We start from the raw sequence: 57,671 nt of genomic DNA, 5'->3' as shown, positions 1-57,671 counted from the left end.
AGCCCCTGCGGTGCGTTACTTATCTATAGCTACGGCTTCAAAAATCACATAAATCTTGCGACATGTTTCGAGCACCTCCCAAGTGCCCTTGAAGCCTGCCGGAATGACGAAGCGGTCGCCGGCACGCAGGGTCTTGGCCTGACCTTGCTCATCGCGCAGCACCGACACGCCATGCACGATCTCGCAGTACTCGTGCTCGGTGTAGTTCACCTGCCACTGGCCGGGTTCACCTTCCCACACGCCGGCGCTGAATTGCGCGCACGGGCTGTTGTAGTGGTTGTAGACGGTCTGCTGCGGGTCGCCCTTGAGGATTTTTTCCGGGGCAGGGCGATAACGTTCGGCTGCGGTGCCGGCTTCACTGAAATCGACGATGGTCTGAATGGTCATGCAGATCCCCTTGAGCAGTTGATAGATACATTACGAAGCAGCGGATGATGCTTGCTCATGTGATCGTTCAATAAATTAAACACATGAGGCTTTTGTTACCGATTTTGTCAAATATATTGGCTTTTTTCACGGATGCTGGTTTAGGGTGGCGAACCTTTATGGCTGTCTTCGATCCACAGCCAGACCATCATCGAACAGTAAGAGGACATGCGTATGACCACCCTGACGCTTGCTGACTGGGAACAACGCGCCCGCGATCTGAAGATCGAAGGCCGTGCCTTTATCCAGGGCCAATATACCGATGCCGCCAGCGGCGCCACCTTCGACTGCATCAGCCCGGTCGATGGCCGGCTGCTGGCCAAGGTCGCCAGCTGCGACAGCGCAGACGCGCAGCAAGCAGTCGAAAGCGCCCGCAAGGTGTTCGAGTCCGGCAGTTGGTCGCGCATGGCGCCGGCCAAGCGCAAGGCCACCATGATCCGCTTTGCCGCCTTGATCCGCCAGCATGTCGAAGAGCTCGCCCTGCTTGAAACCCTCGACATGGGCAAGCCGATCGGCGACTCCTCCAGCATCGATATTCCCGGTGCTGCCCAGGCACTGAGCTGGAGCGGCGAGGCCATCGACAAGCTGTACGACGAAGTCGCCGCCACCCCGCACAACCAACTGGGCCTGGTGACCCGCGAACCGGTCGGTGTGGTTGCCGCCATCGTGCCGTGGAACTTCCCGCTGCTGATGGCCAGCTGGAAACTGGGGCCTGCACTGTCGACCGGCAACTCGGTCATCCTCAAGCCGTCGGAAAAATCCCCGCTGACCGCCATCCGCATCGCGCAACTGGCCATCGAGGCCGGCATTCCGGCCGGCGTACTCAACGTGCTGCCCGGCCATGGCCACACCGTGGGCAAGGCGCTGGCACTGCACAACGACGTCGACACCGTGGTGTTCACCGGTTCGACCAAAATCGCCAAGCAATTGCTGATCTATTCCGGCGAGTCGAACATGAAGCGGGTCTGGCTGGAAGCCGGTGGCAAGAGCCCGAACATTGTGTTTGCCGACGCACCGAACCTGCAGGCTGCCGCCGAAGCCGCGGCCAGCGCGATCGCCTTCAACCAGGGCGAGGTCTGCACCGCAGGCTCGCGACTGTTGGTCGAGCGCTCGATCAAGGACCAGTTCCTGCCGCTGGTAATCGAAGCACTCAAGGGCTGGAAACCGGGTAACCCGCTGGACCCTGCGACCACCATCGGTGCGCTGGTCGACACCCAGCAGATGAACACCGTGCTGTCGTACATCGAAGCCGGGCATGCCGACGGCGCCAAGCTGGTGGCCGGCGGCAAGCGCATTCTGGAAGAGACCGGCGGCACCTACGTCGAGCCGACCATCTTCGATGGCGTGAACAACGCCATGAAGATCGCCCAGGAAGAAATCTTCGGCCCGGTACTGTCGGTGATCACCTTCGACAGCGCTGAAGAAGCCATTCGCATCGCCAACGACACCCAGTACGGCCTGGCCGCTGCGGTGTGGACGTCGGATCTGTCCAAGGCACACCTGACCGCCAAGGCGCTGCGTGCCGGCAGCGTGTGGGTCAACCAGTACGACGGCGGCGACATGACCGCGCCGTTCGGGGGCTTCAAGCAATCGGGCAACGGCCGCGACAAGTCGCTGCATGCGTTCGACAAGTACACCGAGCTGAAAGCGACCTGGATCAAGTTGTAATTTCAACCATGCCCGCCCCTCAGCAGTGGGGGGCGGGCGTTTTTTTTGTCTGTGGAGCGGTAAATGCGTTGGGGTACCTATTTCGCCGTGCTGGCCTCGGTGCTGAGCGTCGGCCTGGCGATTGGCGTAAGCATGCCGCTGGTGTCGCTGCGCCTGGAAAACTGGGGCTATGGCAGCTTTGCCATCGGCGTCATGGCGGCCATGCCGGCGATTGGTGTGCTGGTCGGTGCGGGACTGGCCAGCCGGCTGGCGGCGTATTTCGGCACACCGAACCTGATGCGCCTGTGCCTGTGGTGCGGCGCGCTGTCGGTCGGCCTGCTGGCGCTGTTGCCGTATTACCCGGTGTGGCTGGTGCTGCGCCTGATGCTCGGGTTGATCCTGACCATTGTCTTTGTGCTGGGCGAAAGCTGGATCAACCAGTTGGTGATCGAGCGTCTGCGCGGGCGGCTGGTGGCACTGTATGGCAGCACCTACGCCTTGAGCCAGCTCAGCGGGCCGCTGCTGCTCGGCTGGATCGGCACCGAGGCCGATTATGGGTTCTGGATCGGTGTGGGCCTGCTGCTCTGCTCGCCGCTGCTGTTGCTGGGCCGTAGCGGTGCGCCGAGCACCGAGGCCTGTCATGTGAGCTTTGTCGATCTGTTCGCCTTTTGCCGAAACATTCCGGCGATTGCCTGGGCGGTGTCGCTGTTTGCAGCGTTCGAGGCGATGATTCTGACCCTGTTGCCGGTGTACTGCCTGCGCCAGGGGTTTAGCGCCGACATCGCGTTGCTGATGGTCAGCACCGTGGTGGTCGGCGATGCGCTGCTGCAATTGCCGATTGGCCTGCTGGCCGACCGCATGTCGCGGCGTACGCTGTTTACCGGCTGTGCGGTGCTGCTGCTGATCACCAGCCTGCTGGTGCCGGTGTTTATCCACACCGTGCTGATCTGGCCGCTGTGGGTGCTGTTTGGTGCCAGTGCCGGCGGCCTGTTCACCCTGTCGCTGATCCTGATCGGCGAACGCTTTCGCGACGATGCACTGGTGCGCGCCAATGCTCACGTTGCACAGCTGTGGGGCATCGGCTGCCTGCTCGGGCCGTTGATGGCCGGGGCGGGCAGTCAGTGGGTCAGCGGGCACACCTTGCCGTGGCTGATGGCGGCCGGCGCATTTGGCCTGGTGTTGCTGTTGCTGCGCCAGGGCGCGTTTGGTGACAAAACGGTGGCCGCGTAGAACAGGTCGGGCTGCGATCCGTCGGCATTACTCCGTACGTAGGACCGACTTTAGTCGGGAAAGGCGCGATACAGTGCTGAGACCCTTCGCAGCTAAAGCAGCTCCTACGCGGCCCGGTGCGTACCGGTCATTGCTTAAAGCATTCGCTCCAGGCCGATGGCCTTGCTCATCCAGGCATTGAACCGGCGCCACCAGTCGCCCGGTTCCTTGTGCAGGGTATGCATCTGGCCGTTGTCTTCGGTGACCCAGACGATCTGGCCATTTTCCAGGCGCACTTGATAACTGCGCTCTGGCGACATGCCTTCCAGAGTCAGCTCGCGCAGTTGTTCGGCCAGAGGTTTGCTGTCGACCAGAATGCCGATTTCGGTGTTCCACAGCACCGAGCGCGGGTCGAAGTTGAACGAGCCGACGAACATTTTCTGGCGGTCGAAGATCATCGCCTTGCTGTGCAGGCTGGAGTCCGAGCCACTGCTGATCAGCGAGGGCTTGGCGAACAGATCGGAGCTGCGTCGCCCCATCGACGACGGATCGCCGGGCTGGCGGCGCATCTCGAACAGCTTCACGCCGTGTTCCAGCAGGGCCTGGCGATAGGGCGCGTAGCCGCCATGCACAGCGGGCACATCGGTGGCTTCCAGCGAATTGGTCAACAGGCTGACGGCTACACCGGCATCGGCACGCCCGGTCAGGTAGTCCTGGCCTTGCTGGCCGGGCACGAAATAGGCCGAAATCAGCATCAATTCCTGTTTGACGTGGATCAGCTCCGGGGCCAGCTGGGTGGTCAGCAGCAGGTGCGGGTCCGGGTCGCCTTGCGACAGCACCTTGGTCGGCGCGTCCCACAGCACCTGGCTGTGCGCCCAGGTCAGTTGCTTGAGCCAGGTCGCTAGCGCAGGCTGGGTCTTGTAGGTCATCAGCCGCTCATACAGCTGTTTGTGCTGCTGGTGCGCCTGTTGCAGCGATGTGGCGAGCTTGCGCCGGGCCTTGCTCAGGTCGTGGTGGCTGGGCAGGAAATACATGAAATCATCGATGGGTTTGCTCAGGCGACTGTTCCAGTACTGGTCGAAACTGTGCCCGAGCTGTTCGGCGACCGGTCCCGCGCTGAGCAGGTCGATATCGGTGAAATTCAGCGTGGGTTCGGCATCGAAGTATTCGTCGCCCAGATTACGCCCGCCGACGATGCCGACGCTGTTGTCGGCCAGCCACAGCTTGTTGTGCATGCGCCGGTGCTGGCGCGACAGGTTGAGCAAGCGCCCGACACTGCGCGTCACTCCGGTTTCGCGGCCCAGCGCCTGTGGGTTGAACACCCGGATCTGGATCTGCGGGTGCGCCGCCAGGGTGGCGATGGTCTGGTCCTGGCCGTCGGTGGTGGTGTCGTCGAGCAGAATGCGCACGCGTACGCCACGGTCGGCGGCCTTGAGCAATTCGTCGACCAGCGTGCGCGTGCTCAGGCCGTCATGGACGATGTAGTACTGCAAATCGAGGCTGGTCTGCGCCATGCGGATCAATTCTGCCCGCGCGCTGAAAGCCTCGCCGCTGTTGGACAGCAAGCGAAAGCCGGAACGGCCTTCATGGGGCTGCGCCAACGTCTGGATCGAAAGCCCGAAGCTCGACTGCGCCGCCGGCAGGGCCTGGCTGGGTTCGCTGTGCACGCTGCGCTGCGCACAACCGCCCAGCCCAAGGGTGGCGCACAGGCATAAGGGCAAGAGCCATCGTCTGTTCAAGAGCTGTACCTGCGTACTCGATTTGGCGATATGACCGCCATGAACGGGTAAAAGTTACGCTTGCTGTGCCATCAACCGCTTGATCGTCTCGCCCACCGTGCGCACGGCCGCTTCGATCTCGGGTGTCGGGCGAGCGGAAAAATTCATGCGCAAGCAATTGCGGTACTTGCCTGAGGCAGAAAAGATACTGCCCACGGCGATCTGAACGTTGTGCTCCAGCAACGCGCGGTTCAGGCGCAGGGTGTCGAAGCTCTCGTCCAGCTCGACCCACAGCATGAAGCTGCCTTGCGGGCGGCTGGCGCGGGTGCCTTCAGGAAAGTAGCGCATGACCCAGTCGATCATCTGGTCGCGGCAGCGCTGGTACTGGCTGCGCATGCGCCGCAAGTGCGGCTCGTAGTGGCCGTCCTGCAAAAATTCGGCGATGGCCAGTTGCGGTTGCGGCGCGGTGGAGCCGGTGCTGATGTATTTCATGTGCAGCACCTGCTCCAGATACCGCCCCGGCGCGACCCAGCCGATGCGCAAGCCCGGCGCCAGGGTCTTGGAAAACGAACTGCACAGCAATACGCGGCCGTCTTCGTCGAACGACTTGATAGTGCGCGGGCGCGGGTAACTGTAGGCCAGGTCGCCATACACATCGTCTTCGACGATCGGCACGTCGAAACGTTGTGCCAGGCGCAATAACGCGCGCTTGCGCTCTTCTGGCATCACATAGCCCAACGGGTTATTGCAGTTGGGCGTCAGCTGTATGGCCTTGATCGGCCACTGTTCCAGCGCCAGCTCCAGTGCTTCCAGGCTGATGCCGGTCAACGGGTCGGTGGGGATTTCCAGGGCTTTCATGCCCAGGCCCTTGAGGGTTTGCATGGCACCGAAAAAACTCGGTGAGTCGACCGCGACCACATCGCCCGGCGAACACAGGGCACGGATGCTGGCCGATATCGCTTCGTGGCAGCCCGCCGTGATGATCACCTCGCTGGCTGTCAGGTTGCAGCCCGAGTCGAGCAGCAGGCGCGCCACCTGTTCGCGCAGGGCGTCGACACCGTGAACATTACCGTAATACAGGCCGGGCATGTCCTGATGGCGGCTGAGCTGACTCAACGAACGCAGCAGCGGGCGCAGGGTCGGGCTGCTGACATCGGGCATGCCGCGACCCAACTGGATAATGCCTTTGGCTGGCGAGCAGCGGATCAGGTCGAGCACCTGCTCCCACTGGGAAATATCCACAGGCCGCTGGACGGGACGCCCCACGCCCGGCAATGCCGGCGTCTTGCGGCTGGCCGGCACGAAGTAACCGGACTTGGGCCGTGGCGTTGCCAGGCCGTTATCCTCCAGCACCCGATAAGCCTGCTGCACGGTGCTCAGGCTGACGCCGTGCTCCAGGCTCAAGGCCCGTACCGACGGCAGCCGGTCGCCGGGCCGGTAGAAGCCGTTTTCGATGCGCGAGCCCAACAGCTCGGCCAGATTGACATACAGGGTCACGGCATACTCCCGGCGGCTTGCGCGCGCATTGCAATACAGATAACGCAAAAATAAAGCATTCAGAGCAATCCACAAGCCATCTGTACGGAAAATATAAGAAGTTTTTGGATCTGTATCGTCGAACCAGATTTCGCCATCATCTTCCTCACGCAATCCTAAAGGGAGGAAGCGAACATGAACGGGTTCAGTGATGTGCAATCGGTGCTGCAAGGCTGCGAACGGGATACGCGCCAACCGGTCGCCAGCGAGAAGCGTGCAAACCATCCGCCGGCCGCGTGTGCGCAGCCGCAGCCCGTTTCAGGGCGCTGGGCGCTGTATCGCCATCGCTGGACATCGCGCCGGGCCTTGCTGCAATTGACCGACGACGAACTGCGCGACATCGGCCTGGATTATTCCCAGGCACGACTGGAAGCAGGCAAGCCGTTCTGGCGTGAATGAACTGCGGTTCAGGCCAGTTCTTTCAATCGATGCCAGAGCATGCCCAGCGCCAGCAGCGGTGAGCGCAGGTGCTTGCCACCGGGGAAGGTCATGTGCGGCACCTTGGCGAACAGCTCGAAACCTGCGCTGTGCTGGCCAGCGATGGCTTCGGCCAGCAGCTTGCCGGCCAGGTGCGTGGCATTGAGGCCATGCCCGGAATAGGCCTGGGCATAGAACACGTTGGGCTGTTTATGCAGCCGGCCGATCTGTGGCAGGCGGTTGGCGCCGATGCCGATCATGCCACCCCATTGATAATCGATGCGCACGCCGGCCAGTTGCGGGAACACCTTGAGCATCTTGGGCTGCATGTAGGCGGCGATGTCCTGCGGGTCGCGGCCCGAATAATGGCAGGCACCGCCGAACAGCAAGCGGCGGTCGGCTGACAACCGGTAGTAATCCAGGGCCACGCGCTGGTCACACACCGCCATGTCGCGGGGCAGCAACTGGCTGGCCTGTTCGGCACTCAGCGGTTCGGTGGCGATGATGTAACTGCCTGCCGGCAGCACCTTGCCGCCCAGCTCCGGGTTCAGGTCGTTGAGGTAGGCATTGCAGCCCAACACCAGAAAACTCGCCTGCACGCTGCCCTGAGCGGTGTGCACCTTGACCTGCGGGCCGTACTCGATGCGGGTGACCGGTGATTGTTCGAACACCTGCACGCCCAGTGTGCGGGCCACAGCCGCTTCACCAATGGCGAGATTCAACGGGTGCAGATGCCCCGAGCCCATGTCGATCAGGCCGCCGACATAGCGGTCCGAGCCCACGACTTCATGCATCTGCTCTGGCTGCAGCAATTGCAGTTCATGGCGATATCCCAGGCTGCGCAGCTCTTCGAGGTCTTCGGCAAAGCCCTGCAAATCCTTGGGTTTGTTGGCCAGGTCGCAATAGCCCCATTTCAGATCGCAATCGATGCCGTGACGCTCGATGCGCTGGCGGACAATTTCAACCGCTTCGAAACCCATCAGCTTGAGCTGGTGCACACCGTCACGGCCGATCACCGATTCGAACTGCTCAAGGCCATGGCCGACACCGCGAATCAGTTGCCCGCCATTTCGCCCGCTGGCGCCCCAGCCGATGCGCCGTGCTTCCAGCAAAGCCACGCTCAGGCCGCGTTCGGCCAGCTCGATGGCGGTGTTCAGCCCGGAAAAGCCGCCGCCGACCACGCACACGTCGACTTTCAGCTCGCCTTGCAGGGGCGGATGATCCGGCTGCGGATGGCGGCTGGCGGCGTAATAAGAGGCGGCGTGGGCGTTCATGGAGGATGTCCTTGGTGATTCGCAAAACAGCGGGCGAGGATAAGCCGCTGTCGCGGGCCTGCCAACTGCGGCACAATCGCCGCGTTGTGTCAGGTAAATAGATCAATGAGCTGCAATCGAGAAAAAATCCGCACTCTGCGGCGCCAGATTCCTTCGTTCGAATGTGTACCCGGTTGTCATGACTGTTGTGGGCCGGTCACCACATCACCCGAAGAAATGTCGCGCCTGCCGCGTAAAAGCCGCGCCGAGCAAGAGGCTGCGCTTGAAGAACTGAACTGTGTGCACCTGGGCCCCAATGGCTGCACGGTGTATGAAGAGCGGCCGCTGATCTGCCGGCTGTTCGGCACCACGCCGACCCTGCCATGCCCCAACGGCCGCCGCCCGGAGCAGATGATCCATCCGAGGGTGGAAAAGCAGATTCACGACTATATGGGCAGCACCCGTCAGGTTCTCGTATAGCCGTAGGACCGGCCGGGCGGCGCACCGCTTTCGCCGGGAACCGCAGCGCCACCATTCCCGACTAAAGTCGGTCCTACGCTAGTCTGCGATAGGCAGGCTCAAACTCTCTTTCACTTCTTCCATCACGATATAACTCTTGGACTCGCGCACGTGCGGCAGTTTGAGCAGGATGTCGCCTAGCAGTTTGCGGTACGAGGCCATCTCTGAAATGCGCGCCTTGACCAGATAGTCGAAGTCGCCGGACACCAGATGGCACTCCAGCACGTGCGGCAGTTTGAGGATCGCGCGGCGGAATTCGTCGAAGGTGTCGCCGGACTTGTAGTCCAGGCTGATCTCGACGAACACCAGCAGGCTGGCCTTGAGGTTCTGCGGGTTGAGCCGGGCGTTGTAGCCCATGATGATGCCTTCGCGCTCCAGGCGCCGGACCCGCTCGGTGCAGGGCGTGGTCGACAAGCCGACGCGCTCGCCCAGCTCGGTGAACGAGATGCGCCCGTCACTTTGCAGGATGCGCAATATGTTGCGATCGATCTTGTCCAGTTCACGCCGGGACTGGTGCTGGGTACGCATGGGTAATCTCCCTCTGCCAAAGCGCTGTTTACCGAGAAAACGCCTCGAATATAGCTTTTTATATAGTGAAAAGCACTGCCTTAACCTTTTTATACTGCGCACATTCCTTACTCATTCTGCACAACGTCAGCGGATATCCGCGATGAGGTACTCGATATGCGCGTTCTGGTTCTCGGCAGTGGTGTCATCGGTACGACGACGGCCTACTATCTGGCTCGTGAAGGCTTTCAGGTGACCGTGGTCGACCGTCAGCCCGCCGTCGCCATGGAGACCAGCTTCGCCAACGCCGGCCAGGTTTCGCCGGGCTATGCCTCGCCATGGGCGGCGCCGGGCGTGCCGCTCAAGGCGATGAAATGGCTGTTGCAACGCCATGCACCGCTGGCGATCAAGGCCACCACCAGCCTCGATCAGTACCTGTGGATGGCGCAGATGCTGCGCAACTGCACCGCCAGCCGCTACGCGGTGAACAAAGAGCGCATGGTGCGCCTGTCCGAGTACAGCCGCGACTGCCTCGACGAACTGCGCGCCGAAACCGGCATTGCCTATGAGGCGCGGCAACTGGGCACTACCCAGCTGTTCCGCACTCAGGAGCAACTTGACAACGCCGCCAAGGACATCGCCGTGCTCAAGCAGTCCGGGGTGCCTTATGAACTGCTCGACCGTGCTGGCATTGCCCGTGTCGAGCCTGCGCTGGCCGGTGTGGTCGGCAACCTCAGCGGCGCGCTGCGCCTGCCCAACGACCAGACCGGCGACTGCCAGTTGTTCACCACGCGCCTGGCGCAAATGGCGGTCGATCTGGGCGTCGAATTTCGCTATGGGCAGAACATCGAGCGTCTGGAATTTGCCGGCGACCGCATCAATGGCGTGTGGATCGACGGCACGCTGGAAACCGCCGACCGCTATGTGCTGGCGCTGGGCAGCTACTCGCCGCAATTGCTCAAGCCGCTGGGCATCAAGGCGCCGGTGTATCCGCTCAAGGGCTATTCGCTGACCGTGCCGATCACCCGTGGCGACATGGCACCGACCTCGACGATTCTCGACGAGACCTACAAAGTCGCCATTACCCGCTTCGACAACCGCATCCGCGTCGGTGGCATGGCCGAAATCGCAGGTTTCGACCTGTCGCTCAACCCGCGCCGGCGTGAAACGCTGGAGATGATCGTCAACGATCTTTATCCTCACGGCGGCGACCTGAGCCAGGCCAGTTTCTGGACCGGTTTGCGCCCAACCACACCGGACGGAACGCCGATCGTCGGTGCCACCGCGTACAACAACCTGTTTCTCAATACCGGCCATGGCACGCTGGGCTGGACCATGGCCTGCGGTTCGGGCCGCTTGCTGGCCGACCTGATTGCGCGCAAGACCCCGCAGATCAGCGCCGCAGGCCTGGATATATCCCGTTATGGCAACACCCGAGAGGCCGTACGACCTGTCAATACGGCACCCGCTCATCAATAACTGCTGCATAGAAAAAGATAACCGACCATGCGTCCAGCCCGTGCCCTGATTGACCTTCAAGCCCTGCGCCACAATTACCGGCTGGCTCGCCAGCACGCCGGCGCCAGGGCGCTTGCGGTGATCAAGGCCGATGCCTATGGCCATGGCGCGGTGCGCGTGGCGCAGGCGCTGCAAGCCGAAGCCGACGGTTTCGCCGTGGCCTGCATCGAAGAGGCGCTGGAGCTGCGCGCTGCCGGTATTCGCGGTCCGATCCTGCTGCTCGAAGGTTTTTTCGAAGCCCAGGAACTGGACCTGATCGCCGAACACGACCTGTGGTTCGTGGTGCATTCACTGTGGCAGCTGGAGGCCATCGAACGCACGGCGGTGGGCAAGCCGCTGAATGTCTGGCTCAAACTCGACAGCGGCATGCACCGGGTCGGGATTTTTCCCGCTGATTACCAGGCGGCCTACCAGCGGCTGCAGAGCAGCGGCAAGGTCGCCGACATCGTGCTGATGACCCACTTTGCCCGCGCCGACGAGCTGGATTGCCCACGCAGTGAAGAACAACTGGCGGTATTCAATGCCGCGCGTCAGGGGCTGCAAGCGCCGACCAGCCTGAACAACTCGCCGGCCCTGCTGGGCTGGCCGCAGATCACCAGCGACTGGGTACGGCCGGGCATCATGCTCTATGGCGCCACGCCGTTCGACCGGCCGCACCCGCTGGCCGATCAGTTGCAAGCGGTGATGACCCTGGAATCGAAAGTCATCAGCGTACGCGAGCTGCCGCCCGGCGAGCCGGTGGGCTACGGCGCCGCCTTCATCACCGAGCGGCCCAGCCGTGTGGGCGTGGTGGCGATGGGTTATGCCGACGGTTATCCGCGCCATGCCCCTACCGGCACGCCGGTGAGCATCGACGGCCAGCCGGGGCGTTTGATCGGCCGGGTGTCGATGGACATGCTTTGTATCGATTTGACCGACCTGCCTCAGGCCGGGCTCGGCAGCCGGGTCGAGTTCTGGGGGCCGAACGTGGCCGCCAGCGAAGTGGCCGCCCAGGCCGGGACTATCCCGTACCAGTTGTTCTGCAACCTCAAGCGCGTACCGCGCCTGTACAGCGAGAACTGACGCCGCGTGCGGTCCGTCCGTCTGTTGTAAATATCGAACGCTGTTGCCATCATGCCTGCGTCTCGACTTTACCTGGAGGACTGCCGCATTGGACGTCGGTGAGCGACTGCAATACATCCGTAAGCTCAAGGGGCTGTCCCAGCGCGAACTCGCCAAGCGGGCCGGCGTGACCAACAGCACCATCTCCATGATCGAGAAAAATAGCGTCAGCCCGTCGATCAGCTCATTGCGCAAGGTGCTGGGCGGCATTCCCATGTCCATGGTCGAGTTCTTTTCCGAAGAACTGGAGCCTGAGAACACCACCCAGGTGGTGTACAAAGCCAACGAACTGCTGGATATCTCTGACGGCGCGATGACCATGAAGCTGGTGGGCAAGTCGCACCCCGGCCGGGCGATTGCCTTTCTGACCGAAACCTACCCGCCGGGCGCCGATACCGGTGAAGAAATGCTGGTTCACGAAGGTGAAGAAACCGGCATCCTGATCGAAGGCCGGCTGGAACTGATCGTCGGTCCCGACACCTATCTGCTCGAGGCCGGTGACAGCTATTACTTCGAAAGCACCCGTCCGCACCGTTTCCGTAACCCGTTCGATCTGCCGGCGCGACTGATCAGCGCCGCCACGCCTGCCAATTTCTGACGGGCTGCGCCAGCCACCGACCACCGGGGGCTGGCCCGTCTGCCGATCCATGGCAAGGTAAGAGCCGCACCTCGATGAGGGTGAACCCGTGAATCCAATCAAACTGTGCCTGGCCATGGCGGCGGCCGTGCTGCTGACGCCCGTAGGCCTGATGGCCGCTTCCAGTGAAGAAATCGCCCAGCGTCTTGAGCCGGTCGGCAAGGTCTGCATCCAGGGCCAGGACTGCGCCGGTGTGACCGTGGCCACGGCCGCCGGCGGCGCAGCACGCGGGGCGCAAGCGATCATCGACAAGCATTGCATCGCCTGTCACAGCATCGGGCTGATGGACGCGCCGAAAATAGGCGACAACGCCGCCTGGAAAACCCGAGCCGACAAGGACGGCGGCCTCGACGGCCTGCTGGCCAAGGCCATTACCGGCATCAACACCATGCCGCCCAAAGGCACCTGTGGCGATTGCACCGACGATGAGCTCAAGGCCGCGATTCAGAAGATGTCTGGGTTGTAGGCGCGCGACGCATCGTGCAACAAGGCCATGCAGCAATTACCTTCTGAAAACAGTCCAACCTGCATCCCAGGACATTTCAGGAGAGCCCGGATGCCGCAGTCCTGTTCCATCGAGCGCGCCGTCGAGCAGGTGCTGGCGCAGTTACCTGAGCATATTCATCTGGGCATGCCGCTCGGGCTAGGCAAGCCCAACCGCTTCGTCAACGCGCTGTATGCGCGTATTCGTGACTTGCCCGAACGCCGGTTGACGATCTATACCGCCCTGAGCCTGGGCCGCCCGACACCGGGCGAAGGCTTGCAGGCACGTTTTCTGGAGCCGTTTCTGGAGCGCGTGTACGACGACTATCAAGAACTTGAGTACCTGCGCGACCTGCGCCGTGACCGTTTGCCGGCCAATATCCGTGTCGAGCAGTTCTTCATGCAGCCCGGCAGCCTGCTCGACAGCGTGCCGGCCCAGCACGATTACGTCAGCAGCAACTACAGCCATGCCGCCCGCGACATCAATGCCAAGGGCCTGAACCTGGTCGCGCAACTGGTGGCCCGCGACCCGCAGTTTCCGGGGCGCCTGAGCCTGAGTTGCAACCCCGACGTGACCCTTGACCTGCTGCCGATGATCGCCAGACGCCGCACCGCCGGCGAGACCGTTCTGATCCTCGGTCAGGTGCATGCCGACTTGCCCTATATGCCGGGCGACTCCGAGCTCGATGAGGTGGCCTTCGACCTGCTGATCGACGAGCCCGAGCACGCCACGCTGTTTTCCACCCCGAATATGCCGGTCGGTCTGCAGGATCATCTGATCGGCCTGCACGCCAGCACCCTGGTACGCGATGGCGGCACCTTGCAGATCGGCATCGGTTCGATGGGTGATGCGCTGACCGCCGCCCTGTTGGCCCGTCAGGCCGACAACGCTAATTACCTCGGCCTGCTGGGCGAGCTGAACATGAGCAACTGGCAGACGCTGATCGACCGCGAAGGCGGCACCGAGCCTTTCGGCAGCGGCCTGTACGGGTGCAGCGAGATGTTCGTCAACGGCCTGTTGGCGCTGGCCGATGCCGGCATTGTGCGGCGTAAGGTGTATGCCGATGCAACGCTGCAACAACTGGCCAATCAGGGCGCACTGGATGAAAGCCAGCAGGCCGGTGGCGTGGTGGTGCATGGCGGTTTTTTCCTGGGGCCGCGCAGTTTTTACCAGCGCTTGCGCGAACTGCCGAGCGAACGGCTGGCGCAATTCAACATGAGTGCCATCAGTTTCATCAACGAACTGTATGGGGATGAACAGCTCAAGCGTTTACAGCGCCGCGATGCGCGCTTTATCAACAGCGCCTTCACCGTAACGCTGCTGGGTGCGGCGGTGTCCGACCAATTGGCCGACGGGCGTGTGCTCAGCGGGGTCGGCGGGCAGTACAACTTCGTGGCCCAGGCGCATGCGCTGGAAGATGCCCGGTCCATTCTGATTCTGCGCAGCTGGCGCGAGTCAGGCGGCGAGATCAGCTCCAATATCGTCTGGACCTACGAGCACACCACCATCCCGCGGCATTTGCGCGACATCGTGGTGACCGAATACGGCATCGCCGACCTGCGTGGCCAGACCGACGCGACGGTGATCGAGCGTCTGCTCAATATCACCGACTCACGCTTCCAGCCGGGCCTGATCGAACAGGCGCAAAAAGCCGGCAAACTGCCCGACGACTTTCAACTGGACCCGCGCTTTACCGACAACTTCCCCGACCGGCTCAAAGCACTGGTGGCAGGTTATCCGGAGCTGTTCAGCGAATACCCGCTGGGTTCCGATTTCAGCAGCGAAGAGCGCGACCTGCTGCGGGCGCTGAACTGGATCAAGAGCAAGCTCAAACTCACCGAGATGCTTGAACTGGGCAAGGCGACGATGGATGCCCCGGCCCCCGAGGCGTATCCGGCGCACCTTGAACGCATGGGCCTGGACAAGCCCGCCGGGCTGCGTGAAGAGCTGTATCAGCGGCTGTTGCTGGCCGGGTTGCACGCCACCTCCATAACTCCGTAGGACCGGCTTTAGCCGGGAACAGTGCACAACATAACTGTGTGGTGATGCCCTTCGTCGGGGTGCCGAACCAAGCTAAAGCCGCTCCTACGAGCGGATCGCCGCCCGGCCGGTTAGCGCTTCAACATCGCCCTGATATCCGCCAGGGCGTTATTACCGCGTGCCGCCTTGACCTCGACCGGGGCATCTTCGTTGCCTTCCCAGGTCAGGTCGTCGGACGGCAGCTCATCCAGAAAGCGGCTGGGCGCGCAGTCGATGATCTCGCCGTACTGTTTGCGCTTGGCGGCAAAGGTGAAGGCCAGGGTCTGGCGCGCGCGGGTGATGCCGACGTAGGCCAGGCGGCGTTCTTCCTCGATGGTGTCGGCTTCGATGCTGGAACGGTGCGGCAGGATTTCTTCTTCCATGCCCATGATGAACACGTACGGAAATTCCAGGCCCTTGGAGGCATGCAGGGTCATCATCTGCACGCCTTCGGCGCCGTCTTCCTCTTCCTGCTGACGTTCGAGCATGTCGCGCAAGACCAGCTTGCCGATCGCCTCCTCGATAGTCATGCCGCCTTCTTCGTCTTTTTCGAGGGTGTTTTTCAACGCCTCGATGAGGAACCAGACGTTACTCATGCGGTAGTCGGCGGCCTTGTCGCTGGAGCTGTTGGTGCGGATCCAGTTCTCGTAGTCGATGTCCATGACCATGCTGCGCAAGGCGGCAATCGGGTCATTTTGCGCGCACTGCTGGCGCACGCCATCCATCCAGCGTTTGAAGCGTTGCAGGCGCTCGGTGTAACGGCTGTCGAGGTGTTCGCCCAGGCCCAGTTCTTCACTGGCGGCGTACATCGAGACTTTGCGTTCGGAGGCGTAGTTGCCGAGCTTTTCGAGGGTCGTCGAGCCAATCTCGCGACGCGGCACGTTGATCACCCGCAAGAAGGCGTTGTCGTCGTCCGGGTTCACCAGCAGGCGGAAATAGGACATCAGGTCCTTCACTTCCTGGCGGCTGAAAAAGCTGGTGCCGCCCGATAGCCGATAGGGAACCTGGTGGTGTTGCAGCTTCAGCTCGATCAGCTTGGCCTGGTAGTTGCCGCGATACAGAATCGCAAAATCGCTGTACGGCCGGTCTGTGCGCAGGTGCAGGGTGAGAATTTCCATCGCCACCCGCTCGGCTTCGGCCTCTTCGTTGCGGCAGCGGATGACGCGGATCTCATCGCCGTGACCCATTTCCGACCACAGCTGCTTTTCGAAATCGTGCGGGTTATTGGCGATCAACACGTTGGCACAGCGCAGAATGCGGCTGGTAGAGCGGTAGTTCTGCTCCAGCATGACGACCTTGAGCGAGGGATAGTCGTCCTTGAGCAGCATCAGGTTTTCCGGCCGCGCACCGCGCCAGGCGTAGATCGACTGGTCGTCGTCGCCAACCACGGTGAACTGGTTGCGGCTGCCGATCAGCAGCTTGACCAGCAAATACTGGCTGGCGTTGGTGTCCTGGTATTCGTCGACCAGCAGGTAACGTACGCGGTTCTGCCATTTTTCCAGAATGTCAGCGTGTTCCAGGAACAGCTTGACCGGCAGCAGGATCAGGTCGTCGAAGTCCAGCGCGTTGTAGGCCTTGAGGGTGCGCTGATAATGGGTGTAGACGATGGCAGCGGTCTGCTCTTTGGGGCCGCGCGCATTGGCCAAGGCCTCCTCGGGCAGAATCAGGTCGTTTTTCCAGGAACCGATGAAGCCCTTGATCTCGTCGACGCCGTCGTCGCCCGAGTATTCCTTTTGCATGATGTCGGTCAGCAAGGACTTGATATCGCCCTCGTCGAAGATCGAAAAACCCGGCTTGTAGCCCAGCCGCGCGTGCTCCTTGCGGATGATGTTCAGGCCCAGGTTGTGAAAGGTCGAGACCGTCAGGCCGCGCCCTTCGGCCCCGCGTAACAGAGTGCCGACGCGCTCTTTCATCTCGCGCGCAGCCTTGTTGGTAAAGGTCATGGCCACGATGTGCTGGGCGCGGATGCCGCAATTCTGGATCAGGTGGGCGATCTTGCGGGTGATCACGCTGGTCTTGCCGGAGCCTGCACCGGCGAGCACCAGGAGCGGGCCGCCGACGTAGTTCACGGCTTCCTGCTGCCGGGGATTGAGTCGGGACATGAAGAGAGGCGTCGTGTGCGGAATGAGGCGGGCATTTTAACAGGCTCGCGGCAACGTGCAGTGACCTTTGAGTGGGTCTGATGGCCCCTTTCTCAGTAACCGCTATCTAAATTTCTTGGTTTTGTTACATTTGCACACCGTACTCATTTACATCTTTTTCGATACCTCGTTTTGGGGTATCGGCCCCCTTGCATTTTTCCTCTGGATTTAGGGAGTCAGCTTGCCAACGCCTGTCGAACCCTCGCGGTTATTGCTGCTGGCCTCTGAGCCTGCCTGGCTGGCGCACCTGGAGAGCTGCATGGCCACGCTGCCTGCAGATATCACGCTGCACTGCATCAACGACTGGGATCGTGACGGCAGGCAGTTTGCCGGCGAGCGCAACACGGTGCTGTTCGTGACACCAGACCTGCAACCGCCGGCCGGCAGTTGCCGTTTGCCGATCGTGACGCTGCTGCAAGCCGAGCCCGGCATCGGTCCGGCCGGTGTCAGCGACTGGCTGGTACAGGGCAGCCTGACCCCCGACATCCTGCGCCGCTGCCTGCGCCATGTGCGCGAGCGCGGGCACCTGGAGCACACCCTGCACCGCCTGGCCGAGCAAGACCCGTTGACCGGCATTGCCAATCGCCAGGGTTTTCAGACCCTGCTGGCGGCGCGGCTGGCCGAACACGATGGCGTTGGCCTGGCGCTGGGGCACCTGGACCTGGACAACTTTCGCCGGGCCAACGATGCCCTGGGCCATCAGGCCGGCGACCGGTTGATTCTACAAGTGGTCGCGCGCCTCAAGCGCCAGCTCGACGTCAACGACCAGATCGCCCGTCTGGGCAGCGACGAATTTGCCCTGCTGATCGATACCCGCGATGCGCCACAACGTGCCACCGAGGTGGCCGAGCGCATCATCGAGGCGTTGTCCGAAGCCTACTGGATCGACGGCGAAAGCCTGTTGCTCGGCTGCAGCCTGGGTGTTGCGCATGCCCAGGCGCAGGCCGGGGCCGATCCGTTGATGTGGCATGCGCATATCGCCATGCGCCAGGCCAAGAGTATCCAGGGCTGTACCTGGCACCTGTTCGACGCACGCATCAACCGCAACGCGCGCAGCCTGGCTGACCTTGAAAGCGAACTGCGCCGGGCGCTGCGCCGCGATGAGCTGGAGCTGCATTACCAGCCGCGACTGTGCATGAGCAGCGGCACCATCGTCGGGCTCGAAGCACTGGTGCGCTGGCGCCACCCCGAACGCGGTCTGCTCCCCCCCAGCGAATTCGTGCCGCTGGCCGAGCAAAGCGGCCTGATCGTACCGCTGGGCTACTGGGTGATATTCCGTGCACTACGCGACATGCGCGCCTTGCGCGAACAGGGCATTGCGCCGCTGCACATGGCGATCAACCTGTCGTTCCGCCAGTTTCAGGACAACCAGTTGCTGACCACCCTCAGCCGGCTGATCAACGAGCAGGGCGTGGATGCCCACTGGCTGGAATTCGAACTGACCGAAACCGCCGTCATGCGCCGCAGCGACCTGGTGAGCAAGACCATGGACGCCTTGCGCGCCTTGGGCGTGCGTTTCTCGCTGGACGACTTCGGCACCGGTTTCTCGTCGTTCGTACACCTCAATAGCCTGCCGATTGCATTGCTCAAGATCGACAAAAGCTTTGTCGGCGAAATGGAACAGCGCGAAGAGAACCGCCAACTGGTCCACGCGATGATCAACCTGGCCCACAACCTGAACCTTGAAGTGGTCGCCGAAGGCATCGAAACCGAAGGCCAGCTGGCCTTGCTGCGCGAATACGGCTGCGATCAGGCCCAGGGTTATCTGATTCGCCGGCCTCTGCCGTTCAACGACCTGATCGACTACCTCAAGCAGGGCAGCGCGCAGATACAGGCCTAGAGCCTGGTCGGTCAAGCCTGCAGCGCGACAGGCTTGTCGGCCTTGCGCAGCAAACGCGCCACGCGCCGCTCGAAAGCCCAGGTCAGCGTTACTGCCGCGCACAACAGCCCCAACGCCAGCCCCCACCATACCCCCTGCGCCCCGGCCGGCGTCTGGAACGCCAGCAGCCAGGCCGCCGGTGCGGCCACCAGCCAGTAACAGGCCAGACCGATCAGAAAGGTGATCTTGGCGTCCTTGAGGCCACGAATCGCGCCCATGGCGATGGTTTGCACACCGTCGAACAGCTCGAACCAGGCGGCGATGGCCAGCAGCTTGACCGCCAGCACCACGATGTCGTTGAGCGCAGGATCGTCGATGTCCAGAAACAGATTGATGATCTGCCGCGGTGCCAGCCAGAACAGCAGGGCAAACAGCAGCATCAGCGCGCCACCGAAACCGATCCCCAGCCGGCCCGCCAGCCGTACCCTGTGCAGATCGCCGGCACCGTAATGCTGGCCGATGCGCATGGTCACGGCATAAGAAATACCCACCGGAATCATGAAGGCCATCGACACCGTTTGCAGCGAGATCTGGTGCGCGGCCATTTGCGCGGTGCCCAGCGCGCCCATGCAAAACGCGGCAAAGGTGAACAGCCCGACTTCTACGGCATAGGTGCCGCCAATCGGCAGCCCCAGCCGCCACAGCTCGCCCAGATGGCTGCGCGACAACTGCATCAGGCCCTGGCGAATCGGGTAGGCCGCGTACGCCGGGTGGCGACGGATATGCAGTGCCAGCGCCAGCGCCATACAGTTGGTGACCACCGCAGTGACCAGGCCGATGCCGTACAGGCCGAGCGCTGGCAGGCCCAGCCAGCCTTCGATCAATGCGTCATTAAGGATGAAGTTGGCCAGCGCACCGACCAGGCTGATGACCATCAAAGGCCCGGCCCGCCCCAGTGCGCTGGTGAAGCCGCGCAGCGCCATGAAGGTCAGCAAGCCGGGCAGGGCCAGCGGCAGGGTAGTGAGAAACTGCATCGCCATGTGCACGTTGTTCGGGTTTTGGCCCAGGTGCAGCAGCACCGGCTCAAGACTCCATAGCAGCGCGGCGGCCAGAATCGCCATGCCCCAGGCCAGCCACAGCCCGGCCTGGGTGAGGCGCGTTGCGCCTTCGGTATCGCCCGCGCCCTTGCGAATCGACACCAGCGTGCCGACGGCGGCCATTACACCGATGCAGAAAAACGAGACAAAACTGTAGGTCGCCGCCCCCAGCCCGCCGCCCGCCAGCGACTCGGGGCCCAGGCGGCCCATCATCACCGTGTCGGTGAACACCATCAGCATGTGCGCCATTTGCGAGGCGATCAGCGGCCCTGCCAGGCGCAGGATGATCCAGAGTTCCTTGAGGGCGGCAGGCTGCATGGTGTGAGGCTCGAAGTGGGGGGATTCAGCCGCCTATTCTGGCCATTTGGATGGCTGGATACAAAGCGTTAAACAAGTGGCATCAATATCCATGTATCACGCTCAAGTATGCGCCGCTCATGCCGACTCCACTGGATAGAATCGTGCCTTGCTGCGCTTCGAACTTATTCACTATAACGTTGCTGGCTGGCGAGCCCCCTGGCGGGATATCGAACCACCCAGCCTGGAGTCGTCATGTCCAAGCCCCGTGCCCGGATTGCCTCTCAGCTTGGTATTGCCCTGGCCGTCATTCTTGCGGTCGTGATAGGTAGCAGTACCCTTTTTGCCCTGCGTTCGCTCGATGCTGCCAATCTGGTCATCCGCGAAGAACACATGGCCAGCGAAGCACGCCTGCTCGCCGACCAGCTCAACACCTTTCATACCACGCTGCGCGACAGCACCCAGCGGCTGGCCAACCTGTTCGAGAAGCGCTTTGCCACAGGCCTGAGCGTGCAGACCGGCACCAGCTTCACGGTGGCCGGCACGCCGACCCCCGGTTTGTTTCTGGAGGGCCAGGCGCTGAACAACGAGTTCAGCGAGGTGGATGAATTTCGCAACCTGACGGCAGGCGTCGCGACGGTCTTCGTGCGCAGCGGCGATGACTTTATCCGCGTAAGTACCTCGCTGACCAAACAGGACGGTTCGCGGGCCATCGGCACCGTGCTCGACCGCAAGGGCCAGGCTTACGCGAAGTTGATGGCGGGCCAGGCTTATGTCGGCAAGGCGCTGTTGTTCGAGCGTAACTACATGACCCAGTACAGCCCGGTGCGCGACGCCAGCGGTCAGATCATTGCCGCGTTGTTCGTCGGTTTCGACTACACCGATGCGCAGAACGCCCAGTTTGAAAACCTGAAGAACTTCCGCATCGGCAAGACCGGCTCGCTGGCGCTGCTCGACGATCAGAACAAATGGCTGGTCGCCCCGGCAGGCGTCAAGGACGCCGCTCAGGCCGCCACCGCCGTGGCCGCTGCCGTTGCACAGTCAGGCAAGGGCCAGTTCTGGAAGGACAGTGACGAGAACTTCTACAGCGTCGGCATGCCATTCGCGGGTGGGCCGTGGACGGTGGTGGCGAGCATGCCGCAGGAAGAAATCAGCTCGGTGACCTGGAGCGTCGGCACCCAGCTGGCAATCGGCAGCCTGCTGGCCATGCTGATTGCGGTGGGCGGCGCGATCTGGCTGCTGCGCAGCAAACTGCGGCCCTTGTCGGAACTGGTGCAACAGGCCGAGGCCTTGGGTGCGGGCAATCTCAGCGTACGCCTGCCAGTGACCAGCCACGACGAGATCGGCCAGCTGGCCGGCAGCTTCAACGCCATGAGTGAGGCCCTGTCGAACATGGTCGAGCACATCCGCACGGCCTCTCGCCAGGTCAGCGACCGTGCCCATGCGCTGTCGGGGCTGTCGAGCGGTGCGCACGCGGGCATGGAGCAGCAGTCCGGCGAGATCACCAGCATGGCCGGTGCCGTAGAAGAATTCAGCGCCACCTCGATGAACATCGCCGACAACATGCAGGACACCGAACGCCTGGCACAGGAGAATGCACGCCAGACGCGTATCGGCCGCTCGTCGATGGAAGAGGCCTCCAGCTCGCTGCAACAGATCGCCGCCTCGCTGAACAGCACTGCCACCGTGGTCGACACTCTGGGCCAGCGTTCGCAGGAAATCGGCAGCATTGTCGGCGTGATCACCTCGATTGCCGAGCAGACCAACCTGCTGGCGCTCAACGCCGCCATCGAAGCCGCCCGCGCCGGCGAACAGGGCCGCGGCTTTGCCGTGGTCGCCGACGAAGTGCGCAGCCTGGCCTCGCGCACCCGCCAGGCCACCGACGAAATTTCGACGATGATTGCCAGCATCCAGCAGGAGACCGGCAACGCCATCACCACCATGCAGCAGGGTAATACCTTGATGCAGGAAGGCCTGTCGCTCAACGCCAAGGTCGCCCAGGCCCTGGCCCAGATCGACGAGCAAAGCCGCTCGGCCGGCCAGCAGTTCACGGTGATCACCACCGCCGCTCAAGAACAGAGCAGCACGGCCACGGCATTGAGCGGCAACCTGCAAAGCATTGCCATGACCAACAGCGAACAACGCGAAGTGGTCGCCAATCTGGCAGTGACGGCGCGCGAACTGAATGCCCTGGCGGCGGAATTGCTGGCGGAGGTTGACCGGTTTCGCTGACAGGCAGGGCTACTGCAAGAGCTTTTGCACCCGCAGCCGATCCTGGGCAAAGCCCGCTTCGGCTTCCTGGCGGGCCTGTTGGTGGCGTGCGATCGTGGCCTGAAGGCCCAACTGCTGGTCGCGCAGGTCCTTGAGCTGATCGAGCAACGATTGCGGTACCGGTTTGCCGGCGCGTTCCTGATCGGCAGCCTGGCTTTGCAGGCTGGCCTGCTGCGCCGACAAACCCTGGATATTGCCCTGGGCCACGCCGATCAGCGCATCGAGTTCGGCGAGCCTGCGCACGCGGGCGCGCTCCACCTCGTCCAGGCTGCGGTATTGCTGCAACAACTGCGCATCGGCACTGGCCTGGGCCTTGAGCGCTTCGGCCTGACGAAGTTCTTGCGCGGTGGGCGCAGGCGGCACGGTTTGCACCACCCGGCCACGGGAATTGAGCACCTGATAGCCCTTGCCGATGTATTCGGCCGGGACGCCCTGGCGGTCCATGACGGTCACGCCACGGTTGTCGATGTAGCGGTATAACAGGATTTCAGGCTGATCGGCCGCCAGCGCAGGCGCCTGGGCAAGTAAACCGAACCATAGCAACAGGCCCGCAGCGCTCAGGCTGCGGTGCCGTGCCCGCCAGGTGTTCAGGTGACCTGCCGCAACCGCCATAGGCCTCCTTAAATCCCGAACTGTGCCCGGTAGTCCTCGACGGCCGGCAGGTATTGCTTGAGCTGCGGGTCGTCGGCCAGGAACTCGAGCACCTGATTGAGCGATACGATGCTGACCACCGGAATGCCGAAATCGCGCTCCACTTCCTGGATCGCCGACAGCTCGCCGTTGCCGCGCTCCTGACGGTTGAGTGCGATCAACACGCCGGCCGCCGTAGCCTCCTGGGCCTTGATGATCTGCATGACTTCGCGAATGGCGGTGCCGGCGGTGATCACATCGTCGATGATCAGCACATTGCCGGTCAGCGGCGCGCCAACCAGGCTGCCGCCTTCGCCGTGATCCTTGGCTTCCTTGCGGTTGAAACACCACGGCAGATCGAGGTCATGATGCTCGGCCAGCGCGACCGCCGTAGCGGCGGCCAGCGGAATGCCCTTATAGGCAGGACCAAACAGCACATCGAACGACAAACCGCTGTCGACCACCGCGGCCGCGTAGTAACGCCCCAGGCGCGCCAGGGCCGAACCGCTGTTGAACAGGCCGGCATTGAAGAAGTATGGGCTGGTACGCCCGGACTTGAGAGTGAACTCACCGAAGCGCAATACGCCGCGATCGATGGCAAAACGAATGAAATCGCGTTGATACGCTTGCATGAAAAAAGCCCCGAAAGCACGGATTTAGCTAATTGACTTGACCTCGGGTATCATACACGCACGTGATTTTTGGGGCCATTTATGCGGATCATCAGTGTGAACGTAAATGGCATTCAGGCTGCAGTCGAGCGTGGTTTGCTCAGCTGGCTGCAAGCCCAGAATGCCGACGTCATCTGTCTACAGGACACCCGCGCCTCCACCTTTGAACTGGATGATCCAGCCTATCAGCTGGATGGCTACTTCCTTTACGCATGCGAAGCCGAAGTACCCGCACAGGGCGGTGTGGCGCTTTACTCTCGCTTGCAACCAAAGGCGGTCATCAGCGGCCTGGGCTTTGAAACAGCCGACCGCTATGGGCGTTACCTGCAGGCCGATTTCGATAAAGTCAGTATTGCCAGCCTGTTGTTGCCTTCGGGCATGAACGGCGATGAAGACTTGAACCAGAAGTTCAAGCTCATGGACGACTTCGGCAAGTACCTGGACAAGCAGCGCCGCAAGCGTCGCGAATATATCTATTGCGGTTCGCTGTATGTCGCGCAACAGAAGCTGGACATCAAGAACTGGCGCGACAGCCAGCAATCACCGGGCTTTCTGGCGCCGGAACGCGCCTGGATGGACGAGATTGTCGGCAACATGGGTTATGTCGATGCCCTGCGCGAAGTCAATCGCGAAGGCGACCAGTACAGCTGGTGGCCGGACAGCGAACAGGCCGAGATGCTCAACCTGGGCTGGCGCTTCGACTACCAGATCCTGACACCGGGCCTGCGGCGCTTCGTGCGCACAGCTCGCCTGCCGCGCCAGCCGCGCTTCTCGCAGCACGCGCCGCTGATCGTGGATTACGACTGGACACTGACGATCTGACCTCGGGGTCGGTGGCCACTCGACAAAAAGCCGACATGACGTCGGCTTTTTATTGGGCGCTGTTTTGTGATCCGTAGGAGCGGCTTTAGCCGCGAACGGTGGCGCAGCGGTTCCCGGCTAAAGCGGAGCGCCGCCCGGTCGGTCCTACGGAGTCCTGCAAATCAGTCAGCCAGTGCCGCACGTTGCAGCTCGAAGATCTCGTCCATGCCCTTGCGCGCCAAAGCGAGCATTGCATTGAGCTCTTCAGGCTGGAACGGCGCACCTTCGGCGGTGCCCTGCACCTCGATGAAGCCGCCGGCGCTGGTCATCACCACGTTCAGGTCGGTCTCGGCCGAGGAGTCTTCCAGGTAATCGAGGTCGAGCACCGGCTCGCCCTTGTAGATACCCACCGAAACGGCACCGACCATCTGCTTGAGCGGGTCGCCTGCCTTCAGGCCGCCACGCTTCTTGATCAGTTTCAGCGCATCGATCAGCGCGACCATGGAGCCGGTGATCGACGCGGTACGGGTACCGCCATCGGCCTGGATCACGTCGCAGTCGACGTACAGGGTGATATCGCCCAGCCTGGACATGTCCAGCGCAGCGCGCAGCGAGCGGCCGATCAGGCGCTGGATTTCCAGGGTGCGACCGCCCTGCTTGCCACGGCTGGCTTCACGCTGGTTACGCTCGCCGGTCGCCCGCGGCAGCATGCCGTACTCGGCGGTCAACCAGCCCTGGCCCTGGCCTTTGAGAAAGCGCGGCACGCCGTTTTCGACGCTGACCGTGCAGATGACCTTGGTGTCACCGAACTCGACCAGCACAGAGCCTTCGGCATGTTTGGTGTAGTTGCGGGTGATACGGATCGGGCGCAGCTGATCGGCAGCGCGACCACTTGGACGTTTCATCTGGCAATACCTGTACAGGGACGGAAAACTGCCGAGCAGTATAAAGCCCATAGCCGACACAGGGCACACCTAAAAGCCCGACTGGCCGTTCGAAGCGACGCGAGGCCTCTGCAGCAGGCCTTGCAGAGACCGGACATGGCCTGACGCATCGGCGGTTTGGGGGCCGGCCGTGCACTGGGTTACAATCTTGCGCCTTAATCAGGAGGTACACCCCATGGTGCACAGCATGACCGCCTTTGCCCGCGTCGAACGCGCCGGTGTCCAGGGCACCCTGAGCTGGGAACTGCGCTCGGTCAACCATCGCTACCTCGAACCGCATCTGCGCCTGCCCGACGCCTTTCGCGACCTGGAAGGCGCGATTCGCGAAGCCCTGCGCCAGGGCCTGTCGCGTGGCAAGGTCGAGTGCACCTTGCGCTTCGTCGAAGAAAGCGCCGGCAAACCCCTGCAGGTCGACCGCGAGCGCGCCGCCCAGTTGATCGCCGCCGCCGAGCAGGTCGCCAGCCTGATCAAGCAGCCTGCGCCGCTCAATCCACTGGAAGTGCTCGCCTGGCCGGGTGTGCTGGTGGCCGATGCCAGCGACCCGCAAGCGCTGAACAACGAAGCGCTGGCCCTGTTCAATCAGGGCCTGGACGAACTCAAGGCCGGCCGCGGCCGTGAAGGCGCGGGCCTGGCCGCATTGCTCGGCGAGCGCCTGGACGCCATCACCCAGGAAGTCACCACCCTGCGCGGCCTGGTGCCGCACATGCTGGCCGCCCAGCGACAGAAGATTCTTGACCGCTTTACCGACATGAAGGCCGAGCTGGACCCGCAGCGCCTTGAACAGGAACTGGTGCTGCTGGCGCAAAAAAGCGACGTTGCCGAAGAGCTGGACCGCCTGAGCACCCACGTCACCGAGGTGCGCCGCGTGCTCAAGGCCGGCGGCCAGGCCGGGCGCCGCCTGGATTTCCTGATGCAGGAACTCAACCGCGAAGCCAATACACTGGGCTCCAAGGCCTTCGATCCACGCAGCACCCAGGCGGCGGTCAACCTTAAAGTGTTGATCGAGCAAATGCGCGAACAAGTGCAGAACATTGAGTAAGGCTGAGCCCGACATGACCCACAGCACCGGCACCCTGTATATCGTTTCCGCGCCCTCCGGCGCAGGCAAGACCAGTCTGGTTTCGGCCTTGATCCATGATCAGCCGCAGATTCGCTTGTCCGTTTCGCACACCACCCGCGCCATGCGTCCGGGCGAAGTGAACGGGGTGAACTACCACTTCGTCGAGCGCGCCGAATTCGTGGCCATGATCGAGCAGGGCGACTTTCTCGAGCAGGCCGAAGTCTTCGGCAACCTGTACGGCACCTCGCAGAGCAGCCTGCAGCAGATTCTCGACGAAGGTCATGACCTGATTCTGGAGATCGACTGGCAAGGCGCCGAGCAGGTCCGCAACCTGATGCCCCACGCCCGTTCCATTTTCATCCTGCCTCCAAGCCAGGAAGCGCTGCGCCACCGCCTGAACAATCGCGGCCAGGACAGTGACGAGATCATCGAAGGCCGGATGCGTGAAGCAGTGAGCGAAATGAGCCATTACGCGGCCTACGACTACCTGATTATCAATGACGATTTCGCCCAGGCCTTGCAAGACCTCAAGGCCATTTTCCGCGCCAATCGCCTGCGCCAGACGTATCAACAGCAAGAACACCTGGATCTGCTCAACCAGCTTCTGGGCTGAATCGGCACCGCCGACAAGCGCCGCTTGTGGCTTACCGCTTGAAGCTTTCCACTGCTGACTAGTACACTACCGAGTCCGCTCGCCCATCCGGGCAACGCGCATACGCATTTGCTACGAGGAATACCATGGCCCGCGTGACTGTTGAAGACTGCCTGGAACACGTCGATAACCGCTTCGAGCTGGTCATGCTCGCCACCAAGCGTTCGCGTCAGCTCGCCACCGGCGGCAAAGAACCCAAGCTCGCCTGGGAAAACGACAAGCCTACCGTTCTGGCCCTGCGCGAAATCGCCGCTGGCCTGATCGACAACGCCGTGATCGCCGAAGCTGAAATCGTCGAAGACGAACCGTTGTTTGCCGCCTTCGAGGACGAGTCCAGCGAGGCCGTATAAGCCTATGCCGGGTCGACGTAGTGCGGCGCAAGGCATGGGCCATCGGCAGGAGGTAGCGCTTTGCCGAGCATAGACGCCCTCGCCGAACGCCTGTCAGCCTACCTCAGCAAGGACCAGGTCAATCTGGTCCGCCGGGCGTACTTTTACGCCGAGCAAGCCCACGACGGCCAGCGCCGTCGCAGCGGCGAAGCCTACGTCACTCATCCTCTGGCCGTTGCCAATATTCTTGCCGACATGCACATGGACCATCAGAGCCTGATGGCCGCGATGCTGCATGACGTGATCGAAGACACCGGCATCGCCAAAGAGGCGCTCAGCGCGCAATTCGGCGAAACCGTGGCCGATCTGGTCGACGGGGTCAGCAAACTGACCCAGATGAACTTCGAGACCAAAGCCGAAGCGCAAGCCGAAAACTTCCAGAAAATGGCCATGGCCATGGCTCGCGATATTCGCGTGATCCTGGTCAAGCTCGCCGACCGCCTGCACAACATGCGCACCCTTGAAGTGCTGTCGGGCGAAAAGCGCCGGCGCATCGCCAAGGAAACCCTCGAAATCTACGCCCCCATCGCCAATCGCCTGGGGATGCACAGCGTGCGTATCGAATTCGAGGACCTGGGCTTCAAGGCCATGTACCCGATGCGCTCCTCGCGTATCCACCAGGCCGTCAAACGCGCCCGGGGTAACCGCAAAGAGCTGGTCAACAAGATCGAAGAGTCGCTGGGCCACTGCCTGGCAGTGGACGGCATCGAAGGCGAGGTCAGCGGACGCCAGAAACACCTTTATGGCATCTACAAGAAGATGCGCGGCAAGCGCCGCGCCTTCAACGAGATCATGGACGTGTACGCGTTCCGCATCATCGTCGACAAGGTCGACACCTGCTACCGGGTGCTGGGCGCAGTGCACAATCTGTACAAGCCGCTGCCGGGCCGCTTCAAGGATTACATCGCGATCCCCAAGGCCAACGGCTATCAGTCGCTGCACACCACCTTGTTCGGCATGCATGGCGTGCCCATCGAAATCCAGATTCGTACCCGCGAAATGGAAGAGATGGCCAACAACGGCATTGCCGCCCACTGGCTGTACAAATCCAGCGACGACGAGCAGCCCAAGGGTTCCCATGCCCGCGCCCGGCAATGGGTCAAGGGCGTGCTTGAGATGCAGCAGCGCGCCGGCAACTCGCTGGAGTTCATCGAAAGCGTCAAGATCGACCTGTTCCCCGACGAAGTCTACGTGTTCACCCCCAAAGGCCGGATCATGGAGTTGCCCAAAGGCTCCACGGCCGTGGACTTTGCCTATGCGGTGCACACCGACGTCGGCAACAGCTGCATTGCGTGCCGCATCAACCGCCGGCTGGCACCGCTGTCCGAGCCCCTGCAAAGCGGTTCGACGGTCGAGATCGTCAGTGCGCCGGGCGCCCGGCCGAACCCTGCCTGGCTCAATTTCGTGGTGACCGGCAAGGCCCGCACCCATATTCGCCATGCCCTGAAACTGCAACGTCGCTCCGAGTCGATCAGCCTCGGCGAGCGCCTGCTGAACAAGGTGCTGAACGGCTTCGAGACCAGCCTGGACAAGATCAGCGCCGAGCGCGTGCAGGCCGCACTCACCGAATATCGCGCACACGTGCTCGAAGACCTGCTCGAAGACATCGGCCTGGGCAATCGCATGGCCTATGTTGTGGCGCGCCGCCTGCTGGGCGAGGGCGAACAGTTGCCCAATGCCGAAGGCCCGCTGGCGATTCGCGGCACCGAGGGCCTGGTGCTCAGCTACGCCAAGTGCTGCACGCCGATCCCCGGCGACCCGATCGTCGGCCATTTGTCGGCGGGCAAGGGCATGGTCGTGCACCTTGAAAACTGTCGCAACATCAGCGAAATCCGCCACAACCCGGAAAAATGCCTGCAATTGTCCTGGGCCAAGGATGTCACCGGCGAATTCAATGTCGAGCTGCGCGTCGAGCTTGAGCACCAGCGCGGCCTGATCGCGCTGCTGGCCAGCAGCGTCAACGCCGCCGACGGCAACATCGAGAAAATCAGCATGGATGAACGCGATGGTCGCATCAGCGTGGTCCAACTGGTGGTCAGCGTACACGACCGCGTGCACCTGGCCCGCGTCATCAAGAAGCTACGCGCACTGCCGGGCGTGACCCGCATCACCCGCATGCGCGCCTAGCCACATTCCGTTATCAGGAGTTCTCATGTCCAAGACCGTCATCACCAGCGACAAGGCACCTGCCGCCATCGGCACCTACTCCCAGGCGATCAAGGCGGGCAACACCGTCTACATGTCCGGACAGATCCCGCTGGACCCCAAGACCATGGAACTGGTCGACGGCATCGAAGCGCAGATCACCCAGGTGTTCGAGAACCTCAAGTCGGTGGCCGAGGCCGCAGGCGGTTCGTTCAAGGACATCGTCAAGTTGAACATCTTCCTGACCGACCTGGGCCACTTCGCCAAGGTCAACGAGATCATGGGCACCTACTTCGAGCAGCCCTACCCGGCGCGTGCTGCCATCGGCGTTGCTGCATTGCCACGCGGCTCGCAGGTCGAGATGGACGCGATTCTGGTCATCGAATAAAAACTCTCCCGGGCGTAGCGCCTGGCGCTGCGTCCGCCCAGTAAAGGAAGGACTCTGTTATGCGCCGTGCGCTCGCCCTGTCGCTGTTGGCCGCACTTGTCACTGGCTGCGCCAGCCACGTCGACCGTAACCCGGATGGTACCTGGATCAACCAGATCGCCATCGATGCCGCCGTCAAGGATGGCAACCTGCGCCAGGCCCTGTTGGCCAATGGCCCGAACCTGGAATGGCAAGTCAATACCAAGGCCAGCCAGGCCTCTTATTCCAATGGCTTCGAGCTGGGCGAAGGCAAGATCACCAGCGCCACCGACGGCAAGCTGCGTGTCGATTTCTACGGCAACTTCGTTGAAAACCTGCGTGTCGATGATGGCGAGCTGATCCAGTCGCTCAGCGAGTCGGGCCCCGAACAGCACTTCGTCAAACCCAAAAGCCCGACACCCGCCGACGCACCACCCGGCAGCAGCTTCGAAAGCGCGCTTTACGGCGCCTATATGGGCGGTAAATGGACCATCGTCAGCGGCGAAGGCCAGGGCTCGACCGTGCAGTTCATGCCTAACGGCGCCGTACAGGGGCTGGGCGACAACGACCGCTACGCGCTCTGCCTGGCAGGCGATTGTGCAGCCATGAGCGGCGAATACGACAGCATGTGGCTCGAAAAAGCAGAACAGGGCGCGCCATGGATCTTCGTCCGTCAGGGCAAGCGCCTCGAAATCTTCCAGGCGCTCAACACAGCTGCCGCCGACGAAATGCCCCAGCTGCGCCCAGGCTCGAGTCGCTGGGTGCTCGAGAAGCAATAAACCAGCTGGGGTTTTACCCCAGCAGCGCTGCATATCCCGCCCGGTAGTCTGTATAACGCGGCGCCCAGCCCAGTGCACGGGCGCGGGCGTTGCTGCAGCGCTTGCTGCCGGCGCGGCGCAGGCTGGCTTGCGCCGACCACTCGGTAACCCCCAGATACTCACGCATCCAGGCCACTACCTCGGCCAGCGCCACCGGCGCGTCATCGACGCCCAGATAGCAGTCCTGCAACGGCACACCGTCGGCATCGGCCTTGAGCAGGTGCGCCAGCAAGCCGGCGGCATCGTCGGCATGAATACGGTTGGCATACACCGGCGGATCGATGGCCACGCTATAACCCTGGCGTACCTTGCCGGATAAATCGCTGCGCCCCGGACCATAAATACCGGTCAGGCGCACCACAGTCGCCGGCCAGCCGCTGTCCAGTGCCACGTGCTCAGCCTCCAGCAATACCTTGCCGGAAAAGCCGCCGGCCTCGGTCGCCGAGGTTTCATCGACCCATTCGCCCTGTTGCTGGCCATAGACGCTGCTGCTGGAGACGAAAATCACCCGGCGCGGCGACTGGCCGGATTGACGCAGCCATTCAAGCGCATGTTCCAGCCCCTCAACGTACGCTTGCCGGTAACCGGCCTCGTCACGCTCCGTAGGGGTGGCGCAATACACCAGGTAATCGATACCGCCGGTCGGCCAGCCTCTGGGCTTTACCGAATCAAACAAATCGCCCGCGACACCGGCAACACCGTCAGGCAATGCCGAAATGTTGCGCCGCACACCATGCACCTGCCAACCCAAAGGCAGTAATTGCAGGGCCAGACGCGAGCCGATATCGCCGCAACCGGCGATCAATAGCGTAGGGGCAGGCATTGCAGCACTCCTCATATAACGAAATCAAAAGCCATTATCTTTACCGGGACTTTACCGTTTAAACGTAATTTCTTTGAAAAAAGATACAGTATTACTTTAGTTAACAAGAACGATTTGCAATAATGGCAACCCTTTGTTCACGCACCTGCGTTCGGCGCCCATGCGGCGACGCAACTGTCCTTATATATACACTTCAGGTCCGGCCAGCATGACTCGCAATTCAACACCCGCCTCGCCAAACACGCTCCCCAGCCTGACTCGCGCCTGGCGCGCTGTTGCCGCCATCGTGCTGAGCCTGATGCTCACCCCTGCGTTCGCCGATCAGGCAGCGCCTGCTTCGGGCAACACTGCCGCTGCTGCTGCCTCAGCGCCTGCCGCTGCGGTGCCAGCGCCGGCCCCCGTCGCACCGCTGAACGCCGACGCGCCTGCCGACCCTGAAGCACTGGCCGGCGAAAACAGCCTGGGCATGTCGTCCCACGACCTGTCGCCGTGGGGCATGTACCAGAACGCCGACGTGGTGGTCAAAGCGGTCATGATCGGCCTGGCCATCGCCTCGATCATCACCTGGACCATCTGGATCGCCAAAGGCTTCGAGCTGCTGGGCGCCAAACGCCGCCTGCGCACTGAAATCGCCAGCCTGAAAAAGGCCCGCACCCTCAACGAGGCCAGCGCCAGCAACACCAGAGAAGGCACCTTGTCGCACCTGCTGGTGCATGACGCTCTCGAAGAAATGCGCCTGTCGGCCAACAGCCGCGAGCGTGAAGGCATCAAGGAACGCGTCAGCTTCCGCCTGGAGCGTCTGGTCGCCAACAGCGGCCGCAACATGAGCATCGGCACCGGCGTGCTGGCGACCATCGGTTCGACCGCACCCTTCGTCGGTCTGTTCGGCACCGTGTGGGGCATCATGAACAGCTTCATCGGCATCGCCAAGACCCAGACCACCAACCTGGCCGTGGTTGCACCCGGCATCGCCGAGGCCCTGCTGGCCACGGCACTGGGCCTGGTGGCGGCGATTCCAGCGGTCATCATCTACAACGTCTTCGCCCGCTCCATCGCCGGCTACAAGGCTCAGGTGTCCGACGCCTCGGCTCAGGTCCTGCTGCTGGTCAGCCGCGACCTGGACCATCTGCCAGAGCCAAGCGAGCGTAGCCAACAACAACCGCATCTGGGCAAGGTGGGCTGACACGTGGGCCTGCATCTTAACGAAGGCGGCGACGATCTCGCCGAGAACCACGAAATCAACGTCACGCCGTTCATCGACGTCATGCTGGTGCTGTTGATCATCTTCATGGTGGCCGCTCCCCTGGCCACCGTGGACATCAAGGTCGACCTGCCGGCGTCCACGGCGCAACCGCAACCCCGACCCGAGAAGCCGGTGTTCCTCAGCGTCAAGGCCGACAAGAACCTGTACCTGGGCAACGACATGGTGACCCGCGAACAGATCGGCCAGGTGCTCGATGCCCGCACCCACGGCAAGAAGGACACCACGATCTTCTTCCAGGCCGACAAGGGCGTGGACTACGGCGACCTGATGGAAGTCATGAACACCCTGCGCGCCGCCGGCTACCTGAAAGTCGGACTGGTGGGCCTTGAGACGGTTGGGAAAAAATGATCACCATGCGCCAAACACTGACGCGCTATAGCGGTAGTCTGTTGTTGGTGCTGGCTGTGCATGCCATTGCAGTGCTGCTTGCACTGCGCTGGCCGGCATCTCAGGCAATCGAATTGCCGCCGCCCGCCATGATGATCGAACTGCCGCCGTTGCCAGAGCCTATGCCACCGCCACCTGCGGTCGTGCAGCCGCCGACGCCGCCTGCGCCCGAGGAAGAAATTCCCATGCCGGAGGTTGCCGAAGCACCGAAGCCGGAAATCGTCGTCCCTAAAAAGGTCGAGAAGCCCAAGCCGAAACCTCAACCGAAGAAACCGATCGAGAAGAAGCCTGAGCCGCCCAAGGACCAGCCTGTCGACGAGAAACCGGTAGAAGCACCGCCGGCGCCGAAGGTCGAGAAGGCCGCAGCACCGACCGCACCGCAAAGCCCGCCGTCGCCACCGAGCACTGCGTTGCCGAGCTGGCAGGGCGATTTGTTGCGTCACCTGGCCAAGTACAAGAAGTACCCGGAGGATGCCCGTCGTCGTGGCATGCAAGGGGTGGCAAGACTGCGCTTTGTGGTCGACGCGGAAGGCAACGTGCTTTCCTACTCGATTGCCAGCACCTCGGGCAGCCCGTCACTGGACCGCGCCACCATGGAGATGATCCGTCGTGCGCAGCCGGTGCCCAAGCCACCCGCCGAAGTCTTGAACAACGGATCGATCGAAATTCTGGCGCCGTTCGTGTACTCGCTGGATAAACGTTGATAAATCAGTTTTTTGAAACACAGGTGCGCCTCTGATAACGTGCGTCTATTGATTGCAGCCGCTATGCTGGGGCGCAACTACATGGACGCACGTTATGACTCTCACAGAATTGCGCTATATCGTTACGCTCGCCCAGGAGCAGCACTTCGGCCATGCTGCCGAGCGTTGCCATGTCAGCCAGCCGACCCTGTCGGTCGGCGTCAAGAAGCTTGAAGACGAACTGGGCGTCCTGATCTTCGAGCGCAGCAAGAGTGCCGTACGCCTGACCCCGGTCGGCGAAGGCATCGTCGCCCAGGCGCAAAAGGTCCTCGAACAGGCCCAGGGCATCCGCGAGCTGGCCCAGGCCGGCAAGAACCAGCTGACCGCCCCGCTGAAAGTCGGCGCCATCTACACCGTCGGCCCGTACCTGTTCCCCCACCTGATTCCACAACTGCACCGGGTTGCCCCGCAGATGCCGTTGTACATCGAAGAAAACTTCACCCATGTATTGCGCGACAAGCTGCGCAACGGCGAACTGGACGCGATCATCATCGCGTTGCCGTTCAACGAAGCCGATGTGCTGACCCTGCCGCTGTACGACGAGCCGTTCTATGTGCTGATGCCGGCCGATCACCCCTGGACCCGCAAGCAGACCATCGACGCCTCCGCGCTCAACGACAAGAGCCTGTTGCTGCTCGGCGAAGGCCACTGCTTCCGCGACCAGGTGCTCGAAGCCTGCCCGACACTGAACAAAGGCAGTGAAGCGGCCAGGCACACCACGGTCGAATCCAGCTCGCTGGAAACCATTCGGCATATGGTCGCCTCCGGGCTGGGCGTGTCGATCCTGCCGTTCTCGGCGGTCGACAGCCACCACTACGCGCCCGGCGTGATCGAAGTCCGCCCGCTGACCGCGCCCGCGCCGTTCCGTACCGTGGCCATCGCCTGGCGCGCCAGCTTCCCGCGGCCCAAGGCAATCGAGATCCTCGCTGATTCCGTACGCTTGTGTTCGGTAGCCCGTCCCAAGGTACAAGCGAGCTAGGCAGGAGTGACATGAGCGAGCTTTCCCACGTTTCGGTAACGGCCCTCAAGGGCGTTGGCGAAGCCATGGCCGAGAAGCTGGCCAAGGTCGGTCTCGAGAACCTTCAGGACGTGCTGTTTCACCTGCCGCTGCGCTATCAGGATCGCACCCGTGTGGTGCCCATCGGCCAGTTGCGTCCAGGACAGGATGCCGTGATCGAAGGAGTGGTCAGCGGCCAGGACGTGGTAATGGGCAAGCGCCGCAGCCTGCTGGTGCGGCTGGGCGATGGCAGCGGCGTGGTCAGCCTGCGCTTTTATCATTTCAGCAACGCACAAAAGGACGGCCTCAAGCGCGGCACGCACCTGCGCTGTTTTGGCGAGGCCCGGCCCGGCGCTTCGGGGCTGGAAATCTACCACCCCGAATACCGCGCCTTGACCGGCGACGAGCCGGCGCCAGTAGAGCAAACCCTCACGCCCATCTACCCGACCACCGAAGGCCTGACCCAACAGCGCCTGCGCCAGTTGAGCCAGCAAACCCTGACCATGCTCGGCCCCAAGAGCCTGCCCGACTGGCTGCCGGCCGAACTGACCCGCGACTATCAGCTGGCGCCGCTCGACGAGGCGATCCGTTACCTGCATCACCCACCGGCCGATGCCGATGTCGACGAACTGGCGCTGGGGCATCACTGGGCTCAGCACCGCCTGGCCTTCGAAGAACTGCTGACCCATCAACTGTCGCAACAGCGCCTGCGTGAAAGCCAGCGCGCCCTGCGTGCGCCACCCTTGCCGTTGGCCAAGCGCTTGCCCAAACAGTTTCTGGCCAACCTGGGCTTCACCCCGACCGGCGCCCAGCAGCGCGTCGGCAAAGAAGTGGCCTACGACCTCAGCCAGCACGAGCCCATGCTGCGCCTGGTGCAGGGCGATGTCGGCGCGGGCAAGACCGTGGTCGCAGCGCTGGCCGCCCTGCAGGCCATCGAGGCCGGTTATCAGGTGGCCCTGATGGCGCCCACCGAGATTCTCGCCGAGCAGCATTACATCAACTTCCAGCGCTGGCTGGAGCCGCTGGGCGTCGAAGTCGCCTGGCTGGCCGGCAAGCTCAAAGGCAAGGCGCGGGTCAGCTCGTTGCAACAGATCGCCGAAGGCGCACGCATGGTGGTCGGCACCCACGCGCTGTTTCAGGAAGAAGTGAAGTTCAAGAACCTGGCCCTGGCGATCATCGACGAACAGCACCGCTTTGGCGTGCAGCAACGCCTGGCGCTGCGCAGCAAGGGCGTGGGCGGCGTGATGAACCCGCACCAGTTGATCATGACCGCCACACCGATCCCGCGCACCCTGGCGATGAGTGCCTACGCCGACCTCGACACCTCGGTGCTCGACGAACTGCCGCCGGGGCGTACTCCGGTCAGCACCGTGCTGGTGGCCGACAGCCGCCGCGTCGAAGTCATCGAGCGGGTACGCGCCGCTTGCGCCGAAGGGCGTCAGGCCTATTGGGTCTGTACCCTGATCGAAGAATCCGAAGAGCTGACCTGCAAGGCCGCTGAAACCTCGTTCGAAGAACTGAGCATGGCCCTGGGTGAACTGCGCGTCGGGCTGATTCACGGGCGCATGAAACCTGCCGAAAAAGCCGCGATCATGGCCGAGTTCAAACAGGGCAATCTGCAGTTGCTGGTCGCGACCACGGTCATCGAGGTCGGCGTCGACGTGCCCAACTCCAGCCTGATGATCATCGAAAACCCCGAACGCCTGGGCCTTGCCCAGTTGCACCAGTTGCGCGGCCGGGTAGGGCGCGGCAGTGCGGTCAGCTATTGCGTGCTGCTCTACCACCCGCCGCTGTCGCAGATCGGCCGGCAACGGCTGGGCATCATGCGCGAAACCAACGACGGCTTCGTCATCGCCGAAAAGGATCTGGAGCTGCGCGGCCCCGGCGAAATGCTCGGCACCCGACAAACGGGCCTGTTGCAATTCAAGGTCGCCGACCTGATGCGCGACGCCGACCTGCTGCCGGCGGTGCGCGACGCCGCCCAGGCGCTACTGGAGCGCTGGCCGCACCACGTCGACCCGCTGCTGGAACGCTGGTTGCGCCATGGTCAACAGTACGGTCAGGTGTGATCCAGGCAACGCTTTGCGAAGCTGGCGGAACCCAATCTGAAGAAGCTGGTTATACTGCGCACATTGTAGGAAATGGACTCAGACCATGACAGAAGTAGCCCACGTCAATGATGCTCACCATGCCCCGTCAGTGATTCGCCAACTGCTGGAAAAGCTGGCAATCAGCTATCAGGAAGTCTCGGACCACCCGAGCCTGCCAAGCGAGCGCAAGGTTCAGGCTGTCCTGGTCGAAGACGCCGTCGGCGCTCTGTTGATCCTGTTCCCGCAAAACCAGTTGCTGGACCTGAACCGGATCGCCGAACTGACCGGCCGCGAACTCAAGGCCGTGTCGTTCGACCGCCTGTCGCGCATGCTGCTCAAGCACAACCTGCAAAGCCTGCCTGGCTTGCCGGCGCTGACCAGCTCGCCGTGCCTGTACGACGATCGCCTGCTGCAACAGCCGAGCCTGCTGGTGGGTTCAGGCGAGCCGGGCCTGTTGCTGGAAATTGCCAGCGACGATTTCAAGAGCATGCTCGGCAAGGCCAGCGCCGCGCATTTTGGCCAGTTGCTCAACCAGATCCAGCCCAACCTCGACCGTCCGCACGACGACCGCGAAGAAATCACCCAGGCCGTCCACGCCTTCACTGCACGGCGCATCCAGCAACGCCTGGAAGCGACCCTGGAAATTCCGCCGCTGGCCAGCACGGCGCAAAAAATCATCAAGCTGCGCGTCGACCCCGACGCGACCATCGACGACATCACCGGCGTGGTCGAGACCGACCCCGCACTGGCCGCACAAGTGGTCAGCTGGGCCGCGTCGCCGTACTACGCCTCGACCGGCAAGATCCGCTCGGTCGAAGACGCCATCGTGCGCGTGCTGGGTTTTGACCTGGTGATCAACCTGGCGCTGGGCCTGGCGCTGGGCAAGACCCTGAGCCTGCCCAAGGATCATCCGCAACAGACCACGCCATACTGGCAACAGTCGATCTATACCGCCGCGGTCATCGAAGGCCTGACCCGCGCCATGCCGCGCGCCAAGCGCCCCGAAGGCGGCCTGACCTACCTGGCCGGCCTGCTGCACAACTTCGGCTACCTGCTGCTGGCGCATGTGTTTCCGCCGCACTTCTCGCTGATCTGCCGTCAACTGGAGGTCAACCCGCACGTGCACCACAGCTTTGTGGAACAGCACCTGCTGGGCATCAGCCGTGAGCAGATCGGTTCCTGGCTGATGAGTTCGTGGGACATGCCCGACGAGCTGTGCACCGCGCTGCGCTTCCAGCATGACCCGTACTACGCCGGCGAATATTGCGAATACGCCAATCTGGTGTATCTGGCCGTGCAATTGCTGCGCAACAACGGCATCGGCGCAGGACCTGCCCAGGACATCCCGGACGAACTCTTCGAGCGCTTGAACCTGAGCCGTGACAAAGCCCATGACGCCGTCAGAAAAGTCCTCGATGCCGAGGTGATGCTGCGCGAACTGGCCTCGCAATTCGCGCATTGATTCGCTGACACGCCAAACAAAAACGCCCCCGACATCACCTGTCGGGGGCGTTTTTGCTTTAATCACCGTTTACGATGCGGTCTTCAATCCCGGCCGGACACTCAGCCCCGGACGCGACACCACGGTGATGATCGCCAGTGCGGCAATCACCAGCCCCGGTGAAGTTGCCAGCAATACGCCTGTCGTCCCGGCGCCAGCCGCCAGAATCTGCCCGGCCGCCAAGGGCCCGGCCACCGACCCCAGGCGCCCGATTGCCACCGCAGCACCCACACCCGTGGCGCGCACCGAGGTCGGGTAGGAAGGCGGTGCCATGGCGTACAGCACCAGTTGGGCGGCCATTACAAACACGCCGGCCGAAAAACCGGCTATTGCCATCGGCACGATGCCCACCGACAAGCCGACGCCAACCAGCGCGGCCAGCAGGCCCAGGTACACGCCGATCACCACTTTGACGCCATTGAAGCGGTCGAGCAGCAAGCCGCCAGACAACGAACCCAACGCGCCGCCGATATTGAACAGCATCTGCACCAGCCCGGCTTCAGGCTTGGTAAACCCCTGGCCCATCAGCAACGACGGCAGCCAGTTGAGCAGCATGTACATCACCGTCAGGGTGAAGAAATAGCTGACCCACAACGCCAGGGTGATCGACGCGCGGCCTTCGCCGAACAGGGCCTTTGAGGTCGAGACCCGCGCCGTGGCATCGGCCTGCTGACGGAACACGGTGGACTCGGGCAGCAGCACCATCATCAGCGGCACCACCAGCAAGGGCGCCAGGCCGCCGATGATAAACGTCAGCTGCCAGTGATCGCCGCCCAGCATCGCCACCACCGCCGCCAAAGCACCGCCCAGCGGGACGCCGGCGTACATGATGCTGATCGCCGTGCCACGACGCTGCTCGCCCACAGCTTCTGCGCACAGGGCGATCAGGTTGGGCAGGGCCGCGCCCAGGCCCAGGCCGGTCATGAAGCGCACCAGCAACAGCACTGAATAGCTCTGCACATAGGCGGTGGCCAGGGAAAACACACCGAACAGCAGCACGGCGGCAATCAGGATCTTCTTGCGCCCGATACGGTCGGCAATCCAGCCGCCGAAGAACGCACCGGGCAACAGGCCGATGATGCCGGCGCTGAATACCCAGCCGAGCATCCTGGGGTCCAGCTCAAAGGTATGGCGCAAACCGGCAGCCGCCGTGCCCGCCGCTTGCAGGTCGAACCCTTCGATAAGCGCCACGATAAAGCACAGCGCGATGGTGAGCGCCGGGCGGCGCAATGAACTGTCCATGGATAAACCTCATTGTTGTTTTTGTTGTGAGCGCAAAGCCGACGACCGCACGGTAGCAGGGTCATGCCGGGCTTGAAAATAAGATTAACAAAGATAACTAAAAAGCAAAGCACCGGATAAACAGATGCTTAAGCCATCAGGCCCAGTAAAAACATGGACTTAACGAAACCGATACGATTTTGTAAAAATAGATAACAAAATTAACGTTCGATTATCGGATACTCACCGTTGACGACCGCGCGCAGCGTTCCCATTCTTGCCCGCAAGCGGTATCGGATCACCGCCGCTCGCGCTTGAAAACAACAACAATAAGTGGACAACGGACATGCCAGACACACCTTCGGACATCAAAGGGGCTCGCCCGAGCCTTCAATTTCACGCGTTCCATCCTCGCTGCTGCCTGGCTTTGCTTGGCCTGGGCCTGTGCAGCCCGGCGCTGCACGCCGAAGGGCTGCTGGAAGACAGCCACGGCACCCTGACCCTGCGTAATTATTATCTGGACCGCGACTACAAGGACGACGGCGCCAAGACCGCCGCCCGCGAGTGGGCGCAGGCGTTTATCCTCAATGTGGAATCGGGCTACACCCCCGGCGCATTGGGTTTTGGCCTGGATGCGCGGGCGCTGGTGGGGGTCAAGCTCGACTCGTCACCGGACCGCAGCGGCACCGAGCTGCTACCGGTGTCGGCCAGCGACAAGCGCGCCCCGGACGATTACTCGCGCCTGGCGCTGACCGGCAAGCTGCGCTTTGCCAAGACCACGGTGAAGACCGGCGATGTATCGATCTTTCTGCCGTTCGCCTTTGCCAGCCCGTCGCGCCTGCTGCCGCAGACCTTTCGCGGCACCACCCTGACCTCCAAAGACATCGACGGGCTGACATTGAATGCCGGCTACATCGACCGTATCAACCGGCGCGACTCGACCTCTTACCAGAACATGGCCATCGCCTCGCCGAACGGGCGCTTCAACGGTGCGGCCACCACCTCGCACATGAGCTATCTGGGTGGCGATTATCAGGTCAACAAGGACCTGAGCCTGCGCGTGTACCATGCCGAAGTGGACGACCTGTACCGGCAAAGCACCGTGGCGCTGCTGCACAACCTGCCGCTGGGCGACGGCGTACTGACCAGCGACCTGCGCAGTTTTTTCAGTGAAGAGGCAGGCGCCGCCAAGGCCGGCAAGGTCGATAACATCAATGCGTCAGCACTGTTCTCGTACCGCTGGGGCGGGCACAAGCTCGGCGTGGGCTACATGAACTCGACCGGCGACACCGCCACGCCGTACGTGTCGGGCACCGAACTGATGGGCATGAGCGAACTGACCATGGCCTCGGACTTTCTCAACGCCAAGGAGCGCACCTGGCAGGCCATCTACGACTACGACTTTGCCGCCGTCGGCATTCCAGGCCTCAAGAGCCGCCTGCGCTACGTGCGCGGCGACAACATCGAGCTGACCTCGCTGCGCGCCGAGGACCGCAAGGAGCGCGAGTTTCAGATGGAGCTGGGCTACGTGATCCAGAGCGGCCCGCTCAAGCAGTTGGGCTTCTTGGTGCGCAAGGCCATTTACCGCAACGACTTCCCGACCGGAGCGGCCTTTCGCGACGAAAACCAGACACGGTTTCTGGCGACCTACACCTTGCCGCTCTGGTGAGCCGAACGCACACGTTAGTACGCATCCCCGCAGGACCGGCCGGGCGGCGAACCGCTTTAGTCGGGAAAGCCGTTATGCGATCCCTGTTTCCCGGCTAAAGCCGGTCCTGCGTTCGGCTCTTACAGATAAACCTTACGCAACAGCGCCAGCAACTGCTCGCGCTCGGCGTCATCGAGCGCGGCGGTTGAATCCAGGTCGCTTTGCACGGCGATCTGCTTCAATTCCTTGAGCAGCGTTTCACCGGTCTTGCTCAGGAAAATCCCGTATGAGCGCTTGTCCGGCTTGCAGCGCACCCTGACCGCCAGCGCACGGCTTTCGAGTTTATTGAGCAACGGCACCACTTGCGGCGGCTCGATGGCCAGCGCCCGGGCCAGGTCGGCCTGCATCAGCCCGGGGTTGCGGTCGATGATCGCCAGCGCCGAAAACTGCGCAGGGCGCAGGTCATGTACCGCCAGTTGCGCGATGAGGTTCTGGAACAGCTTGAGCTGGGCACGGCGCAGGGCATAACCGATCAGGTCGTCCAGCGCCGCATCCAGCGGCAACGGAGCGTCGGCATCGCCTGGCACGGCATCGCGTAAAAGGGCAGCACTGGAAAGCTTGGCCATGAGGCAAGTCCTGAATCGTTCAGTTAACAAGGCTATGCAGTTTGCCGGGATTGGCCGGCAATGGCTATCACGGCGGCGATGCGAATCTGTGCAGCCCGCCAGCCAGACACAAAACACTTGGTTAATTTGATTAATGGTTAATTGACATAACTATTTTCTCAGGCTAATTTTTGTCCATCGGCCAACAGGCCACCGACGAAACAATCCCCCACACAGAACAAGAGAGCACACCATGAGCAACTACGAAGGCCGCTGGAGCACCGTCAAAGTCGAGATCGAAGAAGGCATTGCCTGGGTCATCCTCAACCGCCCGGAAAAACGCAACGCCATGAGCCCGACCCTGAACCGGGAAATGATCGACGTGCTGGAGACTCTGGAGCAAGACGCCGACGCCGGTGTGCTGGTGCTGACCGGTGCCGGCGAGTCGTGGACTGCCGGCATGGACCTTAAGGAATACTTCCGCGAAACCGACGCAGGCCCTGAAATCCTGCAAGAAAAAATTCGCCGCGAAGCCTCGCAATGGCAATGGAAACTGCTGCGCATGTACTCCAAGCCGACCATCGCCATGGTCAACGGCTGGTGCTTCGGTGGTGGCTTCAGCCCGCTGGTGGCCTGCGACCTGGCGATCTGCGCCGACGAGGCGACCTTCGGTCTTTCGGAAATCAACTGGGGCATCCCGCCGGGTAACCTGGTCAGCAAGGCCATGGCCGACACCGTGGGCCATCGCCAGTCGCTTTACTACATCATGACCGGCAAGACCTTCGGCGGTAAAAAGGCCGCAGAGATGGGCCTGGTCAACGAAAGCGTGCCGCTTGAGCAGCTGCGCGAGACCACCATTGAGCTTGCGCGTAACCTGCTGGAGAAAAACCCGGTCGTGCTGCGCGCCGCCAAGCATGGCTTCAAGCGCTGCCGCGAACTGACCTGGGAGCAGAACGAAGACTACCTGTACGCCAAGCTCGACCAGTCGCGCCTGCTCGACACCGAAGGCGGCCGCGAGCAGGGCATGAAGCAGTTCCTGGACGACAAGAGCATCAAGCCGGGCCTGCAGACCTATAAGCGCTGAGCCCCGTGGGCGAACCGGCCATCAAACCCGTTCGCCCAAAGCGTTGCCATGCATCACCCGTGTTCCCGATAAAGACAATTAAAGAGGAATCACTATGCTCGACGTGCCCTTGCTGATCGGCGGGCAATCGCTGCCTGCGCGTGACGGCCGAACCTTTGAACGCCGCAACCCGGTGACCGGCGAGGTTGTCTCTCAGGTCGCCGCCGCCACCCTTGAAGACGCCGATGCCGCTGTCGCCGCCGCCCAGGCCGCGTTTCCGGCGTGGGCCGCGCTGGCGCCCAACGAGCGCCGCACGCGGCTGCTCAAGGCTGCCGAACTGTTGCAGGCCAATAGCGCCCGCTTTATCGCCGCCGCCGGCGAAACCGGCGCAATGGCCAACTGGTATGGCTTCAACGTCAAGCTGGCGGCCAATATCCTGCGTGAAGCGGCGTCGATGACCACCCAGATCGTCGGCCAGGTCATTCCCTCCGATGTGCCCGGCAGCTTCGCCATGGCGCTGCGCCAGCCGTGCGGCGTGGTGCTGGGCATTGCGCCGTGGAACGCGCCGGTGATTCTCGCCACCCGCGCCATTGCCATGCCCTTGGCGTGTGGCAACACCGTGGTGCTCAAGGCCTCGGAACTGAGCCCGGCCGTGCACCGGCTGATCGGCCAGATTCTGCACGAAGCCGGGCTGGGCGACGGCGTGGTCAACGTCATCAGCAACGCACCGAGCGACGCACCGGCCATCGTCGAGCGGCTGATCGCCAACCCGGCCGTGCGCCGGGTCAACTTCACCGGCTCCACCCATGTGGGCCGCATCGTCGGCGAACTGTCGGCGCGCCACCTCAAGCCTGCGCTGCTGGAACTGGGCGGCAAGGCGCCGTTTCTGGTGCTCGACGACGCTGATCTGGATGCCGCCGTTGAAGCGGCGGCCTTCGGCGCCTACTTCAATCAGGGCCAGATCTGTATGTCGACCGAGCGGCTGATCGTCGACAGCAAAGTCGCCGATGCCTTCGTCGACAAACTGGCCGCCAAGATCGCCACCCTGCGCGCCGGCCACCCGGACGACCCGGCCTCGGTGCTCGGTTCGCTGGTCGATGCCAGTGCCGGCGAACGTATTCTGGGTTTGATCAATGACGCGGTCAGCCACGGCGCCACGCTGGTGGCCGGCGGGCAATGCAGCGGCAGCATCATGCAGCCAACCCTGCTCGATCACGTCACAGGCAACATGCGCCTGTACCGCGAAGAATCGTTTGGCCCGGTGGCGGTGGTGGTGCGTGGCAGCGGCGACGAAGAGCTGCTGCGCCTGGCCAACGACTCGGAATTCGGCTTGTCGTCGGCGATTTTCAGCCGCGACACCGGCCGCGCCCTGGCGCTGGCGCAGCGGGTCGAGTCGGGCATCTGCCATATCAACGGGCCGACCGTACACGACGAAGCGCAGATGCCCTTCGGCGGGGTCAAGTCCAGCGGCTACGGCAGCTTTGGCGCCAGCGCCTCGGTCGACTTCTTCACCCAGTTGCGCTGGGTGACGCTGCAGAACGGCCCGCGGCATTACCCCATATAAAAGCGCTCTTGCGTTCGGGCGACCGCTGCGTCGCCCGCCCCTGAATAACAATAAAGGCGACAGCCAGAGACCGCCTGCGTGGCCGGTCTCGATGGAGGAGCAGCACGTGAATCCCCAATCCGCAAGCGTCAGGCAACACCCTGCGCGCTATCGCCAGGTGTCCATCGGCCATCCTGCTGTAGAGGTCAGCGAAGTGCACGGCGTGCTGCACATGCGCGCCCTGGAACCGCTGGCCCAGCTTCCCGAGCGGCTGCTCGACCGCCTGCTGCACTGGGCCGAGGTGCGCCCGGCACAGACTTTTATCGCCGCCCGCGACAGCCACGGCGGCTGGCGCGAAGTCAGCTACGCACAGATGCTCAGCGACGTGCGCGCCATCGCCCAGCACCTGCTCGGCTACGGGCTGTCGGCCGAGCGGCCGCTGGCGCTGTTGTCGGGTAATGACATCGAACACCTGCAAATCGCCCTCGGCGCGATGTACGCCGGCATTCCCTATTGCCCGGTATCGCCGGCCTATTCGTTGCTGTCCCAGGACTTTGCCAAGCTGCGCCATGTCTGTGACGTGCTGCAACCGGGGCTGGTATTCGTCAGCGACACCGCCAGCTACCAGAAAGCCATCGACGCCGTATTGCCCGCCGATGTCGCGGTGATCAGCGTACGCGGCAAGTTGCCCGGCCGTGCGCTGACGCCGTTCGCGCGCCTGCTCGAACAACCCGGCGGCCCCGAGGCCGAGGCCGCGTTTGCCGCGACCGGCCCGGACAGCATTGCCAAGTTCCTGTTTACCTCAGGCTCCACCAAGCTGCCCAAGGCCGTGGTCACCACCCAGCGCATGCTCTGCGCCAACCAGCAGATGCTGTTGCAGACCTTCCCGGTGTTCGGCGAAGAGCCACCGGTGCTGGTCGACTGGCTGCCGTGGAACCACACCTTTGGCGGCAGCCATAACCTCGGCATCGTGCTTTACAACGGCGGCACGTTTTATCTGGATAACGGCAAACCGACGCCGCAGGGCTTTGCCGAGACCCTGCGCAACCTCAAGGACATCTCGCCCACCGCGTACCTGACCGTGCCCAAGGGCTGGGAAGAGCTGGTCAACGCGCTGGAAAAAGACGCTGAACTGCGGACGCGCTTCTTTGCCCGCATGAAGCTGTTTTTCTTTGCCGCCGCCGGCCTCTCACAAAGCATCTGGGACCGTCTCGACCGGGTCGCCGAGCAGCACTGCGGCGAGCGCATCCGCATGATGGCAGGCCTGGGCATGACCGAAGCCTCGCCGTCATGCACCTTTACCACCGGGCCCTTGTCGCAGGCCGGCTACATCGGCCTGCCGGCGCCGGGCTGCGAAGTGCGCCTGGTGCCGGTCGACGGCAAGCTCGAAGGGCGCTTTCGCGGGCCGCACATCATGCCCGGCTACTGGCGCTCGCCGCAGCAGACCGCGGAAGCCTTCGACAGCGAAGGCTTCTATTGCTCGGGTGATGCGCTGAAGCTGGCCGACCCTGAAGATCCACAACTGGGGCTGATGTTCGACGGGCGTATTGCCGAGGACTTCAAACTGTCGTCCGGCGTTTTCGTCAGCGTCGGGCCGCTGCGCAACCGCGCGGTGCTCGAAGGCTCGCCGTATGTGCAAGACATCGTGGTCACCGCACCGGACCGCGAATGCCTGGGCGCGCTGGTGTTCCCACGCCTCTACGACTGCCGCCAGCTGGCCGGCCTCGGCGCGCAGGCCAGCGATGCCGAGGTACTGGCCAGTGCGCCGGTGCGCCAGTGGTTCGCCGGCTGGCTGCAGCGCCTGAACGCCGACGCCACCGGCAATGCCAGCCGTCTGGAATGGGTCGCACTGCTGGTCGAAGCACCGTCCATCGACCGTGGCGAAATCACCGACAAGGGCTCGATCAATCAGCGCGCCGTGTTGCAGTGGCGCGCCGCGCAAGTCGAGGCGCTGTATCGCGGCCAAGACGAAACGATCCTGCGCGCCACCACGCTTGCAGCCGGCGTACCGGCATGAACGTCGCCGGGCAATATTCTGCATTTGCCGATGCAGCGCTGTTCGACGCGGTGCGCACGCCCTGGGTCGATCTGGGCGGCGCGCTGGCGCAGGTGTCGCCCATCGATCTGGGGATAAAGGCCGGGCGCAGCGTGCTGGCTCGCGCAGGAATTGAAGCCACGCAGGTCGACAGCGTGCTGGCCGGTTCCATGGCCCAAGCCAGTTTCGATGCGTACCTGCTGCCCCGGCATATCGGCCTGTACAGCGGCGTGCCGTTGAATGTGCCAGCGCTGGGCGTGCAGCGGATCTGTGCCACCGGTTTCGAACTGCTGCGTCAGGCCGCAGTGCAGGTGGGCGAGGGCACGCAACTGGCGCTGTGCGTGGCCGCCGAGTCGATGTCGCGCAACCCGATTGCTGCCTACACCCATCGCGACGGTTTCAAGCTCGGCGCGGGCGTGCAGTTCAAGGATTTTCTCTGGGAAGCGCTGCATGACCCGGCACCCGGTATCGACATGATCGCGACCGCCGACCGTCTGGCCCGGCACTACGATTTGCCCCGCGAAGCTGTCGACCGCTATGCGCTGCAAAGCCACCGATTGACCCTTGAAGCGCAGAGCAGCGGCTGGCTGGCGGACGAAATCGTGCCGGTGATCAATGAGCGCTTCGCGCTGGACGGTTACCAGCCGCGCGGCATTCGCTTGCCGCGCGGCATCGACAGCGTCAGCCAGGACAGCCATCCCCGCGCCAGCAGCCTCGAAGCCCTGGCGCGCTTGCGGGCGGTGCATGACGGCGGAGTGCAGACCGCCGGCAACAGCTGTGCGGTGGTCGATGGTGCGGCGGCGGCGCTGGTCGGGCCGCTGTCGGCCTGCAGAGGCCCGGTGCTGGCGCATTTACGCGCCAGCGCGGTGGTCGGTGTGGCGCCGGAGCATATGGGCATCGGCCCGGCGCCGGCGATCCGCCTGCTGCTGCACCGCAGCGGGCTGCGCCTGGACGACATAGGCCTGGTGGAAATCAACGAAGCCCAGGCCGCGCAAGTGCTGGCCGTGGCCCGCGAGCTGGAACTGGACGGCGAACGCCTCAACCGTCGCGGAGGCTCGATTGGCCTGGGCCACCCACTGGCCGCCAGCGGCCTGCGCCTGGTACTGACCCTGGCCCGCCAGTTGCGCGAGAGAAACCTGCGTTATGGCATCGCGGCGGCGTGTGTCGGCGGCGGCCAAGGCATGGCCATCCTGATCGAAAACCCGGATTGGAAAGCCTCGTAGGACCGACTTTAGTCGGGAAGAATACGACACCGTGTTGTGCCCTTCGCGGCTAAAGCGGATCGCCGCCCGGCCGCTCCTACAAAATCGTATTGCCCCTGACTCTGTGCAAAAGGAGATTGCCATGTGGCACTACCAGCCACCGTTGCGTGACATGCAATTCGTGATCGAGCACTGGCTCGACGCGCCCGACACCTGGCGTCAGACCGAAGCCTTCGATTTTCTCGATGCGCCGCTGGCCACTCAGGTGCTGGAGCAGGCCGGGCTGTTTTGCAGCGAGGTGCTCGCACCGTTGAATGCCAGCGGCGACCGCGAAGGCTGTCGCTTCGACAACGGCCAGGTCATCACCCCCGCAGGCTTCAAGGCCGCCTATAAAGCCTATATGGAGGGCGGCTGGCCGGCGCTGGCGTGCAGCCCGGAACACGGCGGCCAGGGTTTGCCGCAGGTGCTCGATGCCGCCTTGCAGGAAATGCTCTACGCCAGCAACCATGCCTGGGCGATGTACACCGGCATCGCCCACGGCGCTTACCTGTGCCTGAAAACCCACGCGCCGCAGTGGATCCAGGACCGCTATGTGCCCGACATCGTCAGCGGCCAGGCGCTGCCGACCATGTGCCTGACCGAACCACAGGCCGGCAGCGACGTCGGCCTGCTGCGCAGCCGCGCCCAGCCCCGGCCTGACGGCAGTTACGCGCTGAGCGGCAACAAACTGTTTATCTCTGGCGGCGAGCACGATCTGTGCGACGACATTCTGCACCTGGTGCTGGCGCGCTTGCCGGACGCACCGGCCGGCAGCCGCGGCATTTCACTGTTTCTGGTGCCCAGACGCCTGGACGACGGCACGCTCAACGCCGTGCGCTGCGACGGCATCGAACACAAGATGGGCATCAAGGGCAGCGCCACCTGTTCGCTGGTCTTCGATAACGCCCAAGGCTGGCTGATCGGCCAGGCGCATCAAGGCCTGGCGGCGATGTTCGTGATGATGAACTCGGCACGCCTGCATGTCGGCCTGCAAGGCCTGGGGCATGCCGAAGCCGCCTGGCAGAACGCCCGTGAATACGCCCGCGAACGCCGGCAGATGCGCGCGCCCCGGCGCCCCGAAGGCGTCGCCGCCAGCGCCGCCGACCCGATCCACTATCACCCGGCGATGCGCCGCACCCTGCTGGAACTGCGCGCCAGCAGCGAAGGCTTGCGCGCCCTTGGCTACTGGACCGCGCACCTGCTCGATCAGGCCGACCATGCCGCCACCGCCGAGGCCCGCGCCCAGGCTGCGCAACTGACTGGCCTGTTGACGCCGATCATCAAGGCGTTCTTTACCGAGCGCGGCTTTCAACTGGCCAGCCAGGCGCTGCAAGTGTTCGGCGGCTATGGCTATGTCGGCGAGTTCGCCATCGAACAAACCCTGCGCGACAGCCGCATCGCGATGATCTACGAGGGCAGCAACGAGATTCAGGCCAACGACCTGCTGCTGCGCAAGGTGCTGGGCGACAACGGCGAGGCATTACAGCAATTGCTGGTGATCCTGCGCGACGAAGCACGGCTGGCCAGTCAGTCAGCGCCCTGCCAGGCCTTGGGCGATGAGTTGCAGCGCCGTTGCCAGGGACTCGAGCAGGTCTGGCAGTTGTGCGTCGAGCAAACGGCGCTGGACGCGGAATACCCGTACCGCGCCGCCGAGGATTTTCTGCGTCTGTGCGGCCTGACCTTGCTGGCCTTCGCGTGGACCCGCGCCGCCCGGATCGCGCAGCATTTGGCCGACGACGACCCGCTGCGCGCCGCCAAGCTGGAAACCGCGCAGTTCTTCTTCACCTGGCTGCTGCCCGAGGCCGACCGCCACGTGGCCGGTCTGCATAGCGCAAAGCTACCATTAGCGTTTGTGGATTAAGTCCGGCGCGCTACCATGGGCGCCCCTTGATTGCTGGAAGTAGCCTGCATGAACAAGCCCGGTCAGACGGTGCTGGTTGCGTTGCGCAAGATGATCGCCGCAGGCGAACTGGCGGCCGGCGAGCGGCTGATGGAAGTGCCCACGGCTGAATTGTTCGGCGTCTCGCGCATGCCGGTGCGCATCGCGTTTCGTACCCTGGAGCAGGAAGGCCTGCTGGTGCGCCATGGCGGGCGCGGCTTTCAGGTGCGTTCGGTCAGCACCCAGGACATTGCCGGCGCCGTGGAAGTGCGCGGCGTGCTGGAAGGCCTGGCGGCCCGGCAAAGCGCCGAGCGCGGCCTTACGCCGGAGGCGTGCGATCAGTTGCACGCCTGCCTGCGTGAGGGCGATGCGCTGTTCGACAAGGGCTATGTGACCGAGGACGACCTTGAGGTCTATCACGACCTGAACATGCGTTTTCACCGGATCATCGTCGAAGGCAGCGGCAACCCGGCGATTGCCGATGCCCTGGCGCGCAACGATCACCTGCCGTTCGCCTCGGTCAGCGCCCTGGCCATCGATCGCCACGACATGGCCCGCGAATACCGCCGCTTCAACTACGCGCACATGCAGCATCACTCCATCGTCGACGCCCTGGTCAACCGCCAGGGCGCCCGCGCCGAAGCCATCATGCGCGAACACGCCAACGCGACGTTGCGCTACGCCGAAATCTTCAGCGCCTCCTCGGCCGAACGGATGAAAGTGATTGTAGGAGGCTCTGCTGGCGATAAGGCCGGTGTGGCTAGCCTATCTGCGCCAGGCATTACGCAGCCTTCGCCAGCAGAGCTGCCTCCTACAAAGAATCCAGCGTCAGGTCATTAGATATCCAGCACCAATAGCGGCGTCTTCGACCGTGAACAACACGGGGTGAACTGGTCGTTCAGGGCCTGTTCTTCTTCGGTCAGGTACATGTCGCGGTGCTCGGGGATGCCTTCCAGCACGCCGGTCAGGCAGGTGCCGCACACGCCTTGCTCGCACGACACCGGCAGTTCGATGCCATGCAGCTCCAGCACCTGGATCACGCTCTGGTCCTTGGGGATCTCGAACACACACCCGGTGCTGTTGACCTTGACCGAGAAGCTGCCGTCGGCGCTGGTGTCGACCGGGGCGGCGGCGAAGTATTCGCGGTGCAGGTTGGCTTCACTCCAGCCCTGCGCACGGGCGCTGTCCAGCACGTGCTGCATGAAGCCGCCAGGGCCACACACATATAAATGCACATCGGGCTGCGGACCTGCCAGCACGCTGGCCGCTTGCAACACGCTGGCCGGCTCTTCATCGACGTGCACAAACACCCGGTCGGCAAAGGCCGATGCCTGCAAGCGGTTGATGAACGCCGCCTTGTCGCGGGCGCGTACGCAGTAGTGCAGTTCAAAATCGGCGTCAGTGGCCGCCAGGTGCTCGACCATGCACAGGATCGGCGTGATGCCGATGCCGCCAGCAAACAGCAGACTGCGCCGGGCGTCGGTGGCCAGTTCGAACAGGTTGCGCGGCTCGCTGATGCGCAGGTGCATGCCGGCCTGCAACAAGCGGTGAATCGTCGCCGAACCGCCGCGCGAGGCCGGGTCGTCGAGCACGCCGATCTGATAGCGATGCTGTTCGCTGGGGGCATTGCACAGTGAATACTGGCGTACCCACCCTGCATCGCCCGGAACATGCACATCAATATGTGCGCCGGCGCTGAAGGCCGGCAGCGGGCTGCGGTCGGCACGCGCCAGTTCATAGCTGCAAATGCCCGGCGCTTCTTCTTTGCGGGAAATCACCACGACGTCGATCATTTCGATGGCTCCGGCCAGTTATTGGGCAGTGGCGATCAGCGACGGCGTTGCCGCCCGTTCGCTGGCGATGATCCGTTCCAGCACCTTGCGCGACTGCACGCCACCGGCATCGATATTGAGCTTGAGCAGGTTGCGCTCGGGGTGCTTGAGCAGGTTCTGCTGCTGGCGTTCGAGCATCTCCAGGTCTTCGCTGAAGATCTTGCCCTGGCCTTCGCGAATACTCGCGGTGAGGGCCTGGTCCTGCGGGTTGAAGTTGCGCGCCATGCCCCAGAAGTACCAGATCGAGGTGTCGCTTTCCGGAGTGATGAAGTCGACCACGATGCTGGAGGCCTTGTAACGCGCATCGGCGTGATAACCACCGTTGCCGGCATGCGCGACACCGACCTCGATCAACACATGGCTGGGCGGGGTGAAGCGGCAGATCTGCCAGCGGTCCACCGGCACGTCGTCGGCCAGGTTGTTGCCGCGCAGGGCCATGCGCCAGAAGGGCGGGGCCATGATGTTTTCCATATGCCGGGCGGTGATCACCTCATCACCCTGGACCTGGGTGACCGGTGCGGCTTCGTCGATTTCTTTCTGGCCGATGCTGGAGGCGTGCACATAGGTTTCGTGGGTCAGGTCCATCAGGTTGTCGATCATCAGCCGGTAATCGCAACCGATGTGGAACAAGCCGCCGCCATAGGCCCACTGGTCGCTGACCGCCCATTCCAGGTGCGGAATCAACGTGGCATCGGCCTGGGCCTGATCGCCCGGCCAGACCCAGATAAAACCGTAACGCTCTTCGACGGCAAAGGTCTTGTTGCACGGAAAGCCACGCACCCGCTGGCCGGGCATCGACGCGGTCTTGCCATCGGCGCCCATGGCCAGGCCGTGGTAGCCGCACACCAGCAAGCCGTTCTCGACATACCCCAACGACAATGGCGCACCACGGTGCGGACAAAAGTCCTCGACGGCGACCACGCGGTTTTCAAGCCCGCGATAAAACACCATCTTTTCGCCACAAATCTGCCGACCCAGCGGCTTTTCAGCGATTTCGTCGGGGGTGCAGGCGACATACCAGGTATTGGTGGGGTACATGAGACAGGCTCTCCGGTGTTGTTTTTATTTAATGGATCCATTGAACAGCCGAATCACTGAATTAGTCAAACAAAAATAGCCGTTAATCGCCCTGAATAATCACCTAATGGATCCATAGAAAACTTTGATCCACTGAAAGCTGGCTGAAAGCTTGGGGGATTAGCATCACCCTCAGCACCGGCAATAGACCGGTAAGCCAGGGCGGCTGCCAAGAGCCCCCGGACACTCAACAAGAATAACGGTGATTAAAATGCTTGCTCCTACCCCCCTGTACGCCCTCGTTCCCCCTGAACCCCAGACAGCCCCTCGCTGACCCGAACTGACTTTTTCCTTTTCCGGTTCCCTGGCCGCATTACGTCTGGAGTTTCGCCATGCTGACTTTCCTTGGCTTTGCCATGGTCATTGCCTTCATGTACCTGATCATGAGCAAGCGCATGACCGCGCTGATCGCCCTGATCCTGGTGCCGATCATTTTTGCTTTGTTCGGCGGCTTCGGTCCGCAGATCGGCCCGATGATGCTGGCCGGTATCACCAAGCTGGCGCCGACCGGCGTCATGCTGATGTTCGCCATTCTGTACTTCGCCCTGATGATCGACTCCGGCCTGTTCGACCCTGCCGTGCGCAAGATCCTGAAAATGGTCAAGGGCGACCCGATGCGCATCTCGGTCGGCACCGCCGTGCTGGCGCTGGTGGTTTCGCTGGACGGTGACGGCGCCACCACCTACATGATCTGCGTGGCGGCCATGCTGCCGCTGTACAGCCGCGTCGGCATGAGCCCGCGGATCATGGCCGGCCTGATCATCCTGGCCGGCGGCATCATGAACATGACGCCATGGGGCGGCCCGACGGCGCGTGCCGCCAGTGCCCTGCACGTGGATGCTTCGGACATTTTCGTGCCGATGATCCCGGCCATGGCGGCTGGTGTGGTGTGCCTGCTGGCGATCTCGTACTTCTACGGCAAGCGTGAGCGGGCCCGCCTGGGCGTGCTGCAACTGGCCGGCGACGAGATCGACCACAGCGAAATCAGCGTCTCGCAATTCCCCGACGCCCGTCGTCCGAAGATGATCTGGTTCAACGGCGCGTTGACCTTCGCCCTGATGGTCACGCTGATCATGGGCCTGCTGCCGCTGCCGGTGCTGTTCATGGTGGCTTTCAGCATCGCGATGATCATCAACTACCCGAACCTGCAGGACCAGAAAGACCGCGTCTCGGCCCACGCCGGTAGCGTGTTGTCGGTGGTTGGCCTGATCTTCGCCGCCGGTATCTTCACCGGCATCCTGACCGGCACCGGCATGGTCGACGCCATGTCCAAGAGCCTGCTGGGCGTGATCCCCGATGCAATGGGTCCGTACCTGGCGGTGATCACCGCGCTGGTGAGCATGCCGTTCACCTTCTTCATGTCCAACGACGCGTTCTACTACGGCGTGCTGCCGGTGCTGTCCGAAGCCGCTTCGCACTACGGCATCACCGCTGTGGAAATGGCCCGCGCCTCGATCGTCGGTCAGCCGGTGCACCTGCTCAGCCCGCTGGTGCCATCGACCTACCTGCTGGTGGCCCTGGCCGGTATCGACTTCGGTGACCACCAGCGCTTCACCCTCAAGTGGGCGATCCTGGTTTGCCTGTGCATCATGGTCGCGGCACTGATGATGGGTATCTTCCCGCTCGTCAGCAGCGTCTGATTCCCCCGTACCACCCCTGATCGCCGTCAGCTGTGCTGGCGGCGATTTTTTATCGCCTGAGGAAACATAGATGGAATGGCTACTCAACCCCGAAATATGGGTTGCTTTCTTCACCCTGACCGCCCTGGAAATCGTCCTGGGGATCGACAACATCATCATGATTTCGATTCTGGTCAGCCGCATGCCCAAAGCCATGCAAAAGCGCACCCGCCTGTTCGGTCTGGCGCTGGCCATGGTCACGCGCATCCTGTTGCTGCTGTCGATCACCTGGGTCATGCGCTTGACCACCGACCTGTTCACCGTATTCGGCCAGGGCATTTCCGGGCGTGACCTGATCCTGTTCTTCGGCGGCCTGTTCCTGCTGTGGAAAAGCTCGCAGGAAATCTTCCAGGGCATGGAAGGCGAAGAAGAAGGCGGCGATGAACCCAAGGGCACAGGCGGCTTTTTCCTGTACACCATCGTGCAGATCGCGATCATCGACATCGTGTTCTCGCTGGACTCGGTAATCACCGCTGTCGGCATGGTTTCGGATGTGCCGGTGATGGTTGCCGCGATCATCGTGGCAGTGCTGGTGATGATGCTCTGCTCGGGCGCGATCAGCGATTTCATCGACAAACACCCGTCGCTGAAAATGCTCGCCCTGTCGTTCCTGATCGTGGTCGGCACCGTGCTGATCGCCGAAGCGTTCGATGTGCATGTGCCAAAAGGCTACGTGTATTTCGCCATGGCGTTCTCGCTGGCGGTGGAAGCGATCAACATCAAGATGCGCACCTCGCTGGCCCGCAAGAAGGCTGAAGCCAAAGCGGCCGAGTTGGCATAAGCCCCCCGCAGGATCGGCGCATGGCCGGTCCTGCGGACAAATGTTACAGAATTATTTCAATGACCTGCCGCCTGTGCGATGCTGGCGGCACGGCTCAAAGCCGACTAAAGCTTTAGTTGAGCGTCTATCCCTTCGCTTCGCTCGCTATACCGTCAAATACCACCTCAGGGGGCTTTGCTGATGCTGACCCTGCTCGATCTATTGTCTGCCGTTGCCTTGCTGATCTGGGGCACCCATATCGTACGCACCGGTATCCTGCGCGTTTACGGGACACCCTTGCGCCGCGTGCTCGGCCAGAACATGGCGCGCCGGCCGCTGGCCTTTGTCGCCGGCATTCTGGTCACCGCCGTGGTGCAAAGCAGTAACGCTACCGCCATGCTGGTGACCTCGTTCGTCGGCCAGGGCCTGATGAGCCTGGCGCCAGCGCTGACGATCATGCTTGGCGCCGATGTCGGCACTGCCCTGATGTCGCGGGTGCTGACCCTGGACTTGTCCTGGCTGTCGCCACTGCTGATTTTTCTCGGCGTGGTGTTTTTCCTGTCGCGCAAGCAGACCCGCGCCGGGCAGATGGGCCGGGTTGCCATTGGTCTCGGGCTGATCATCCTGGCCCTGCAACTGATCGTGGCCGCCGCCGCGCCGATCACCCAGGCCAGCGGGGTCAAGGTGCTGTTCGCCTCACTGACCGGCGACTTTTTGCTCGATGCATTGGTCGGCGCCCTGTTTGCGCTGATTTCCTACTCCAGCCTGGCGGCGGTTTTGTTGACTGCCACCCTGGCCGGTTCCGACATCATCAGCCTGCACGTGGCCATCGGTCTGGTGGTGGGCGCCAATATCGGCAGCGGCCTGCTGGCGTTTCTCAGCACCAGCATGCAGAACGTGCCGGGGCGCCAGGTGGCGCTGGGCAGCCTGTTGTTCAAACTGGTGGGCCTGGTGCTGATCATCCCGGTGCTCGACCCGCTGGTGAACTGGCTCGACAGCCTGGGCTTCAAGTCTCAGGAACTGGTCATCGGCTTTCATGTGATCTACAACACCGCCCGTTGCCTGCTGATGCTGCCCTTTGTCACGCCGATGGCCAAACTGTGCGCCAGCCTGCTGCAACAACCGGCCGAAACCACCGGCCCCGCACGCGCCCGTCATCTGGACCTGACAGCGCTCGAAACCCCGAGCCTGGCGCTGGCCAATGCGGTGCGCGAAACCCTGCGCATGGGTGACCTGCTGGAAAACATGCTGGCTTCGATGCAGGGCGTGCTGCGCGGCACGCAGACCACCGTAAGCCTGGAAATGCGCCGCCTCAACGAGGATGTCGAAGCGCTGTACAGCGCCATCAAGCTGTACCTGGCGCAGATGCCGCGTGAAGAACTCGGCGAGCAGGACAACCGGCGCTGGGCCGAGATCATCGAGCTGACCATCAATCTGGAGATGGCCAGCGGCCTGATCGAGCGCATGCTGCGCAAGATCCAGCAGCAGAAGACCGCCCAGCGCCGCTCGTTCTCCGAGGTCGGCCTTGAAGAGCTGTCTGACCTGCACATCCAGCTGCAGTCCAACCTGCGTCTGGGGCTGTCGGTGTTTCTCAGTGGCGACCCGGAAAGCGCCCGCCAGTTGCTGCGTGAAAAGCGCCGCTTTCGGGCACTGGAACGGCGTCTGGCGCATGCCCATGTCAACCGTTTGCAACGTAAAGTGGTGCAGAGTCTGGAAACCAGTTCGCTGCACCTGGAAATCATGGCCGACATGAAGCGCCTCAACTCGCTGTTCTGCAGCAGCGCCTATGCGGTGCTCGAAACGGTCGACACCGGAGCGCTTTCCAGTGAGGTCGCAGGCGACGCGGCTGAACAATCGATCTGAACCGACCGGCGGCAGCGAAGTCTGTTGAATTCAACCGGCCCGCAAGGAAAAGCTGCTTTATGCGTTGCCTGCTGTTCATCTGCCTGCTTCTCGGCGCGCTGCCTGCCCATGCTCTGGACCGCTTGCAAGCCCAGGGCTATCTGTTGCCCAACGGCCTGCAGGTTCTGCTCAAACCCGGCTACGACAAGGGCCATGTGTCGATTCGCCTGGTGATCGGGGTGGGTTTCGATGACTTTCCGTGCGCGTCCAAAGAGCTGCCGCACCTGCTCGAACACTTGATGTTCAGTG

At 62.8% G+C, this 57,671-nt stretch carries 49 protein-coding genes and 2 pseudogenes (1 of these 51 cut by a window edge); 36 read left to right on the top strand and 15 right to left on the bottom strand.

The window, feature by feature from the left end:
• Window positions 1-15: 15 nt before the first annotated feature.
• On the bottom strand, window positions 16-387 hold the full coding sequence (locus ACYP2A_RS15370; RefSeq protein ID WP_459746228.1) for a cupin domain-containing protein: 372 nt from the start codon (window positions 385-387) through the stop codon (window positions 16-18).
• A 213-nt stretch (window positions 388-600) separates the two neighbouring features.
• On the opposite strand from ACYP2A_RS15370, the gene ACYP2A_RS15365 reads away from it, so the two are divergent.
• Both ACYP2A_RS15365 and ACYP2A_RS15360 read left to right on the top strand, forming a co-directional pair.
• On the top strand, window positions 601-2,094 hold the full coding sequence (locus ACYP2A_RS15365; RefSeq protein WP_459746227.1) for an aldehyde dehydrogenase: 1,494 nt from the start codon (window positions 601-603) through the stop codon (window positions 2,092-2,094).
• 63 nt (window positions 2,095-2,157) lie between these two features.
• A complete protein-coding gene (locus tag ACYP2A_RS15360; protein WP_459746226.1) occupies window positions 2,158-3,303 on the top strand; it encodes an MFS transporter in 1,146 nt (381 codons plus the stop codon).
• Between the two features lie 134 nt (window positions 3,304-3,437).
• Here the strand turns inward: ACYP2A_RS15360 and ACYP2A_RS15355 are convergent, their stop codons facing one another.
• Complete coding sequence (locus ACYP2A_RS15355; RefSeq protein WP_459746224.1) at window positions 3,438-5,021, bottom strand: phospholipase D family protein; 1,584 nt, start codon at window positions 5,019-5,021, stop codon at window positions 3,438-3,440.
• Between the two features lie 54 nt (window positions 5,022-5,075).
• Entirely contained in the window at window positions 5,076-6,497 is a 1,422-nt protein-coding gene (locus tag ACYP2A_RS15350) for an aminotransferase-like domain-containing protein (RefSeq protein ID WP_459746222.1), read from the bottom strand.
• 174 nt (window positions 6,498-6,671) lie between these two features.
• On the opposite strand from ACYP2A_RS15350, the gene ACYP2A_RS15345 reads away from it, so the two are divergent.
• The gene (locus tag ACYP2A_RS15345) at window positions 6,672-6,935 is read left to right on the top strand and encodes a DUF1127 domain-containing protein (RefSeq protein ID WP_459746220.1); all 264 of its coding nucleotides are present in this window, start codon (window positions 6,672-6,674) and stop codon (window positions 6,933-6,935) included.
• Between the two features lie 8 nt (window positions 6,936-6,943).
• Here ACYP2A_RS15345 and ACYP2A_RS15340 read toward each other — a convergent pair whose 3' ends face one another.
• Window positions 6,944-8,227: an NAD(P)/FAD-dependent oxidoreductase gene (locus tag ACYP2A_RS15340; protein WP_459746218.1), complete on the bottom strand. Its 1,284-nt coding sequence runs from the start codon at window positions 8,225-8,227 to the stop codon at window positions 6,944-6,946.
• A 105-nt stretch (window positions 8,228-8,332) separates the two neighbouring features.
• Between ACYP2A_RS15340 and ACYP2A_RS15335 the strand changes: the two genes are divergently transcribed.
• Entirely contained in the window at window positions 8,333-8,686 is a 354-nt protein-coding gene (locus ACYP2A_RS15335; protein ID WP_459746217.1) for a YkgJ family cysteine cluster protein, read from the top strand.
• A 78-nt stretch (window positions 8,687-8,764) separates the two neighbouring features.
• Here ACYP2A_RS15335 and ACYP2A_RS15330 read toward each other — a convergent pair whose 3' ends face one another.
• On the bottom strand, window positions 8,765-9,253 hold the full coding sequence (locus ACYP2A_RS15330; RefSeq protein WP_459746215.1) for an Lrp/AsnC ligand binding domain-containing protein: 489 nt from the start codon (window positions 9,251-9,253) through the stop codon (window positions 8,765-8,767).
• 156 nt (window positions 9,254-9,409) lie between these two features.
• Here ACYP2A_RS15330 and dadA point away from each other — a divergent pair, with 156 nt between their 5' ends.
• From dadA to ACYP2A_RS15305, 5 genes are all read left to right on the top strand, one after another.
• Entirely contained in the window at window positions 9,410-10,711 is a 1,302-nt protein-coding gene (dadA, locus tag ACYP2A_RS15325) for a D-amino acid dehydrogenase (RefSeq protein ID WP_459746213.1), read from the top strand.
• A gap of 27 nt (window positions 10,712-10,738) precedes the next feature.
• On the top strand, window positions 10,739-11,812 hold the full coding sequence (gene alr, locus ACYP2A_RS15320) for an alanine racemase (RefSeq protein WP_459746212.1): 1,074 nt from the start codon (window positions 10,739-10,741) through the stop codon (window positions 11,810-11,812).
• 88 nt (window positions 11,813-11,900) lie between these two features.
• Window positions 11,901-12,449 (top strand): cupin domain-containing protein, encoded by a 549-nt coding sequence (locus ACYP2A_RS15315; RefSeq protein WP_459746210.1) that lies wholly within the window; start codon window positions 11,901-11,903, stop codon window positions 12,447-12,449.
• A gap of 88 nt (window positions 12,450-12,537) precedes the next feature.
• On the top strand, window positions 12,538-12,954 hold the full coding sequence (locus tag ACYP2A_RS15310) for a c-type cytochrome (RefSeq protein ID WP_459746208.1): 417 nt from the start codon (window positions 12,538-12,540) through the stop codon (window positions 12,952-12,954).
• Between the two features lie 90 nt (window positions 12,955-13,044).
• Window positions 13,045-14,973: an acetyl-CoA hydrolase/transferase C-terminal domain-containing protein gene (locus ACYP2A_RS15305; RefSeq protein WP_459746206.1), complete on the top strand. Its 1,929-nt coding sequence runs from the start codon at window positions 13,045-13,047 to the stop codon at window positions 14,971-14,973.
• A 110-nt stretch (window positions 14,974-15,083) separates the two neighbouring features.
• Here ACYP2A_RS15305 and rep read toward each other — a convergent pair whose 3' ends face one another.
• Entirely contained in the window at window positions 15,084-17,093 is a 2,010-nt protein-coding gene (rep, locus tag ACYP2A_RS15300) for a DNA helicase Rep (RefSeq protein ID WP_459746205.1), read from the bottom strand.
• Window positions 17,094-17,313: 220 nt separating this feature from the next.
• Between rep and ACYP2A_RS15295 the strand changes: the two genes are divergently transcribed.
• Complete coding sequence (locus ACYP2A_RS15295) at window positions 17,314-18,972, top strand: putative bifunctional diguanylate cyclase/phosphodiesterase (protein ID WP_459746204.1); 1,659 nt, start codon at window positions 17,314-17,316, stop codon at window positions 18,970-18,972.
• A gap of 11 nt (window positions 18,973-18,983) precedes the next feature.
• Here the strand turns inward: ACYP2A_RS15295 and ACYP2A_RS15290 are convergent, their stop codons facing one another.
• Window positions 18,984-20,366 carry a NorM family multidrug efflux MATE transporter gene (locus tag ACYP2A_RS15290; RefSeq protein ID WP_459746202.1) on the bottom strand — a complete coding sequence of 461 codons (1,383 nt, stop codon included), beginning with the start codon at window positions 20,364-20,366 and terminating at the stop codon, window positions 18,984-18,986.
• Window positions 20,367-20,600: 234 nt separating this feature from the next.
• Between ACYP2A_RS15290 and ACYP2A_RS15285 the strand changes: the two are divergent.
• Both ACYP2A_RS15285 and ACYP2A_RS15280 read left to right on the top strand, forming a co-directional pair.
• A pseudogene (locus ACYP2A_RS15285) lies at window positions 20,601-21,722 on the top strand (Cache 3/Cache 2 fusion domain-containing protein); the annotation flags it as partial.
• Window positions 21,717-22,577, top strand: coding sequence for a methyl-accepting chemotaxis protein (locus ACYP2A_RS15280; protein WP_459746264.1), 861 nt, complete (start codon window positions 21,717-21,719; stop codon window positions 22,575-22,577). The pseudogene ACYP2A_RS15285 and the gene ACYP2A_RS15280, both read left to right, overlap by 6 nt.
• Window positions 22,578-22,586: 9 nt before the next feature.
• Here ACYP2A_RS15280 and ACYP2A_RS15275 read toward each other — a convergent pair whose 3' ends face one another.
• Together ACYP2A_RS15275 and pyrE are read right to left on the bottom strand one after the other, a co-directional pair.
• The gene (locus ACYP2A_RS15275) at window positions 22,587-23,228 is read right to left on the bottom strand and encodes a DUF4124 domain-containing protein (RefSeq protein ID WP_459746201.1); all 642 of its coding nucleotides are present in this window, start codon (window positions 23,226-23,228) and stop codon (window positions 22,587-22,589) included.
• A gap of 8 nt (window positions 23,229-23,236) precedes the next feature.
• Window positions 23,237-23,878 carry an orotate phosphoribosyltransferase gene (gene pyrE / locus ACYP2A_RS15270; RefSeq protein WP_459746198.1) on the bottom strand — a complete coding sequence of 214 codons (642 nt, stop codon included), beginning with the start codon at window positions 23,876-23,878 and terminating at the stop codon, window positions 23,237-23,239.
• Window positions 23,879-23,959: 81 nt separating this feature from the next.
• Between pyrE and ACYP2A_RS15265 the strand changes: the two genes are divergently transcribed.
• Window positions 23,960-24,739 carry an exodeoxyribonuclease III gene (locus ACYP2A_RS15265; RefSeq protein ID WP_459746196.1) on the top strand — a complete coding sequence of 260 codons (780 nt, stop codon included), beginning with the start codon at window positions 23,960-23,962 and terminating at the stop codon, window positions 24,737-24,739.
• A 161-nt stretch (window positions 24,740-24,900) separates the two neighbouring features.
• Here ACYP2A_RS15265 and rph read toward each other — a convergent pair whose 3' ends face one another.
• Window positions 24,901-25,623, bottom strand: coding sequence for a ribonuclease PH (gene rph, locus ACYP2A_RS15260; protein WP_459746194.1), 723 nt, complete (start codon window positions 25,621-25,623; stop codon window positions 24,901-24,903).
• A 214-nt stretch (window positions 25,624-25,837) separates the two neighbouring features.
• Here rph and ACYP2A_RS15255 point away from each other — a divergent pair, with 214 nt between their 5' ends.
• From ACYP2A_RS15255 to ACYP2A_RS15230, 6 genes are all read left to right on the top strand, one after another.
• Window positions 25,838-26,701 carry a YicC/YloC family endoribonuclease gene (locus tag ACYP2A_RS15255; RefSeq protein WP_459746192.1) on the top strand — a complete coding sequence of 288 codons (864 nt, stop codon included), beginning with the start codon at window positions 25,838-25,840 and terminating at the stop codon, window positions 26,699-26,701.
• 13 nt (window positions 26,702-26,714) lie between these two features.
• Window positions 26,715-27,335 (top strand): guanylate kinase, encoded by a 621-nt coding sequence (gene gmk, locus ACYP2A_RS15250; protein ID WP_459746190.1) that lies wholly within the window; start codon window positions 26,715-26,717, stop codon window positions 27,333-27,335.
• A 125-nt stretch (window positions 27,336-27,460) separates the two neighbouring features.
• Complete coding sequence (gene rpoZ, locus ACYP2A_RS15245; RefSeq protein WP_045485028.1) at window positions 27,461-27,724, top strand: DNA-directed RNA polymerase subunit omega; 264 nt, start codon at window positions 27,461-27,463, stop codon at window positions 27,722-27,724.
• A 60-nt stretch (window positions 27,725-27,784) separates the two neighbouring features.
• A complete protein-coding gene (gene spoT / locus ACYP2A_RS15240; protein WP_459746187.1) occupies window positions 27,785-29,890 on the top strand; it encodes a bifunctional GTP diphosphokinase/guanosine-3',5'-bis pyrophosphate 3'-pyrophosphohydrolase in 2,106 nt (701 codons plus the stop codon).
• 25 nt (window positions 29,891-29,915) lie between these two features.
• Entirely contained in the window at window positions 29,916-30,296 is a 381-nt protein-coding gene (locus ACYP2A_RS15235) for a RidA family protein (protein ID WP_459746186.1), read from the top strand.
• Window positions 30,297-30,355: 59 nt separating this feature from the next.
• On the top strand, window positions 30,356-31,093 hold the full coding sequence (locus ACYP2A_RS15230) for a hypothetical protein (RefSeq protein WP_459746184.1): 738 nt from the start codon (window positions 30,356-30,358) through the stop codon (window positions 31,091-31,093).
• A 13-nt stretch (window positions 31,094-31,106) separates the two neighbouring features.
• Here ACYP2A_RS15230 and ACYP2A_RS15225 read toward each other — a convergent pair whose 3' ends face one another.
• Entirely contained in the window at window positions 31,107-31,955 is an 849-nt protein-coding gene (locus ACYP2A_RS15225) for an SDR family oxidoreductase (RefSeq protein WP_459746182.1), read from the bottom strand.
• A 208-nt stretch (window positions 31,956-32,163) separates the two neighbouring features.
• Here ACYP2A_RS15225 and exbB point away from each other — a divergent pair, with 208 nt between their 5' ends.
• The 6 genes from exbB to ACYP2A_RS15195 all read left to right on the top strand — a co-directional run bounded on the left by exbB (window position 32,164) and on the right by ACYP2A_RS15195 (window position 38,898).
• Complete coding sequence (exbB, locus tag ACYP2A_RS15220; RefSeq protein WP_459746180.1) at window positions 32,164-33,138, top strand: tonB-system energizer ExbB; 975 nt, start codon at window positions 32,164-32,166, stop codon at window positions 33,136-33,138.
• A 3-nt stretch (window positions 33,139-33,141) separates the two neighbouring features.
• A complete protein-coding gene (gene exbD, locus ACYP2A_RS15215) occupies window positions 33,142-33,567 on the top strand; it encodes a TonB system transport protein ExbD (RefSeq protein ID WP_459746179.1) in 426 nt (141 codons plus the stop codon).
• Entirely contained in the window at window positions 33,564-34,310 is a 747-nt protein-coding gene (locus ACYP2A_RS15210) for an energy transducer TonB (protein WP_459746177.1), read from the top strand. Before exbD ends, ACYP2A_RS15210 begins: the two co-directional genes overlap by 4 nt.
• A gap of 94 nt (window positions 34,311-34,404) precedes the next feature.
• Window positions 34,405-35,328 (top strand): hydrogen peroxide-inducible genes activator, encoded by a 924-nt coding sequence (locus ACYP2A_RS15205; RefSeq protein ID WP_459746175.1) that lies wholly within the window; start codon window positions 34,405-34,407, stop codon window positions 35,326-35,328.
• 11 nt (window positions 35,329-35,339) lie between these two features.
• Window positions 35,340-37,415 carry an ATP-dependent DNA helicase RecG gene (gene recG, locus ACYP2A_RS15200; protein ID WP_459746173.1) on the top strand — a complete coding sequence of 692 codons (2,076 nt, stop codon included), beginning with the start codon at window positions 35,340-35,342 and terminating at the stop codon, window positions 37,413-37,415.
• An 85-nt stretch (window positions 37,416-37,500) separates the two neighbouring features.
• Complete coding sequence (locus tag ACYP2A_RS15195) at window positions 37,501-38,898, top strand: aminoacyl-tRNA deacylase and HDOD domain-containing protein (RefSeq protein ID WP_459746171.1); 1,398 nt, start codon at window positions 37,501-37,503, stop codon at window positions 38,896-38,898.
• 69 nt (window positions 38,899-38,967) lie between these two features.
• On the opposite strand, the gene mhpT is transcribed toward ACYP2A_RS15195, so the two are convergent.
• Window positions 38,968-40,179: a 3-(3-hydroxy-phenyl)propionate transporter MhpT gene (gene mhpT, locus ACYP2A_RS15190; RefSeq protein ID WP_459746169.1), complete on the bottom strand. Its 1,212-nt coding sequence runs from the start codon at window positions 40,177-40,179 to the stop codon at window positions 38,968-38,970.
• Window positions 40,180-40,504: 325 nt separating this feature from the next.
• Between mhpT and ACYP2A_RS15185 the strand changes: the two genes are divergently transcribed.
• Window positions 40,505-41,827, top strand: coding sequence for an OprD family porin (locus tag ACYP2A_RS15185; RefSeq protein WP_459746167.1), 1,323 nt, complete (start codon window positions 40,505-40,507; stop codon window positions 41,825-41,827).
• A 119-nt stretch (window positions 41,828-41,946) separates the two neighbouring features.
• Here the strand turns inward: ACYP2A_RS15185 and ACYP2A_RS15180 are convergent, their stop codons facing one another.
• Entirely contained in the window at window positions 41,947-42,432 is a 486-nt protein-coding gene (locus ACYP2A_RS15180) for a MarR family winged helix-turn-helix transcriptional regulator (protein ID WP_459746164.1), read from the bottom strand.
• Between the two features lie 232 nt (window positions 42,433-42,664).
• Here ACYP2A_RS15180 and ACYP2A_RS15175 point away from each other — a divergent pair, with 232 nt between their 5' ends.
• From ACYP2A_RS15175 to ACYP2A_RS15150, 6 genes and pseudogenes are all read left to right on the top strand, one after another.
• Window positions 42,665-43,495, top strand: coding sequence for a p-hydroxycinnamoyl CoA hydratase/lyase (locus tag ACYP2A_RS15175; RefSeq protein WP_459746161.1), 831 nt, complete (start codon window positions 42,665-42,667; stop codon window positions 43,493-43,495).
• A gap of 94 nt (window positions 43,496-43,589) precedes the next feature.
• A complete protein-coding gene (locus ACYP2A_RS15170; RefSeq protein ID WP_459746159.1) occupies window positions 43,590-45,038 on the top strand; it encodes an aldehyde dehydrogenase in 1,449 nt (482 codons plus the stop codon).
• A 106-nt stretch (window positions 45,039-45,144) separates the two neighbouring features.
• A complete protein-coding gene (locus ACYP2A_RS15165; RefSeq protein ID WP_459746156.1) occupies window positions 45,145-47,034 on the top strand; it encodes a feruloyl-CoA synthase in 1,890 nt (629 codons plus the stop codon).
• Window positions 47,031-48,275, top strand: a complete 1,245-nt coding sequence (locus tag ACYP2A_RS15160; RefSeq protein ID WP_459746153.1) for a thiolase family protein — start codon at window positions 47,031-47,033, stop codon at window positions 48,273-48,275. The genes ACYP2A_RS15165 and ACYP2A_RS15160 overlap by 4 nt, the downstream gene beginning before the upstream one ends.
• Window positions 48,276-48,396: 121 nt before the next feature.
• Window positions 48,397-50,154, top strand: a complete 1,758-nt coding sequence (locus ACYP2A_RS15155) for an acyl-CoA dehydrogenase family protein (protein ID WP_459746149.1) — start codon at window positions 48,397-48,399, stop codon at window positions 50,152-50,154.
• A gap of 48 nt (window positions 50,155-50,202) precedes the next feature.
• A pseudogene (locus tag ACYP2A_RS15150) lies at window positions 50,203-50,898 on the top strand (GntR family transcriptional regulator); the annotation flags it as partial.
• Between the two features lie 110 nt (window positions 50,899-51,008).
• Here ACYP2A_RS15150 and ACYP2A_RS15145 read toward each other — a convergent pair.
• Window positions 51,009-51,965 (bottom strand): PDR/VanB family oxidoreductase, encoded by a 957-nt coding sequence (locus ACYP2A_RS15145; RefSeq protein WP_459746146.1) that lies wholly within the window; start codon window positions 51,963-51,965, stop codon window positions 51,009-51,011.
• Window positions 51,966-51,983: 18 nt separating this feature from the next.
• Window positions 51,984-53,042: a Rieske 2Fe-2S domain-containing protein gene (locus ACYP2A_RS15140; RefSeq protein ID WP_459746143.1), complete on the bottom strand. Its 1,059-nt coding sequence runs from the start codon at window positions 53,040-53,042 to the stop codon at window positions 51,984-51,986.
• A 371-nt stretch (window positions 53,043-53,413) separates the two neighbouring features.
• Between ACYP2A_RS15140 and ACYP2A_RS15135 the strand changes: the two genes are divergently transcribed.
• The 4 genes from ACYP2A_RS15135 to ACYP2A_RS15120 form a co-directional block, all read left to right on the top strand.
• Window positions 53,414-54,721 carry a CitMHS family transporter gene (locus tag ACYP2A_RS15135; protein ID WP_459746140.1) on the top strand — a complete coding sequence of 436 codons (1,308 nt, stop codon included), beginning with the start codon at window positions 53,414-53,416 and terminating at the stop codon, window positions 54,719-54,721.
• A 70-nt stretch (window positions 54,722-54,791) separates the two neighbouring features.
• Entirely contained in the window at window positions 54,792-55,541 is a 750-nt protein-coding gene (locus ACYP2A_RS15130; protein ID WP_459746137.1) for a TerC family protein, read from the top strand.
• Window positions 55,542-55,721: 180 nt separating this feature from the next.
• The gene (locus ACYP2A_RS15125) at window positions 55,722-57,383 is read left to right on the top strand and encodes a Na/Pi cotransporter family protein (protein WP_459746135.1); all 1,662 of its coding nucleotides are present in this window, start codon (window positions 55,722-55,724) and stop codon (window positions 57,381-57,383) included.
• Window positions 57,384-57,442: 59 nt separating this feature from the next.
• Window positions 57,443-57,671: the beginning of a M16 family metallopeptidase gene (locus tag ACYP2A_RS15120; protein ID WP_459746132.1), read on the top strand. 1,187 nt of this gene lie beyond the right edge of the window; the window shows 229 of its 1,416 coding nt (coding positions 1-229); its start codon is at window positions 57,443-57,445; its stop codon lies off the right edge, out of view.

The organism is Pseudomonas sp. 3A(2025) (genome assembly GCF_054589175.1).
Note: the sequence above shows the minus strand (reverse complement) of the source record. Positions and strands in the feature narration are given on the sequence as shown.

Coding starts and splice junctions, on each gene's coding strand:
- ACYP2A_RS15275 (WP_459746201.1), bottom strand. CDS start 23,228: ATGGCGGTTGCGGCAGGTCACCTGAACACCTGGCGGGCACGGCACCGC.
- gmk (WP_459746190.1), top strand. CDS start 26,715: ATGACCCACAGCACCGGCACCCTGTATATCGTTTCCGCGCCCTCCGGC.
- ACYP2A_RS15345 (WP_459746220.1), top strand. CDS start 6,672: ATGAACGGGTTCAGTGATGTGCAATCGGTGCTGCAAGGCTGCGAACGG.
- ACYP2A_RS15185 (WP_459746167.1), top strand. CDS start 40,505: ATGCCAGACACACCTTCGGACATCAAAGGGGCTCGCCCGAGCCTTCAA.
- ACYP2A_RS15335 (WP_459746217.1), top strand. CDS start 8,333: ATGAGCTGCAATCGAGAAAAAATCCGCACTCTGCGGCGCCAGATTCCT.
- pyrE (WP_459746198.1), bottom strand. CDS start 23,878: ATGCAAGCGTATCAACGCGATTTCATTCGTTTTGCCATCGATCGCGGC.
- ACYP2A_RS15290 (WP_459746202.1), bottom strand. CDS start 20,366: ATGCAGCCTGCCGCCCTCAAGGAACTCTGGATCATCCTGCGCCTGGCA.
- alr (WP_459746212.1), top strand. CDS start 10,739: ATGCGTCCAGCCCGTGCCCTGATTGACCTTCAAGCCCTGCGCCACAAT.
- ACYP2A_RS15140 (WP_459746143.1), bottom strand. CDS start 53,042: ATGTACCCCACCAATACCTGGTATGTCGCCTGCACCCCCGACGAAATC.
- ACYP2A_RS15180 (WP_459746164.1), bottom strand. CDS start 42,432: ATGGCCAAGCTTTCCAGTGCTGCCCTTTTACGCGATGCCGTGCCAGGC.
- rpoZ (WP_045485028.1), top strand. CDS start 27,461: ATGGCCCGCGTGACTGTTGAAGACTGCCTGGAACACGTCGATAACCGC.
- ACYP2A_RS15265 (WP_459746196.1), top strand. CDS start 23,960: ATGCGGATCATCAGTGTGAACGTAAATGGCATTCAGGCTGCAGTCGAG.
- ACYP2A_RS15305 (WP_459746206.1), top strand. CDS start 13,045: ATGCCGCAGTCCTGTTCCATCGAGCGCGCCGTCGAGCAGGTGCTGGCG.
- ACYP2A_RS15225 (WP_459746182.1), bottom strand. CDS start 31,955: ATGCCTGCCCCTACGCTATTGATCGCCGGTTGCGGCGATATCGGCTCG.
- ACYP2A_RS15125 (WP_459746135.1), top strand. CDS start 55,722: ATGCTGACCCTGCTCGATCTATTGTCTGCCGTTGCCTTGCTGATCTGG.
- dadA (WP_459746213.1), top strand. CDS start 9,410: ATGCGCGTTCTGGTTCTCGGCAGTGGTGTCATCGGTACGACGACGGCC.
- rph (WP_459746194.1), bottom strand. CDS start 25,623: ATGAAACGTCCAAGTGGTCGCGCTGCCGATCAGCTGCGCCCGATCCGT.
- exbB (WP_459746180.1), top strand. CDS start 32,164: ATGACTCGCAATTCAACACCCGCCTCGCCAAACACGCTCCCCAGCCTG.
- recG (WP_459746173.1), top strand. CDS start 35,340: ATGAGCGAGCTTTCCCACGTTTCGGTAACGGCCCTCAAGGGCGTTGGC.
- ACYP2A_RS15235 (WP_459746186.1), top strand. CDS start 29,916: ATGTCCAAGACCGTCATCACCAGCGACAAGGCACCTGCCGCCATCGGC.
- ACYP2A_RS15330 (WP_459746215.1), bottom strand. CDS start 9,253: ATGCGTACCCAGCACCAGTCCCGGCGTGAACTGGACAAGATCGATCGC.
- ACYP2A_RS15370 (WP_459746228.1), bottom strand. CDS start 387: ATGACCATTCAGACCATCGTCGATTTCAGTGAAGCCGGCACCGCAGCC.
- ACYP2A_RS15135 (WP_459746140.1), top strand. CDS start 53,414: ATGCTGACTTTCCTTGGCTTTGCCATGGTCATTGCCTTCATGTACCTG.
- ACYP2A_RS15280 (WP_459746264.1), top strand. CDS start 21,717: ATGAGTGAGGCCCTGTCGAACATGGTCGAGCACATCCGCACGGCCTCT.
- ACYP2A_RS15205 (WP_459746175.1), top strand. CDS start 34,405: ATGACTCTCACAGAATTGCGCTATATCGTTACGCTCGCCCAGGAGCAG.
- ACYP2A_RS15365 (WP_459746227.1), top strand. CDS start 601: ATGACCACCCTGACGCTTGCTGACTGGGAACAACGCGCCCGCGATCTG.
- ACYP2A_RS15130 (WP_459746137.1), top strand. CDS start 54,792: ATGGAATGGCTACTCAACCCCGAAATATGGGTTGCTTTCTTCACCCTG.
- ACYP2A_RS15170 (WP_459746159.1), top strand. CDS start 43,590: ATGCTCGACGTGCCCTTGCTGATCGGCGGGCAATCGCTGCCTGCGCGT.
- ACYP2A_RS15155 (WP_459746149.1), top strand. CDS start 48,397: ATGTGGCACTACCAGCCACCGTTGCGTGACATGCAATTCGTGATCGAG.
- ACYP2A_RS15145 (WP_459746146.1), bottom strand. CDS start 51,965: ATGATCGACGTCGTGGTGATTTCCCGCAAAGAAGAAGCGCCGGGCATT.
- mhpT (WP_459746169.1), bottom strand. CDS start 40,179: ATGGACAGTTCATTGCGCCGCCCGGCGCTCACCATCGCGCTGTGCTTT.
- ACYP2A_RS15230 (WP_459746184.1), top strand. CDS start 30,356: ATGCGCCGTGCGCTCGCCCTGTCGCTGTTGGCCGCACTTGTCACTGGC.
- ACYP2A_RS15255 (WP_459746192.1), top strand. CDS start 25,838: ATGGTGCACAGCATGACCGCCTTTGCCCGCGTCGAACGCGCCGGTGTC.
- ACYP2A_RS15340 (WP_459746218.1), bottom strand. CDS start 8,227: ATGAACGCCCACGCCGCCTCTTATTACGCCGCCAGCCGCCATCCGCAG.
- ACYP2A_RS15360 (WP_459746226.1), top strand. CDS start 2,158: ATGCGTTGGGGTACCTATTTCGCCGTGCTGGCCTCGGTGCTGAGCGTC.
- ACYP2A_RS15175 (WP_459746161.1), top strand. CDS start 42,665: ATGAGCAACTACGAAGGCCGCTGGAGCACCGTCAAAGTCGAGATCGAA.
- ACYP2A_RS15210 (WP_459746177.1), top strand. CDS start 33,564: ATGATCACCATGCGCCAAACACTGACGCGCTATAGCGGTAGTCTGTTG.
- ACYP2A_RS15160 (WP_459746153.1), top strand. CDS start 47,031: ATGAACGTCGCCGGGCAATATTCTGCATTTGCCGATGCAGCGCTGTTC.
- ACYP2A_RS15195 (WP_459746171.1), top strand. CDS start 37,501: ATGACAGAAGTAGCCCACGTCAATGATGCTCACCATGCCCCGTCAGTG.
- rep (WP_459746205.1), bottom strand. CDS start 17,093: ATGTCCCGACTCAATCCCCGGCAGCAGGAAGCCGTGAACTACGTCGGC.